The organism is Anaeromicrobium sediminis (assembly GCF_002270055.1).
Classification (GTDB): domain Bacteria; phylum Bacillota; class Clostridia; order Peptostreptococcales; family Thermotaleaceae; genus Anaeromicrobium; species Anaeromicrobium sediminis.
The window spans coordinates 115,343-173,013 of sequence record NZ_NIBG01000003.1 but is presented as its reverse complement, the minus strand read 5'-3'; the positions used below and the strand labels follow the sequence as shown (position 1 = coordinate 173,013).

The window sequence follows — 57,671 nt, the reverse complement described above, 5'->3', positions numbered from 1 at the left end:
CATGAAAATTCAGTTCCACAAGCGGAACATGACCATCTGTTTTTTTCTCCTTCTAACCATGTTTCCACGCCATTAACTTTAATGCTCTCTAGGTTCCTACTCCGGTCTTTAAGATGTGGTAAAATACGTTCACCTTCTCTTTGTTTTTTATGTATGTTACAAGGATAGTCATCACAACTAGAGCAATGCTCAATTTCTCTTTCAATTGCACAATTTTTAATCTCACAACTTCTACAATTTACAAATACAGTATCCGATTTGCAACCCTTGCACTTAAGTTCCAAATCACTTTCAGTATAAGGCAATCTTTGGGAATCTTGAAATAATTTAATGGTATCCACATCCCAAAACTTTGAAAAGCTGCTCTTTTTCCCAGTTTTATATGCTCTATGAATACCACAAGCTCCACAATATAATCCGCAATAAGAATCTGTATTTTTGGACATTTTGCACCCTCCCTTATTTACTTTAATATATTTATTGTTCATATTCTTTATGTATTCGCTATTCTTGTTACTTTGCCTTTCTAAGATTTCTACTAGGCTTAAATGGTTTTTGCATGTTAGTACAAAGTATAAAGACATTTTCCCAAGTCAAAATCCATTTTTTTACTTTTTTAATAATGTTAACATATAATATAAGTGCTGTCCCCTGTATTTTAATTACTATAAAAGATACACATAATAAAAAACTATTTTTATGTTTTGGATAATTATGGTAGTATGTAACAGGAATAAAGAATTTAAGAGTGGTGAATAGAAATGAAGATAGCTGAAATAATGGAAATTACTATGGATCAACCTTTAGGATATATTGAAAAACAACTAAAAAGCAATTTTATAGGTCTTAAATGGGAAATTGAGCATACAGAAGACTTGAGAACTGAAGAAGGCCATAGGGTGAAAATCTATTTTGGGGTTACTTCACCTTATGGAGGTGTAACCTTTGCATCATTTATGAACCATGGTGGCGGATATGTTCCATACTATATTAAGCTGACAGAAGTTGGTGATGATGAAACAAAAGTACTGGTTGCAATAACAGGTACAGAAAATGTCCATGGCGATTATGGCGGTAGGAATAGGAATATTGCAGAGCAGGTATTAGAAATGTGTCAAAAAGATTGTGCTAATAAAACCTTTAAAGAAAAGGTGAAAAGTTTTTTCAAATAAGTTAAGTAGTGAAAAAAATTTTATGTCTAAATGAGAAGGTAATGCCTTCTTGATATTTAATAGTTTGCAAAATCTACTCTGACTCATATTCCTGTCTTCAGCACTAGAGTAAATTTTGTAAACTATCTCTTTTTCATCCTTCGGGTATAGACAATGTGAACTAACAAAAATGTATTGTTAGCTGAAGCTATTATAATTTATCTAAATCATTTTCTGTATACACTTCAATCCCATTTTTAATAAACAACTCAGCAGCCAAACCATTTCCTTCTTTAAGTTTACCTGAAAACGTTCCATCATATATTATTCCATAGCCACAAGTAGGACTCTTTGATTGTAATATTGCCTTTTTAATACCTATGATTTTAGCTATTTCTAAAGCCTTTTCTGCACCTTCAATAAATTCTTTCGTAAAGTCTTGTCCTTCTTTAGCAGCTATTTTTTTATTTCCGCTTTTGTTTATAACAATTTCACAACATGGTCTCGGAGTAGGTAATCCAGCTATTAGTTCAGGACAAATAGCAATAGCTTTTCCTTCTTTTACCCACTCCTTTATAACTTTGTTTTCACTATTACTTCCATTGTATCTACAATTAACTCCCGCTAAGCAAGAACTTACCAAATACATATCACTGCATCTCCTTTTGTTATATATCATAATATAATTACCTCTCTACTTTATAGTATGTCTCTCTAAGCACAAACCCCTCTGAATAAAGACACGTAGTTGTTCTTCACAATCATTTTACCTCTTCTATTTCTGTTGCATATATAAAGTATTCGGATAAAATCCAAGTTTCTTATAAAACCCTATGGTTGATTCATTCTCCTGTGATACTGTTACTCCAATAACCTCACAATTCTTTTCTTTCAACCATTCTATATGTTTACCTGCAAGTTTTTGCCCAATTCCATTTCCTCTACTATTCTCATCTACATGTATTGATTGAAGTTCTCCCTTCCCTTCAATTATGGTTGATATACAATATCCAATATATTCATCGTTATTTTTTGCCACAGTTATTTTCATTGTGTCTTTATCAAATACACTGAAAGCTTTGATTCTTTCATCAAATCTAATAGATCTATATAATTCCTTAAAATATTCGGAAGTACTCTCATGATACTTTCTGTTTTTTTCCCAAAGGTCCTTTATAACTTCAACCTCATCATAAGGAATGTCAAAAAATGTGAAAAGTATACCTCTTTTTCCAATGTGTTTAAACTCCATAGTCTCATCCCTCTCTCTAAATATAAAATATCTATATGTATTCTAGAATTAGACCTACACCTACTTCTTTTAAATTTACTACCTTAGATAACTCTATCTTCGACTTTAAATCTGTACAATGACATGCATGAACTTCCTTTATATCTGCTTGACCAAAATATTCTATAGTCCCTTTTAATTGTTCTTCCGTAGGATTAAGTAAATGGAATCCTCCAACCACATCAACAACTCTATCATCTTTACAAATCTTCTTTGCATATTCAATAATATTACAAATACCTGCATGGGAACATCCCGTTATGATTACTAATCCTTCTGATGATTTATAAACTAAAGCAGAATCATCTATTACATAATCATCTACTTTCGTTCCCTTATCTTCAACTTTCCCAATTGGTACTTTATTTTCAAAATCATTCTTTCTTTCTATTTCTCCAAGAAAAACTATTTTCTCCGTTAACCATACAGGGTCTTTACTTAAATTCATATTAAAATGTTTACCTAATTTTTCATCGCTCATAATACAACCTATTTCCTCATTATCATTAAAATCCTTATATAAAAATGCATATGGATGTGCTATAAGTGTTGGCTTATTATGATTTATATTTTCTATTTTTGCTTCTGTATAAAGTCTAGTTAGAGGTACTAACCCCCATGTATGATCAATATGGCCATGTGAAATAGCTACAAAATCCAAATTCATAAGATTTACGTTCATTTTCTGTGCATTCTTAATAAATGCATCTGTATATCCTGTATCAAATAAAATATTTACATCACCATCTTGAATAAAATAGGCTACTCCAGGCTCTCCAATAAAGTAGCGATCTATTAAAGTATTATTATCTATCAGTACTTTTAATTTCATTTTTCTCCCTCATTTTCTTATAATTTTAATACTGCATAAATCATTCTAACATTTCTATTGCTTATATAAGGTATTGGATAAAATCCTATGGTAGATTCATTCTCCTTAGATACTGCTACCCTATTTTGTCTTAATTTTTTATGAAACTCTAAATTATTTCTAAAATAGAATTTTACATAATATTACCATTTCTATAAAAACTGGACATAATCCTCCTATGAACCTCCCTCCATTTATTTTTATTAAGCTACAGCACTATTAATTTCAGGTGGAGATCAAGTAAAAAAGTGATAAATTTTAATGAATTCATATTGGCCCGTTAAATTATTTATGCTTTATTCTAAAATTTATCACCATTTTTATATAGATGAATAAAATAATTATTAAAACGCTATAAGTAGGTGAGCTTTTATGGATTTCTTCAGGCATCCTGTAAATTTGAGGAATCTTGTCGTTGGTGTAGATATGAAAGTTCCTTTATCTAATGGTGCTTTTGTTAAAGCAATAAATTTTGATAATGCTGCCACAACGCCACCTTTCTCCTCTGTCATACAAGAGATTATTGATTTTTCACCATGGTATTCTTCTATTCACCGTGGAACTGGTTATAAATCACAATTTTCATCAAGCCTCTATGAAAAGTCTAGAGAAATCGTTGGAAAATTTGTAAAATCAGATCCCAAAAGAGATACAGTCATCTTTGTAAAAAATACAACCGAGGCCATTAATAAGCTATCCTATCGACTCTGTGAAGATCATAAGAAATGTGTTGTGCTATCCACCTGCATGGAACATCATTCTAATGATCTACCTTGGCGCAACAAATACCAAGTGGACTATATTGCCCTTGATGAAAACGGTAGGCTTTGCTTAAAAGATCTAGAACATAAGCTAAAAAAATATGATGGATCTACTGCACTTGTAACTATTACAGGCGCTTCTAATGTTACAGGGTATAAAAATCCTATTCACAAAATTGCTACTCTCGTTCATAAGTATCATGCCAAAATCCTTGTAGATGGTGCACAGCTTGTTCCACATGTTCCTGTAAACATGAAGCCTTGGGGTTCTTTAGAACACATTGATTATTTAGTTTTTTCTGCCCACAAAATGTATGCTCCCTTTGGTACTGGTGTTCTTATAGGTCCTAAAACTACTTTTGAAAAGGGAGATCCAGACTATGTAGGTGGAGGTACCGTTGATATGGTAACCCATGACTATATCCGTTGGTCAGCACCTCCACATAAAGAAGAAGCAGGTTCTCCAAATATCATAGGCGTAGTAGCTTTAGCAACTGCAATTAAAACACTAAATTACATTGATATGAAATACGTAGAAGCGTATGAAAACAACTTAACTTCCTATGCTCTACAAAGACTTAGTAATATACCTGATATTGAGTTGTATGGAGATAAAGAACATTATGGTGATCGTGTCAGTATCATCCCATTTAATATCAAAGGCATTCCCCATCATATGGTTGCGACTATTCTTTCCTATGAAGGTGGCATTGCCGTGCGAAACGGTTGTTTTTGTGCACAACCCTACATCCAAAATCTCCTTCATATCCCATTAGATGAAGTAAAAAAGAGAATCGATGATCCCACTGCTGATCATCCTGGAATGGTTAGAATCAGCTTTGGTCTGTATAATACCTACTCAGAAATAGATACATTCACTAATTTTATAAAAAGAATCATTAGATATAAAAAATTTTACTTAGAAAAATATAAAAATATAGACCCTCCTAAAATTTAAGAATCTTCTTCCTAGAAGGTTCTTGCTATTTTTTATGATAAAACCATTTTCTTTTGGTTACAATAAGCGTATCTAAAAAGATGAAGCTTTTTATGTAAAGGGAGGCTTACATAATGAATAAAAAGATGACCCTATTATTATTTAGTGGCGAATATGATAAAGCAATGGCTGCTCTTATATTGGCAAATACTGCGAGAGAAATGGACATAGAAGTCACAATATTTTTTACCTTTTGGGGTTTATTTTTGTTAAGAGATCCAGAACGTATTTCTAAGGAAGACAAAACAACCTATGAAAAAATGTTTAGTATGATGACACCTAAAGGTCCTGAAGCTTTACCTTTGTCAAAGATGAATTTTAGTGGTCTGGGTAAAAAAATGTTATTAGAGATGATGGAAGATGATGATGCACCTCGCTTAATTGATTTTTTAAATGGTGCCCGCAAAAAAGGTGTAAAGTTTTATGGTTGCAAATTATCTATGGAAATAATGGGTTTAAAAGAAGAAGAGCTCATTCCTGAATTAGAAGTAGTTACAGCAGACAAATATATAGCAGATGCCATGGATTCAAATATTCAGCTATTTATTTAATCTAGTTACTAAAAAAGATGTCCTTATTAGGAACATCTTTTTTATCTATATCATTTAAACATATTTATCTATCTGGCTAACTCTCTTTTAATCTCATACCTATTGCAAATTTTTCAAAATCCATTTTATTATAAAATGGTACTAAATGTGGCTCACAAAAAAACTGTATGTGAAGATTGTTTTCTTGGCAGTACTCTACCAACATACCTATTATTTTTGTTGCAACTCCATTATTCCTATATTCAGAACGGACACCTACCCCACATAAATAAGCGTTTATTATTCCATCAGAGACTATTCTGCCAGTGCCGATTAAATCATCTTTACAATAGACGTAAACAGAATAATAAGAATTTTTCATTGTTTTTAGTAATTGCTCCGAACTTAACTTTAAAAATCCATTCCATCCAAGGTGGTCGTAAAGATTATATAATTCTTCTTTTTCAGGTAAATCTGTTGTAAATATAAACTCCATCAAATACTCTCCTTTATTATTCATGCAAACAAAGCATATAAAACAGGTAATACAAAAGGAACTGCAAATGTCAAAATAACTCCTGTAATCAGAGTAACCAGCCCCAACTCAACTCCTACAAATTTCGTTACAGGTACAAGCATGGTATCCATATTGCCGGCAGCACCACCTGCAATTGGACTACCTGTACTGATTTTTATCAAAACTGGTAGCAGTAACACCGTAAAAAATTCTCTCATTACATTTACAACAAACCCATAAGTTCCCGCTTCAATTCCATAAGCCTGTGTCATATATGCTCCCGTTAAACTGTAATAACTCATTCCGCTTGCTGACATTACAGATGTGTGTAATGGTACTCCTAGAAGCATTCCTGCTACGAAACCGCCCACAAGACTTCCTAAAAAAATTGCTATTGAAATATACATGACTCGAAGACCAAGTATCCTTATATATTTAAAAACTTTTCTGTTAGACCCAAGGCTTATGCCAACGCTAATATAAAGTATAATGAGAGATCCAACCAGTAGATAGTCAAGTATAAATGTAAGAATATATGACCTAACAAAATAGCCCAGTATTACACCTATAACAATGCTTATAGGCATAATCCAAATCAATGGAGAGTTTTCATTTTTTTCTTCTTGGGAAATATCAATTTCACTATTTATATTCATATTTTCTGATGAAAGCTTCTCCCTCAGCTTTTCCAACGGCAGCACAGTTTTCTCTGTAATTACCGTAAATAAGATGCTGAAGGCAATGGCACACAAAGATATAACAATACAATTTAGACCTATAGAGTCCAGATTTGATATAACCGAATCATTTATGCCTATATTCATTCCAATGGTAAGCATAAGCACAACTAATGCTATATTGATAATCCCATCAATTCTTTTTAGTGTCCTCTCCGTCAAATTACCCATACCTGTAAAAAATCCTACAGCCAGGCATACAAAAGGCATCCATGTCATTTAACATCACCTCCAGTTTTGCAGTTTCTAGGTGTCCTGTAGGTTTATTACAGGATAGTGTAAACTGTATATTGTGTAGAGTGTAGACTTAATTCTATTTTAAACTCATTCCAATTTCCTTCTATAATGTACTTGAACTAATCCTGTAGGATATTTTTTCACATCAATTAACTTTAGATTATGAGATATCTTACTACTTTTGAAAAGTGGGATACCTTCTCCAAGAATAATTGGTATTATTGATACTATATATTCATCTATTAAATCTCTAAGTATAAATGATTCAATCAGCTCTGAACCACCTACTATCCAGATATCTTTTCCTTCTTCATTTTTCAAGTTTTTAATAAAATTTAATACATCATCATCTATAAATTGTACATTTTCTGTTTCACTTTGTTTCTTTGATGAAAATACATAACACTTCTTACCCTTATAAGGAAATTCTCCAAAGGATAGTACTTGTTCATATGTTTTTCGTCCCATTAATATTGTATCTATGGTTTGATAAAATTCTTCATAACCATAGTCTTCATTTTCTGCTTCAACTATGGAAAGCCAGTCAACTTCTCCATTTCTTCTTGCTATGTGTCCATCAATGCTTTCAGCGATATAGAGTATTACTTTTCTATTAGTCATTTATATCTACCTTTCTTTTATATAAACTTACATTTTACATAACAGTCCTATGCTTCCCCATATTTATATAAATATGAGGAAGCATATGTTTCTTTAAATATTGAATAATTCGTTATTGAAAAAGTGTAAATGTTTATTATTTTAAGCAAAATAATTATATAAACTAAGATCTATATAATAGTATTAATTAATCACAGGTTCTATAATCCCTTCATATTTTACTACTAAAAAGTGATTGAAGGTGCGAAATGAAAAAAAGATTTGGAACCGCTCTAAACTGTATTGATGGCAGGACTCAAATTCCTGTAATAAAATGGTTAAAAGAAAACTTTCATGTAGATTATGTAGATTCAATTACAGAACCAGGAATAGATAAGGTATTATCTCAAGGAGAATGGATAGAAATTGAGAGGTTAAAAGAGAAAGTTATTACTTCAATAACAGCTCATAGATCTAGTGTAGTTGCTGTAGTAGGACATTATGATTGTGCTGCAAACCCTGTTAGTGACTGCAAACATTTTTGTGATATAGTAGAGTCCACATATGTAGTAAAATCATGGTGTTTTCCTGTTAGGGTAGTAGGTCTATGGGTTGATAAATTTGGATGTGTCCATGTTGTCAATATATAAGATGTAATTATCTATAACTCACTTATTAATTACAGCTAACATCTTTGTCATCTTACGATAGTCCACATATTTTTCGTGGACTGTTTGTAAATGGCCTATTGTGAGATAGGATTACTGAAATATATCTGCTGCGTACCAAGTAGATGCATCATCATTACTTATATACTTAGTCCAAGCCATAGAATAATTGATTTGACATACCTCATCATATTTTAAATTAGGAATAATTACTTTGCACATTTCTTTGTCATATTCTATATGATAATCAAATTTATGATTCTCAAATTCTTCAATAAAACATCCTTCTAACCTTTTAGGCATCCACTGATTTTCATTTGCTCTTAACTCCAATTTGTAAGCATCTTCGGTTAATACAGTTACCATATATTCATCATTTAGCCATGTCTTAGCATCAAACCATTCTCCGCCATCTGGACCTCCATTAGTCCATATATAGTTTTCTTCCCATCTACAATTGAAATTTAATGAATCTATATCCTCTAAGGCCTCAATTCTCCATCTTCCAGACCAACATTCATTTACTCTCATTCCTTGAGGTATTTTTATCTCTTCTTCCACTAACAATAACTCAATATTATATGACTTGTTTATCCACTTAAATAATAGACCGCCTTCTACTTTAAATACTTCATGAACATTTAATAAATCTATTCTTTTCTTATTAACTTCCGCACATAAGCAGATATTTCCAAGAGGTGTGTAGAAACCAGTGTATACATCATCCTTATTTAAAATAATTTTTCTACTTTCTTTTTCAAAAAGATTTTTCATTTTTTCCTCCAAAATACTTTCTCATGGTAACTTAAAAACCCTAATATGACCACTTAATCATTTTTTATTTGCCATTCAACTTTAGCAATTGCCATTTCGTATAAATTCCAATAAGGCGCTGATGCTTTTCTTACATTCTGTAATAATTTTTCTTTGATGAACCCAGCGTTTTCATAAATTCTAATAGCATTGTGATTAAAGTCAAATACTCCAAGTGTTATCTTTTGTAAATTAAGTTTTTCAAAACCAATTCTCAATGTATTTTCTAATGCCAATTTTCCTATGCCTTTTCCTCTTAAACTCTCCTCTCCTATTAAAAATCTTCTAATCCTACCAATCCTATTAACTTCATCTATTACATGTAATTCAATTGTTCCTACAAATTCATTAGTCTCAACCAGTGTTATTTTATAGGCAAATATATTAGATTTATCCCTTTGTACTTCATTCAAAAAATAATCTTCAATTTGGATTTCTGTTAAAGGATATTTGTACATTGGACCAGCCCATTGAAACAAATAATCAGATGATTTATTCTCATTCCATTGGACTATTTTTCTAAAATCTTCTTTATCTAAATATTCAAGCCTTATCATTTCAACTACCTCCAACAAAACTACACCATAATATCTTACTATTCTATATTGGCAATCATATATATTTTTCTATAATTTATAACAGCCTCAATAGCAGTTACATTCATTCTATAAACCATGTTTTTTTAGAAATTGCTTAACTTTTTTCTTTGTTTTAGGACTCTCGCTGGTAGATTGAGATCTGATAAAATCAACAATAACATCTTTATTTGTTGTATTTTCATACACTGCATCTAAAACTTCAATAATGTCACTCTTTAATAACTCTTTCTGTTTTTTTGGGTATATACAAATTTTTTCTACGTCTACTAATAATTTTATAATTTGTTCTATGTATTCATTCTTGTATCTAACAACATTCTTCAGATTTTTTACAAAACATTGTGCTGTCATAAACTTATCATCATTGAAATGCTCAATATATTTTGGAAATATACTAGAAAACAAGTTATTTTCATCAATCTTTGTTAAATTTCCTATAATTGTTAATCCTATATCTCTGTGATATGAGTTTTTATGATCAAGAAGATAAACAAAGTCATTCCAATACTCGTAAAACAGCTCAGGCTTTTCTTCACTTGCTCTAGAAATTATATAATAACAGTGGTAATAAACCATTATGTTATTATTAGTTAATAGCTGCTTTATGACTTCCACTCTAGTGCTTTCGTCATGAAGTACAGCTTTAGCAAATTCATTTACATTAACATTTTTATCAGCAATTTTTTCAATTAGATCACTATAAATCATATATCCACCTCTTTCATAGATTGTATAATGCATAATGATAATGTCTATTCATTTAACCATTTTCTACATTGTTCAATTTTAGGTGAAGGGTCATAACCTTGCTCTTTTCCCATGTTACTTAACATATCACATGGAAATATGTCACATTCTCCACAATGATTCAATCCTTTTCGTTCACAACTATTACAACATACACCACATCTAGATTCAAACATTCTTATTCCCCCATATCATATAGTCGTTTAAATGTTTATAAAGTTCTTTTAATTTGTCTTTCAAAACTTCAACGCCTCACCCTAACAATCTGCCGTAGAACCCGGCTATCTTTGCATCTTCTTTCTAATTATACTGCATTTGTAATTTTATGGAAAATAATGCATGTTCTTTTCTTAAATATCATTCATACTCAATAAACTTTTTTAATAAAAATGCTACTAGAATCCCTAGTAGCTACTTTTATCTTCAATTTCTTATTTCATAAAAACTTTTAAATCATCATAAATACCGTTCTTATCTATTCACTTATAACTTACAATTGTGTGCTAAGCCCCTATTATCCCAAGCTCCTACTATGCCTATTCCATAGATTTATAATCAATCATTGTATCATAGGTTACCTCTATACATTCAAGACATGTACTTTTCATAAAACTTGTAAATAATATTTTGTCCATTTTAGTCTTATGTAGCTGACTTAAATAGCAAAAACAGCCAAAGAGGCAATGCTAACAACAAGAACCAGTAGCAACTTATAAATCCCTTTACAAGTCCAAACTTGTTAATTCTTGCAATAGTGTAGGAGGTTAATCCAACAGTTATTAATCTACAAGTATTTCTCAAGTACTCAATAAATTCAAAATCAGGTCCATGATTTATTAAAGTTAATGCCAAATTGGAAGTTAAGTAGCCTATTGCCAACAAAATAATATGCAAAATCAATAAGCCTACATTCAACACTAAAAATGGAAATAAACCAATGGCATGACCTATTCGAGTTTCAACATTTGATGCCACTCCACCTAGTTTTGAACTAACAAAAGATGTTACAGCACCATTAAGATAATAGAGAATAAAGTGTGAAATAAAACCAACAAATAGACCTTTAATGAATACTATAGCTATTTCAATACTTGTTGCATCAATAAGTTGCCCAGAACTCAAGACTCTCAGTAATTGCCCTATAATACCAAATGCAATAAATATCGTTAAACCCTTATTATCATAAGACTTTAAATCATCACTTTCAATTATTTTTTCATATGTCATCCGAACAAAATTCATTTTACATAGCTCCTTATTTAATAAATTATGCTTCAAACCAATGCTAAAAATAAATGACACATAATGTTCCCACAGTTCTCCACATGATTTTAAAATCTTCCACTCTGATAATAATCATGTTGAGAACTGTTGTGTTATGTCATGGACAACCAAAAAGTAAACACCTATTTTAATTTGCTGCCTATCTTTATTGATTGAATAATCTCTGTAAACTCATCTTCACATTGGTATTCACCTTTTAAGCTTCCTGTTAAGCCAATAGTATAGGTAATGGAATTATTCACAACTTGTATACTTCTACTAAGACAATCAATTGGTTCATTATAAGCATTATTTATTTGAAATTTCATTTTAATATAGATACTTGGCTTGCCTGAAATAATATAATTTGGGCTTGCCTCAAGTATTTCATGTTTATTAAAAATTTGATCTAAACCATTAATAAGGAGATTCATATGTTTTTCTCTTGTATAATCAGACGGATAATTCATTAATCGACAACCACATTGAACTGTAGGATAAGGATAATCAGTATTCTCATGGTGCTTATAGAAATACACAAATGGAACAACTGACTTTTCTAATATTGCTCTAAATTCTGGTGTATTCTCTATACTTTTTTGTTTGAAATTAGATGCCCATTTCTGTGGTACAAATAACCAATCATCTGGTTTTCTTATGGAAAACTGTAAATATTCATTTTTATAACAATTTGTATCCTTTTTCATTTGAATCCACCACTTTCTTGACTTTTTACCTATTTATACAATATAATTTGCTGTCTTTCACATAATGGTCTGAGAATTCCAGTCATACCAAATACATCTTGTAGGATGACTTTAATTTTATGTGACACGTAGTGTATTTTAACAATTATTCAATGTTAATTGAACTATTTTTTTAAATTTTTGTTATCATTGAAAGGATTATTTCCTAAAATCTTTTCTATTGTTTTTTTTCTTTTCAATGAAAATTCTTCATTTATCAAACTAAGTAGTTTTAATTGCTTATCAAAAAGTATTCTTCTAAAATCCTGTTCTGCATTTCTATTCTTCAACTCAAAATCACTAGCCATACTAAAAGTTATATCTTCAAATGTCCAATATAATAATTCATTTAAATCTTTAGTAATTTTATGTTGTAGTTCTTGCCCTCTTTCAATAATCACATAATGATATCTACTTTCATCCACTCTAATCTCTGGTTGAGCTGAATCTTTATTAATACCAAAAGTAGGCATAAATATGACAGGAGCATTTATTCTTTTAGCTAAATCAAAAACTTTAGCTTTAATCTGTTCTAAACTTAAATAATTCATATTTAATCTCCTCAAAGATTTTAATTGAGTCTAACGTTCTAGTGATTTGCGGCATAGTCCACTTACTCATAAGAACTTCCCTAGATGTGAGTTATGTACCGAAACCTCATCCTTTTAAATTCATATCTTTTTACTGATCTTAAGTTCCTGAAATATAAATTTTTCTATCAAACAGAATCTAGTAAACAATAAAATCATAGTTTATGAATGTAAGATTAAAGAATTCTGTTTAATATAACCATTATTATCAGTACAAAATTCTCTAAGTAATAAATTAATTTGTTTCTTTTATCTTTTTGATACTGCATAAAAACTTTTAAATCATCATAAATACTGTTCTTATCTATCCATACATAACCTAAAATAATAATAAATGCTGGAATAATTATGTATAATACTCCTCCTAAAATCTCTAAAACGTTGAAAAAATGTAATAAATATAAAGGGAGCATTGATATAGACATAATTAATGACCATATTAGTATATAACTGCTAATTTTATTTCCTTTATAAAAAGTAAATAAAACCAATAAAATAAGTATTATATCTATAATATCCTTAGTTTCAATATTAAAGTTATCTTTTACCAGAGGATATATGAAATAAGTTGATATTATAATAACCATGTATAATATTATAATTGCTGTAACTAGTTTTCTCCCTCTATTAATGCTTGATATGTTAAAATACGCTATTCTATCAATGCCTCCTTATGAGATAAATGTATAATAAAAAATCTAAGTAGTGTTAGATAACGTTCTGACGGTTCACGATATATTAGCTCAAGTTTCTCTTCATAGCAATATATTAAATTGTAAGAATGTTACACAGTGCATAAGATTTTCATTATTTAATAAAACTTTATTACATAATCAAAATCCGTTCATCAGATATGTGAAACTCCACACGCCCTTTGGTATCCTTTTCTTGCCAATAATTTAAGGATACCCAAGTAGGTTTATCATCTAAAATTTCAACCGTTTTCTCACCTATTACTTTATCATCATATTTTACGCTAATAGTATGTACTCCATCTTCAATTACAGGATAATAATATAAGTAGTTATGTTGATCTTCCACTAAATATGTATCGTTGACCAATAGTTTTTCGTCTATATAAATACTTAAATTCACTTTATCCATATAGAAGCTTTGATTTGAAACCATTACAATTAATTTGGCTTGTGTTTCTAGTTCCTCTGAATATTGACCTTTAAGGTTACCTAAATCTACAATGGTTCCATTATCTACTGCAGCATTATCTTTCTCCTTACAGCCTGCTACAAAAATGCTTATTACTGCAATTATACAAATAATTATCTTATAATTTTTAATCATTAATAACACCCCATTTCATTTCTTTTTTTATTATTAACATGTAAATGTTACCAATTATAAACAGAATTTTAGCTAACGTGCTTTCCTGTAGGATATCATGAACTATATGTTAGATACTGCCCTAATATCTACTTAAACTTATAACTTTTCACTAATTCCATATCTTCGCTCTCGCCATTCATTCCAAAATTGTGAATACCCTTTTTTATAAAAATCATCTTCTGGCAAAACCTTCTTGCCAGAATTTATGTAGAATTGTTCAACCTCATCTACAAACTTAATCACACTTTCCCTATATTCATCTATATTTATATTAATCTCTGTTCCTCGTCTAGTTTTAATACTCACACTATTCCCCTTGTGTATCACTGACCAATCAACCCCCACTTGACATCCAGATATTTCCACAGTATCATCTTCCATCGGAATAATAAAGTGTCCACAACAAGGTAACATCTGATTACTCATTTCATCCATATAATGATTATTTGTTAACGATTTGAGCAAATATATAGCTGTTGAACTTATAGTACAATCATAATTTTCTGCAACAACTTCATCACCTATTATTACATTTACTCTTCCATGTAAACACAAATCCGTCTCTACATTCTCACATTCCTTTAACCAGTTCTTTTCTAATATACAAATTTTAAAAATAGACACTATTTTTTCACCTCTTATTACCCTAGTGTTTGTAAAAATAGGGTTTCATATATCGTTCTTGATATATTGTGACGTTCCACATGCTTTTACTATTAACTTTGTCATGCTCATCCACATAATCTCCATATCATTGATAGTTGAATATATATATTATAAATCACTTTATCCGTAACCAAACCCCTCCAACTATTAAAACAAATATGATATTAAAAAGTAAAAATTTTACTATTTCATTTATTTTGATCTTAAAAATATATTCAACAACTCTTATCATTACAAAAATCAAATCACCCATAAATCCAATCAAAAGAATAAATGGTAGTATATATAAATTAAAATAAATCAAAGACCAAGTACCTACGATGTAATCCAATATATAAAAACCCAAACTAGTAAATATATAAGTTATCAGTATTAATATAAATTGAATATGTAAAGGTGGTGTTTTTAATTTATTAATATGATATTCTTTAATGAACTTAGGATTTACTTTAGAGTGCTTACTAATAGGAGGCAATTTTAACATATTTTTCATACTACTTGCAGGATATTGAATAACATAATATTTCCACCCTTTAAAGTTTTGCTTACGTAAAACTTTTTCTTTTTCATAACGCTTATAATTAGCAGGTATGAATAAAATTTTATTACAAATTCCAAAACTAATAAAAAGCAATAAAAAAGTCACTACTCCTAATATCTTAATATCTATTGTTGTATACGAACTTATTCCTTGGAGATTTTTAGATAAAACTATAAATATCCACATAGGAATGCTAAACAGAATTGCAGTTAAATATACTCCATATCTTCGCTTTCTATTTACTGCTTTCAGTATTTGGTCTTGACCACGAAATGAAAAAATCATTAAAATTGGTAGTACAATAAAAATAACTATATAGAAATTTATGTCTTTCATAAAAAACACTCCTATATCTTAATTTTCACCTTATATTCATATTACAATGGTACCATAACGTCCTTAGAATCTCCGTCGTCCTACATATTTTTAGTAGGATGATAGAGATTCTATGTTAGGTAATCGTCACTATTGTTTTCTATTCTTAAAACTAAAAAAACTCTTTTTCTTTACCACTTCATTATTTATTTTGAGGAGCTCAAATTCTTGTATTATCTCATCAGCCCTATATAATATCACTTTTTTATCTTTTAATGCTCTTCTGACCTCATCAGTTTGAAGCTTGGATGGTTTTGTAAAGTCAAGTGTTGTTGAAGTTTTTATAACATAACTCCCTTCTTCATAATATACATTGTAAGGACATGTTTCAGTATAAAAACTATGTGTCAACTTCCTCAGACTCCCTCCTTTTACATCTTTACTCCTAAACATAATGTATATGAGATCTAATTGATCTGTCGCGTCAATATATGTATCCAGAATAATAAATTCTTCAAATGTTTCAGTTGAGTAGTGTACCTGGAAAGCGCTCTTACCTGATCTTTGTCTATAAAGTGTCTCAATTATTCTGCGTACATCAAATTCTACGTTAAGAAGTTTCATTATTTCAACAAATTTGGGGTGAATTATATATTCATCTATATCATCATCTGGGTATTTCGCTAATAAATCAAATGGTATCATCATTTTTACTTCTATATCCCATATTGTTTTTTCCATTTTAGTATTCTCCTTTTTCCTTTAAAGTGATTTGGCCTAACGATCTGACAAGTCACTATGTTTTACATGTTTTTTATAGGATAGTGTGAACTGTATGTTATCTGTAGTAGCCCCCAAGTCCACTCCCTAAAAGCCTTATTTCCAGGGAAATTTCAAAAAAACTAAGACCTTAAAGTAATGGTCTATCATTTAGGCTTGTTCAACTTTCCTCAGCAAATAAAATTTTCTTCTATATAATTAGTATTTTCTTGTTATACAATATAAGAAAAATGTATATTACTCCAAATAAGAATAGTACTCGTTCTATTTAATAGGTAAATTGTGCTGTTTTAAGAAAGATAGTTTATCCCAGTAACCTCTTTGAAATAAAATCTTATTATTCACTATTTGAAAAAAACCGCAACCCCTCAATCCTAATGGGTCACGCCATTCCAAAATTGCCCACTGCCCATCTTCAAAAATATTTTCAACGATACAAACCATTTTTGCTTGAGAAAACTCTTGTTCAAACATTTTCTTTATAGCCTCTTTCCCGGTAACTGGCTCATTGGCAACTTGATGATTTATTGCATTGTCATCATATAATTCTGAAATAATTTCTGAATCTGCATTGTTAAACGCATCAACCCATTGACAAAGTATTTCTTTTGGCTTCATATAATTTTACCTCCTCGTTAAGTAAATAACCTTTAATTTACTTCATAATATTATACTATTATGTAATATCTATCATATGTATTTTGTCTTCTTTATAGTATTTTGCTATTATAGATAATGTCCTTGCTATATTACGACGTTCTACATGTTTTTAGTAGAATGTATATAAATAGTATGTTATCTGTAGTAGCCCAATAGCTACTCTCTGTACCCCATATATCTTCAAGCAATTCACTATAGAACCTAAAATCCTAAAATAGCATTCCAAAATTTACACCAGCTTAACTGCCACCAGTAAATAAGTTTTTCTTCTATATATTGGTTCCTATAACATTACACAATACAAGAATATTCTGATATTACTATTAATAAATATTTTGTTCAAACAACATATTAGGGTAATTTAATGATTTTGCCAAATTTCAACATTCCCAATACCATAATTATAATATTTATCAAATAACCACTTAACAAAGCAATTAACTTTTTATAATTAATCTTTTTTTCTATACTCCTATACATAAAAAAGCAATTACTATTATTATGGCAAACAATATTAGGCTATAGAAAATATTAAAGCCGAAATCCTTTCACATAACCACATTCCGAAATCCTAATCTCTTTGAATAATGAATCATGTTATATATCATATCATGGTTCATTTCTACTATTGGTATGATAATCCCCTGAGTGAAAAGAATCATAATTGCAATTTTCCTTATATGCTTCCCCTCAATAAAAGCTGAAAATACAATTTGAATAAGCATTGGTATTAAACAATATAGAAAACTAAAGAAATAAAAAAAATACCCCAAAAATATCATTGGAAAAATAACTTCCATAAATTGAAACATAATCTCCTCCATTTTCCTTTATTTAATAGCCGCTATGTCTTAATACTCTACTATTTTGCACTATCCATTATAACGTTTCCGCCATAACTCTATCTTTTTACAAAAGAACAGAGGTATGTTGCAAATAGTGTGCTATGTGTAGTCGAGCTGCTTCCTCGTTCAAAAGGCGACATGCGACATGACGTGGGCTCCTATAACTTTTCCTTCAAATTTACTTCTTCTAACACTGAACTCCCTTTGGATTTCTGTCCACTTGTCCATTCCCATTCTTCTAATAACTTTATTCTTCCATCTGACAGTATCTCTGGAGTTGATTTGCATTCCCCTGTTCTTATTTGGTTTTCTATATTTACATGCTGATATGAAAAATCAAGCTTTCCTTCCTTATCTGAAGTTCCAATCAAATATCCTCTAGTAATTTGTCCACCTGAATATTCAGCCCATATAATATTATTCTCCTGTTTATATTTAAAAATTGTACTACCAGACACTTCACCATTATCACTATTAGAAATGGATTTAAATACTCGGTTGTTATAATCAATTAAATGTTCTTCATTGGCAAATGTCTTAATCATTTCGTTATAACATAGTAATTGACCGTTAGGTGTAACGATTTTATTATATTTTATTGGTATGTAACCTTTCTTTTCATACAAACTATATGCAGCTAATGATGAATCTAAGACAACTGTATCATACCCCTCTTTCTTCGCCCGTCTTTCGAGTTCTTCTAGTAATAAACTACCGTAACCATTCCCCTGATATTCTGGAAGAATAAACATTCTTTTTATTTCATTTTTTAACAATGATCCAGTTCCTATGATTCTACCTTCTTTTTCAATTAAAAGGATACATTCTTCTCTTAGAGCTTTTGTTATGTTGTTACGAGAGTGATAATCTAGGAAAAATTGGACAACCTCTTCTGGATAATATTTTGAGTAAATTTCATTAATTGTTGTATGAACAATTTTGTGTATCTCATCATTATTACTTTTATTTGCTATAATAAACATCATGACTCTTCCTTTCTATTGTAGCGGTAATTATTTTCTGCCACTATTTTAGGCTTCCGCTAGTAAAACAGGGCTCGTTCAATTATAAATTTTTAATCATAACTATCCTATTTTCATTTGTCAACTATCCTGTACCGCTAGTTTAACAATAACCAGAATTTATATATTCATTATCTTATGTAGTAGAGAAAAAAACTCCTTGTATAAATCTTCTCTTTACCCTTCACAATTTAATTTATAAATCTATTCTCCAAAACATATGATACATGATGTAATGAAAAAAATCTTTTGTACTCAGTAATTAATCCTTTAAGCATTTCTTATAAATGTTATTATACTCACCAGAATAAGTTATACCTCGATCTATATTTTCCCATCCCAATTTTTCATAGTAATTTTCTAAATCTGAATATAAATATATACTTTCATAACCAAGCTTTTCAGCATAATTTAATAAGTAAGATTGTAATTGTTTTCCCATTCCTTTATTCTATAAGTTGGTATAACATATAATGCTGATAACCAAGGAAATAAATCTTGCCTACTGACCATATCACATCTCCATAATCCAATTGTTCCTATTGGTTCTTCATCATCTAATGCTATAAATGTTTGAGGTAAGTTTGTTGAATCTAAACTATGTACCATTATACTCTTAAAAAACTCCAAGTTATCTTCAGTTCCCCATTCTTTCCACAACCACTTTGATACAGTATCAATATGTTCTTTATGTTTTGATAAATTTTCAATTTTAATCATTCCTATTCCCCTTTTAAGAAAATCATTATGTATATAAATTATTATCCAAAATTATTTATAAGAATTTAAAATGTACGGGGTCTACAAATAATACTCATCACTTCCAAGACCCCTCAACCTGATTGAAAATTCTCTATCTATCTTTTTTCCTGTCCCATGGTACAATGTCTATTATGTCAAGAGCCTCTCCTTCAGTTAGTGCTACTATTATTGATATTAATATCCCAGCAAACATAATAAGTGATGCGAATCCTATTATTGCTACATAACTTACTTCTTTTTCATGACTTACTAATAATGCAATATTAATGCATAAAAAAATGTATCTTTGTTTCTAATACCCTCAAAAATAAATCTATTTCTAATTTTTCATTATGGTATTCCATAACTGCCTGAAATATTGGTTATGGTCTAAGAGTTCCTTAAAACCACCTGATCCAACAATTTCACCATCTTTGAACACATAGATTTTATCAACATTTTTTATTGTATTCAGACGATGAGCAATAATGATGATTGTTTTATTTCTTAAGAATTTCATCATATTTTTCATTACCAATTCTTCTGTAACATTATCCATTGCTGAAGTAGCTTCATCCAATATAACAATCTTTGCATCTCCAAAGATTACTCGAGCTAATGCCAATCTTTGACGTTCTCCTCCCGAAAGCATAACACCTCTTTCGCCAACTTCTGTATCAATTCCTTTTGGTAGATCAGAATAAAATGATGTGAGTCCAACACGTTCTAATACTTCAATAATTGTATCATCGGAAATATCCTTATCAAAAACAATATTCTCTCGTAATGTTCCATCAAAAATAGGGGATTCCTGAGAAGTATAGGAAATGTAATTATAAAAATGATTTAAGTTAAGCTCTGACAAATCATTTCTATCAACATGAATACTTCCTGCATCTGGCTTAATCAAACCCATGATTTGCTTAACAATTGTTGATTTTCCTGAACCACTTTCTCCAACAAATGCAACCAAACTCCCAGCAGGAATATGAAAGGATAAATCCTTAAAGATGGTCTTCTCCTCATAGGAAAAGCATACGTTCTTAAAATAGATATTCCCCTCTATAGAATTTACTATCTTTCCAGAATTCAATCTAACATCATCTGACATATCCAATAAATCTGTATATCTCCTAAATGCACTCTTATCTAATTTATATTGTACGAACAATACATTAAATATAGCAATTGGCGAATATGCCCTATCTATCAAAGTAATTAACGCAACTACAGACCCTACTGATAATCTATTGTTTTTCCAACTAATAAAGACAATAATCACTTTAATTAGTATAATAAATAATTCAAAAATAGCGAAAAATGCTTCGTGAATCAACTTCATTTTAGTCTTTGATTTTACAATTTCTTCAGATATATTGGTTGTTTGCCCTATCTCATGGTCAAATCTTTTGTTAGTTCTAAATACAATCAATTCCATAAAGCCACGAACTAAATATTTATTAAAGATTTCCTCATTATTTAAAATATGCGCTTTAATTTCATATAAATATTTCAGTAAGATATTGGTTACCACAAAAACAAGTATATAGCCCATTCCAAGATAAACCATAATAGTCTTGTCAATATTAGCAATAAAAATCAAACTGAAAACTATATTTGGAATCAGTTGACTAAATAATTGAAAGTAAAAATCAAATAATATGCTCTTACCTGCATTAGCTCCATTTTCTATTTTTTGAACTAGCTTACCTGTTCCTAATGATTGATAACACCTATAGTCTATGGTACTTATTTTTCTCAATGCCTTTAACTTAAACTCTAAATATATACTTTGAGACAGCTTGCAACTTGGATATTCATCAAAATACTCAAGGCCACATATGAGTATTAAAACAAATCCATAAATACATATTGTCCTCATGGAAAGGGTATTATCTCCAAAAGCATCTAATACCTTTTGAAAATAGCTGGCACTAAAGGCATTCAACAAAGCCACTACTACTCCTAATAATATATAAACGGCACTCAATAATTTCTTCTTTTTTAAAATATCTAAACAGTGTTTCATAACTGTACTCCTTTCAATTTTTAATGTGCATTAAAAATTAGTACAGTCGAGACTGCAAGCAAATACATTTAACCTCAGCACAATCTGCTCACAGATTATTTCAACTGTACTGAGGAGTTAATTCGTTTAGTTCTCATTAGGAGTTCACTTCCTTTCAATGTTTTATTTAAACGTAATAATATATTTCTTTTTATCTCATCTATATTTTAATCTCATAATATTTATTTGTAATTATACTATATTTGTAATTTTATGGAAAACGACTAATGCTTTTTAATAAAAATTAGCTGCTCATACTCCTAGTATTTAATTTTATCTTTAATTATTTTATTAATATGTATAATTTGGTAATTTGGGCAACATAATATTATTTAATGCTATGTGAGGTGATATTAGTGGCAAAGGTTCTAAGAGCAGATGGAATGAATAAATGTATAGGTTGTTATTCCTGTATGTTATCTTGTTCTGCTGTTAATTATAAAAGTCATTCTTTAGAAAAAAGTAGAATAATGGTTAAAACTAGTGGTGGTATAAGGGGAAGGTTTACTGCCACAGTTTGTGTTGCTTGTAAAGACGAAAGAGCGTGCGAAGAAGCTTGTCCTTCTGGGGCTTTAGAAAAAAGAGTCGGTGGAGGAGTTTTATTAAATAAGGATAAATGTATAGGTTGTGGAAAATGTGTATCTGCATGTATTGTAGGAGCTGTTTTCTTTGATACTGAATCACAAAAACCTATAATATGCAAACATTGTGGTGTTTGTCCTAACTTTTGCCCCCATGAATGTTTAAGAATGGAGGAGGTAGAGGATGATATATAAAGATTATAAAAGAGTCTTATACATAGACTTAAGTAAAGAAAAGATTAGAATAGATTTAAGAGAAGACTTACAAGAATATTTAGGTGGTGTAGGCATTGCTTCTAAGCTACTTGAAGAAAATATTAAACCAGATTTAGAACCATTACATGAAGATCAGCCTATAATTTTTGCTATTGGTGCTTGTTCTTCCATATTTCCTGTAATAACAAAAACTGTTGCAATGTTTTATTCTCCATTAACTAGAGACCTGGGGGAAAGTTATGCTGGAGGTAGAATGGCTATAACTTTACTATTTGCTGGATATGATGCGGTTGTTATTACTGGTAAATGTAGAAGACCATCTTATATAACTATTAAAAGTAACGATGTAGAATTTAAAGACGCGAGACCCATATGGGGTTTATCTACTAGTGATACTGGAAGAATCATTAGGGAAAGAGAATCTGGCGAAGGTAAAAGAAGTATTTTAAGAATAGGTCCTGCAGGTGAGAATCTTTCTAGTTTCGCTTGTGTTTGTGTTGATACTTATAGGCATTTTGGTCGGCTTGGCCTTGGTGCTTGTATGGGCAGTAAAAATTTAAAATCAATAGTATCTATAGGTGATAAAAGTATTGATATTGAAAACAATAAAGAATATTTTAAAGCATATCAAACTATTTATAAAAAGGTTACAAATACAGATATAATGGGAAAATATCACGATCTAGGAACATCAGTTAATGTGCTAACTATGAATGAAAAAGGTTCTCTACTTACTAGAAATCTTAAGGATAATAGATTTGAACATGCTGAAGAAATCTCAGGTGAGAAGTTTGCTGAAAAAAACTTAATAAGAAAAGTTGCTTGTACATCTTGTCCTGTAGGATGTATACATATAGGTCAATATAGGAAACAATTTGATGATGGTTATGATTATGAGGCTATAAGTGTTGCTTATGACTATGAATTAATATTTGCATTAGGTAGTTACATAGGTGTAGGTACAACTGAAGACTTAATAGAGTTAATTGAAAAAGTAGAGCAACTGGGGTTTGATGCTATTTCAGCTGGTGTTGTTTTAGGATGGGCTACTGAAGCTTATTCTAATGGATTAATTACTAACAATGAAACTATGCTACCTTTAGAATTTGGCAATGTTGAAAATTATATAAAAGCCCTAGAGTATATGGGTATGAATTATAATGAGTTTTATAAAACACTCGCTAAAGGTTGTCTTACTGCAAGTAAAGTATATGGTGGAGAAGAATATGCGGTACAGTTTGCTGGTAACGAGACCCCTGGATACCATACAGGTTATGGTTCAGCAGTTGGTCATACAGTTGGTTCTAGGCACTCTCATTTATGTAATGGGGGTTATTCTATAGATCAATCCACTACGGAGTTTGATAAGGAAAAATTAATCGAATATATATTTAATGAAGAAAGAGAAAGATGTATTCTCAACTCTCTAGTAATCTGCTTATTCGCAAGAAAAGTATATGATAGGGAAACTATACTACTTGCATTAAATTCTATAGGTTATAATCTTACAAATGATGACCTAGATCATATTTCTGATAGTATATATAAGACTAAATTAAGAATAAAGAAAATGCTTGATTTTGATATTACTAAAGTTAAGCTGCCAAAAAGGCTATTTGAAACTGATACATCAAAAGGCCCTATAGACGAAAAAACTACTTATGAGTTAATAAGTAGTTATAACGAAAAGTTAAAGGAGTATATGAGTTAAAGATATTTTAAAACAAAACTATACATTAATAAAATTGGGGTCTATATAAAATATTGTGCTTAACTTATTAAACATAAATTTTATACAAACCCCAATATTTTATATATTTGTAAAAATTTGGAAATCTGTCAGGGGTTCATTTATCAATGTATTTTAACCTTGATAGTTATATGCAAAATTTTTTATTATTTCACCTCTTCCAAGAGAAGCCCTGATACAATACATTTTGAGAATTACTGTGTTATATGTTGTGTTTTCTGTTTTATTCAATCAATGTTTTTAGTAGAGATAATTACACTATTTCCTTATTTATCTCAGATAACTACTTACTTAACCTGCTCTTGTCCCATTGGGAACTGGCTTTTCTGGTTGAGCCAAAACTGGCGTAATTCCATCTTCATAACCAATATCAAATAGCATTCCTTCTGAGATTTCTCCTGCCATTTTCTTTGGTGCTAGGTTCACAATAAACAATGCCTGTTTTCCTACTATCTCCTGAGTATTTTCACGTTCACCTTGCATTCCTACTAAAATTTGACGCATAAAGCTTCCAAAGTTGACTTGTAGTTTGACTAACTTATTTGATTTATTAACATTTTCTACTAACTCTATTGTTCCTACACGTATATCGATCTTGCTTAGCTCATCAAATCCTATTAATTCTTTCACAGCTGCACTCATTCAATCTCATCCTTTCTTCTTTGACTATATAAAATAATAACATTTTTACTTTGTATATATCTAGAAAAGTATTACATATAACGTCTTGCACTCCAGATGCTTTCGAAGTATACGAAAGTATACGAAAGTGAACTGGAGTGCTTTGTTATATGTAGTTTTATTTTCAATGAGTTCGTTATAGTTGGAAAAATAAATCGGTTCTTTCACCTATTTTATTGAACCCAATTTTTTCATACATTTCTTTTGCAGTATCATCCTCATCGGTAACTAGATAAATAGTATGGGAATTCTCTTTTATTGCTATATCAATTATTGATTTCAGAATAGTTGTTCCGTATCCTTTTCGCTGATATGTGGGGATAACAGCAAAATCTTCGATTTTCGCAACACCATTATTTATAAACAAATCGCAATTCCCGATTATATCTCCGTTATGATAACAAACATAAGAATTGACTCCCTTGTTAGAAACATATACTTTGCCGCGTCTGTAACATCTCTTTTTACAAAAATCTTTTCCAAGTCTTTTCTCATCATGCTGCAAGTCACAAAATAAAATATCATCTACCATTTCTTGGTGATCTACTTTCTTTATTATGCAGCCATCTATAACATTTAGCCTTGAAAAATACGAAACATCAAAAAGATAATACCCATTTGTTGATATTTCAGGCTTGTATTTAAGAGTAGACAGCTCAGAACAGTTGACAATACCATTTAAAATAACGTTACAAAAATTGTTTTTTTCGGACAACCGTAATGAAATTTCATCTTGTATAATATGTTTCAACTCGATCTCACTAATTGGTTTCTTTATATATGTATAATTGTGATAATACATATCATTCAATTGATTATCACGATATCTAATTATATTTTCATTCTCACAAAACTCTGAAAAGCATTTTGAATATTCAACTTCACATTCTATAATTTTTCCATCTGTTAACATAGTGCATCCTCCGTTTTCTATCTTCAGATAATATAAATAATCTTTAATACAGTTACTTTCAATAAAACTAAATCTAAAACTTTTAAGCTATCGCTCGGTTTAACTAAAATTACATATAACGTTTTGGCTATTTTTCGACGATCTATATATTTTTATGGACTATTAGAAAATAGCTTGTTAGACGAAGGCATTGCCTTCTTAAAATACAAAATTAATTCAAAATTCATCCCAGTATTTCTTAGATATATTCTCCAATTTTTCAATAGATATTTGAATACCCTTCTCATCATAGATATATAAATCTTGTAGTTCAATACACAAATCTCCTCCGACTAAATCTGGATTATTAACAAGACATTTTATTACAACATACTGTTCATTGTTTTCTGCGCTACTTATTTCTAGTTCCAATTTACATATCTCATTTATATTAAATTCTTTATTCTCTTCTCTCCATATCCTAAAAAAGAACTCCAAACAATTAATAAGCTTCAAATGAAAATACTTATATCTTGAGTTGATTATTTCTGCTAAATAAGGGATGTGCACACTGAATATAATATCATTCTGCTGCTTTTCTATTGAAGATATTATTCCATCATGAAATATATTGAAAGCGCTACTTATTTTAGAAGTATCCATAATTTTTGCTCCTTTCATGATTTATCATATTTGGGTCTAAGAGTGAATATCGGAAACACGCTATTAGATGATGTCGAGTACAGAAACTATCAATGCCCATAAATTTATTTATTTTTATTACCCAATATATTAATGTTGCTAATTAACACAATCATACCTTATTATCATTTGATATAATTTTGGGGATAAGTGGGATAATTTTCATTAAACATTGAGTATTTCCCATTTTAATACTCTCTAATAATTCAATGTCAACTTCGCAATCAAAAACATATTCAAAAATCTTCTTGTTATATCCAACTGTGCAATAACACCAAGTTTTTGTAGGTAAGACGTCAACACTTTCAAGCATGGGACATGGACATGAAAAATATTTTGTAAATAAATATCCATCTTTTATGTACCATCCTACTTTATACTCATTCATTTTATCAACAAAATCTACCATGGAAACAGAAGTATCATAAATATTTTTAATAAATTCTTTAGATTCGTCTAATTTCCCATTTTCAGTACAATAACAACCCAACCTAATGCTCTTTATGGTTTGTTCATCAAATTGTTTTTCAAGCTCAGAAGATATATATTTTACCCATTCATTTTTATCATTTTTTGTTGGAGAAAATGGTAAATCCATCCCAAAAGCTATTTTACGCGCAACATCTGAATTGCTATGTTTCGTAATATTTTCAAAGAGTTTTTTTACTTCGTTATGTATTTGATTCAACATCTTTCCCCCTTATGATTAAAATATAATAAATGTTATATAAGAATCCTTACTTCTCAATGTTAAACTAATACGCAATGTCAACTAACGTACAATTTATTCACATTTAACCAATGTCTTTAAATTCAATAAATTTCTTTTTCAATAATTCAATTGGATTGCTCTTTTCTAATAATTTCATAATTGTAGAATTGGGTATATCATGTAAACTAACGGCAATAATAAAATCCTCTGTTGTATCAATATCACCTAAATACCCCTTTAGTTTTTCAACAACATTTATACCTACCGTTACTAATCTAGATTCAAATAGATTCTTATCAAAAACGATATCCTTTGTCACATTTGTTATTGGATGTTCATTACTAATAGCATAATATGCATTTGATGCTTCTAATAAATCCTCATTATTAAAATCCTCTCCATAATATCTAAACTTAGAATCGCCCTCATTATATTTGACTCCTATTATTGAATATTCATCATTTTTATCTAAATTAGGATATACTTCCATTACTCTTTTTTTGTAGTAATCTAAATTACAAAATGTTAATCCATTACAACTTCCTTCAATATCAATAAACAAAAATATTCCATAAACATTATTATTATCAGATGTTTTGGAAAATTTACTTATGACATCTCTAGCCGATTCAAAAATCATATTTTCATAATCCACCATTGATATATATTTCGCATTGTCACTTATACTTTCAACTTCTAAAATCTGTTTCTCTTTTGTATACATAATATATTTTGAATCATCGAATTTAAACTGCTTATCAATTACTGATTCTAAAAATTTAGTATAACTCATAGTTCCTCCTCAATATAAAATATGTTGTCTAACACATATTTACCAATGTCCTACATGTTCCTTTCTAGGATGTGAGTAAATGTATGTTAGACAGAGTCATTTTTCCCTGCCATTGTCTTTTTTTAAAGCAATTAAAATATTTACTACGAGCACTATAATTACTATGATGTAAGTATAATCCGTCTTTTGTTCAATCTGTCTCTCTTCATTGGATATGTCTTCTATATTAATAGAATTAATTTTTTCATCTTCGACTGGATATATAATTATTGACTCACCATTTTTTTGTCTTAAATATACTTTAGTCCCTTCAAAATAAAAATCCTTTTCTTTTCCACCACTATTTATATACCACTCAAATGCTGTTAAATCTGCTTTTGCACCATCAGAAAGTCCTGTCTTTATAAACTTTAAAGTTTTATAATTATCTGAATTTACTTTGTAGGAACCCCATTTTATTTTATAACTCCATATACTCTTATCTAAAGACAGTACACAATAATCTTCAATATTAGGCTCAATTTCTAAAAATCTATATTTAAAATCTGAAATTATTGTTATTGTTTTTTTATTAAGTTCTCCACTTACAACATGTATCACTTCAACAGTATATTTACTTCTTTTATGGTCAGTTATCTTCCCAATAACAAGAGCATCTTGATCTCCATGGGTTAAACGAAATAAAATATCGCCAGCCAATACTTCACTTACGCTACAAAATATTAAAATAAAGATAATTAAAACACAAAATAACTTTTTCAACAAAGCTCCCCCTTAACGATTTTGCACAAAACTTAAAATATAAATAAAATTTTATAACATTCTTAGAATCTCTGTCGTCCTACATAGTTTTAGTAGAATGATGGAAAATCTATGTTAAACAACGTATATGAATATATTTTAATCCAAGCTTGACTGTATAACTATATGTTCACGCCCTTACGAAATCCTAAAATAACCTGTAAATTTTATATCCAATATAAAAGAAAACTTCTCTTGCTAAAAACAATAGTTTACTCTTTATAGTTATGTATTTGCTTGTGGGTGTAGGTGACGAATAGGCTTTTAATCCATAATCTTTTGCCATTAGCATAGCTCTTCGCATATGCAACGGATCACTAACAATGATAACAGTAAAAATTTCATTATCTTCTGCAATTTTAGTAGCATAGAAAATATTTTCTTGTGTAATTTTTGATTTTTCTTCTACTAAGATATCCTTACTAGGTACGAACTTTTCTATTGCGTAATCTCTTGCTACGCCTGATTCCGATTTTTTCTTGCTTTCTCCCTTTCCACCAGTGAAAATTAGCTTATCAACATACTCATTCTTGTATAACCAAATTCCATGTTTAATTCTTTCTTCGAAAACAGGTGATGGTTTATCTCCCCAAATTCCAGCCCCCAATACTATAGCAGCATCCACTTTCAAAACTTCATTATTATTTCCATATAAATATATATCAATTGAAATATAAGTAACATAGCATATAGTTATTATTGCTATAGTTATGACGATTTTTCTCATATTATTTTTCACATAAAAATCCTCCAAAAGGTAAAAATACAATCTTTATACATAGTTTAATTATATTAATGTGTTGTCTAACGTCCCTAGAATCTCCGTGGTCCTACATAGTTTTAGTAGGATGATGGAAAATCTATATTAGATGCCGTACGATAATGCTCTCCCCTATATTCTTTTACAAACTGTAAATTTGCATTTTTTATATGTTGTATTTTTATTCAATTATAATAGTAATGACTTCTGGTCTATTAAAAATTCTAAAAGGAAATATACTATTCCCTAATCCTCTACTAATTACTTGTATACTCCCATTTCCTTCGTGTATCCCTTCATAATATTTTGGATCAAATCCTTGTCCTGGAGAATACACACCACCAATAATAGGTAATCTCCACTGCCCCCCATGAGCATGCCCAGTTAATACTAAATCTACATCAAACCTACTAAGATTTTCATTCTCTAAGAAGTTTTCCGAATAATGATTAAGTATAATTCTGTACCCTTTTTCCGCTAAAAACTTCTCCATAACACCTTTTTTATTTCGATCCAATCCTAGAATATTGAAAGTATAACCTTTTAATTTAATCTTCTGATAATCTCCATCAAGAATATAAAAACGACCGTGTATCTCATGAAGATAATTCATTAACTCTTGATATTTACTTGAGTTATACTCATGATTACCTCTTATGTAGTATACAGGAGCAAATTGTGATAATTGTTCTAAAAATTGTGCACTTTCTTTAATATTCGTATTTCTATCCGCATCTATAAGATCACCTGTAAAAACAATTATTGCTGGGCTCTCTTTCATAATATTTTTAATAAGTTTTTTATTTCCTTTCCCAAACTGCTTTCCATGAAGATCTGACAAATGGACTATTTTTATGGGTGTATCTATCTTATCTGACGAAATATTATATCTAGTATTTTCAATCCAGTTATTAGATAAATATAAATAAAAACATATAAAAAATATTATTGCTACCATTAGCTTTTTATTTTTTGCTCTAATTATTTTTCTCATTGTTTTATCCCTTCTTTAGTATGGCCACTAACGTTTCTAGTATTGTCTTTATACTACACTCTTTTTGTAGTATAAAGACAATACAGTGTTAAGTGATGTTGTCTCTTTCAATACATTAATAACTATATGTATATAATAATCAAAATCTCAGCTCTGCTTTAATCATATGTCTTTTTCCATCATTGACATGAAATCAAGTCCACTAAATCCATTTTTTCTATAAAATTTATCTGTACTACAATCTTTTTCTGTAAATAAAATAAGAGTGTTTACTCCAAACTCTTTTACTCTTTCTTCTAATACTTTTAGTATCTTACTACCTATTCCCTTCCCTTGTAATTCATTAATCACATACATTTCTTTTAAATTAAAATGCATTCCTTCATACCACTGCTCACAGTTTCCAAAAGCTACACCTTTTATAACGTTTTCTTCCATATATTTAATTCCAACAGATTTAGGTGATACATATATATCATGTAGCCTATTGTATGCTGTTTCAATAGCCCACTTATCATTCCATGGTTCTGCATTAAATACACTAACATATAACTTAGCGCATTCTTTTAAATCCTTATCTTCTATCCTAAATACACCTGTTGCCATACTCTATCATCTCCTGTTGTTTATATTTATCAATTTTTCTTATACTTCTTTTTACCTACTATATAGACTATTTCACTTAACGTTTTAGCTATATTGTGACATTCCATATCTTTCTAGTGGAATGTATGCAAATAGTTTGTTATACGATGATACAGGCGTGTTTCAGGCTCCTAAATAACACTCAATCTATTCTTTCTTGTTTGCATTTTCAATGCGTAACAATGCCTCTTTACTCATTCCTTCTGCATGCAAAAATGATGCTATTAACTCACTTTTACCTTCTACGTACGAGTCAATATCATTTGGATATCGTTTGGCTAGTTCCTTCTTCAACGCTCCATATTTCTCTACAGCTTCCTTATTCTTTTTCAAATGATTTCTTAGTAGAAGATGATTATTTAGACTTTCACTACCTTTAATACATACGTATAAATTGTGCTGTATCCATGTTAATTGAGGATTACCTTTGTCATATAGGAATGCGTCTCTTCCTTCAATTCCCATATTACCTATATGCTCATATCCTACTTCTTCGAGCGCTTTTATTACTCTATGGGATTCTTTTTGTGTTTGTACAATGATATCAATATCTAATATTGGTTTAGCCTGTAGCCCTTCAACAGAAGTACTACCAACATGTTCAATTTCAACGTTCAGTTCTTTAAGAATTTTTGAATAAAATTCCTTTGCTTTTTTGAATTCTTTTTCCCATTTTGAATCATAAGGAACGACTTCGATTACTCTCATAATTTACTTGTATGATGAATATAAATAGTTCATCATACTCCCCTTTCTTTTACATATGTTTATTTCTATCTTCATCTGAATTTTCGCATAACGCTTCGAATTTCCGACGCCGAGACACTTAGCCAGACTTGGCTTAGTGTCTCAGGTGTAGCTTGGCTATCTTCTAAAGCTAAGCTGGATGGAAATTTTTCTATTATATGTAGTTTCAACCACTACACCTTGAATAATATCTGCTTAGGTTATCTTTTGACTATTTTCACAATATAAGAACTTTAGGAACTAGCTTAACTTAGTATTATGCTTTTACTATTCGTCTTAGTATTGCTTCAGATATTCTATAAGCATAATCATCAACATTTTTTTGAACATCAACATATTCAAAATCGGCAGGAGAACCTAAATAACCTTGGGAAGAAAGTTCTTTTATGTGACCACCAAACAACCAATCTCCACCATTGTTGTCATCTAAGGTAACCGGAGGTAAAGATTTTGCTTTTTCAACATCAACCAGAGTTGGGTAGAACTCATATATCATAGCTGTTTCAATATCGCCACCGTGCACATCAGGAATTTCTGTCTTGCTTACATTAATTGTTTGTGGTTTTATTGGGCATAAATAGGATTCCTCCAACTTTAGTCCAAAGTGTGGAAACCTCCACTCATCAAAAGCATAACAAGCGTTTATATGCAATTTCTCATAAGCTTCCCTGAAAGCTTCTATTATTGCTATGTTATGCTCAATATCTCCATGTGCATTAACACCAAAAACATTATTGAAACCAAACTCTGACAGTGATAATAAAATATCTGAAATCAATGCTTTCGCGGTCTCTTTTCGTATTTGGAAAGAACCTACAAACCCACCTGTCGATTGGCAAACACCCCAATAAAAAGGTGGGGCAATTACAACTTTATGTCCCTTTTCTTCAAGCTTTTCTTTTATAGCGAGGCAATAAATATGAGCAGTATAAATATCTGTTCCTAAACATAATTGTGGGCCATGCTCTTCAATGACTCCTAACGGTAACAAGACAAGTGCATTTTTATCAGCTAAGTTTTTTATTTCAGTCCACTTCATATTTGCCATTGTATCTTTGAAAATTCCATTAATCATAAAAATTCTCTCCTATATAGCTTTTTAATATTATTAAGTTCACACTTTTTTACAATTACATATAATACAAATGCTCTTAAAAACTATGAACGGTCTCTCTGTTTATCAAAATTACATATAACGGTCCTTGTTTACGATGTTTGCCAGCGTTACAGGTAGTGCTTGAATCTTAGATAGCTCCTATCTTAGGTTCAAGTGCTATCGACTCGGTTAGCCGGGGAATGTGTGAGGGCGACCTTTAAGGAATACTGCTTAGGAACGAACGTAAACATTTTGTTATGCGATGGAATGGATGGTCACCCTAAAGAAGTCCCCAGATTTTAATTCCTAATCCCCTTAATTATTTCGTTAACTTTATATTCTAGCTCATGTAATCCTTCTAATCTTAATACCCGACAAGGAATATTATCCAGCCTGTTTTCAGTCTACTTATTTATATACTCCTCTATAATTCTCAGGTAATAATTCTGCTATTTTCTTCATTATATATTTTGTGGCAAAATCTTCATATTCTTTTTTATCTTGCTCTTTTGCTCTCTTGGGAAATTCAAATTGTTTTCCAATGTTAATATGAACATCTGTATAATTAAAGGTTTCCGCACTCATATCTCCTTCTTTATTTATAGGTAACAGTTTTTCTGTCCCGTATAATCCAATAGGTACAATAGGTGTTCCTGTCATTCTTGCTATAAGAAGGATTCCTTTCTTTGCTTCTATCAAACTACCAACTCTACTTCTAGTTCCTTCTGGGAAAATCAATAAACTTTCCCCTTGCTTAACGAGCTTAATAATTTTCTTAAGACCCTTTTTATCAGCAGTATTAGGTTTTATATTTGTAGTCTTTATTACATTAACCCCTATACTTGTAACAGCACTATTTGACAGCTTTACACCTGCTACAAAAGTTGGATCAATCTCTTTTAAAGCCTTGTCTAAAACTAATCCATCAGAATTGCTTAAATGATTACATATAAAAATAGTTGGTGTTTTTATTCCCTTTAAGTTTTCACTTCCCTCTATGTTTATATTGGCATATTTTTTTAGGTATTTATCAACAACTTTTTTAGATATGTATGTGACAAATTTATCCGGTAAAATATTAATAATTTTTGCCATTGTAGTGGATATCATTTGCTTACTCCTCCCGAATGCTTCTATACTTGAAATTATGTATTGTAAAATAAGCTGATACTACTGATAATTTTGACCCCTTTGTTAAATTCTCTTTTAAAACATCTCCAAATATCTTGTGGTATCCACAAGTATATTACTAAATCAAAATAAGGAATGAACATATCTCTCCAATCAGTGAGTATCCATTGACCCTATTTGTCCAACTGTTCCTTTAGAAGTTTCTGAACATAGCCTAATCATTTGGATAATTCCCCACCTAATGTAGTGGTTCCTGAACCAGAAGCTCCCAGTATGTGTATATGACTAATCATTAAAAATTGCTCCTCTCAGCTTTAAATTCTTCAAAGGACTACCTTAATCCAAATCCAACCATTCTTTCATATAACGGTCTTGCTATATTGCGACAGTTCACATGGCTTTTGTGAACTGTCGCAATATAGCATATTACACGATGTACTACCCATTAGCTAAGTGAACATATTTTATTCACTTTATTTATTCCAATGCTTCAATCCCCATTTAAAACTTATGTCACTAGCTACTATAAAATTTTTACATTGTGAAAATTCATCTTCCATAAAAAATATTATACTTTTATCTTCATTATTTTTTATGAAGTCTGGTAACTCTTTAATATTATCATTTGTTCCGATTATTTTTATAAAATCAAATGAGGTATATGTGGGGCATGATATAAATTCAACACCATGAAGTACTATTTCAACTTCATAGTAATAAGATAAATCAAAACTCCCTACAATATGTAAGTTCTCTGAATCTATTTTATAGATATAATAGTCAGAGATATTAGTCTGTTGTATTTTTTTACTAAAATTATCTATCTTACAGTTTATTTGATACTTTACCATTTGTTTAGCATTACCACATAATTTATTAATTTCATAATATCTTTTCTCACCTTTAAAATTCAGAATTGCATTTTCAATATCTTCTAATATATTTGTAACATCATTATAATACATAGATTTTTCATAATTCTTATATTCCTTTTTTATCTCCTTTATATCATCTACATCTATATGTTTTCTATTAAAATCTATGTGGTTAAATCTACTCATTGTAAACACAAAAATGTTGTTTTCCATATATCCTCACTTCCTTCTTTTAACCAACAGTACCTATTAAAAGCATGTTGTGTAACGTACTCGTATTGTGGCCGTCATATATATTCTTTATATGATGACCACAATACATTGTTATATAATGACTATTCAATATATATTAAAATCATAATCCATTAAACTATTGCGTTTCTAAAAAAATCTGATAATTTTTCTGCTACCAATGACATACCTTCTTTAAGAATCAAATCAGTATCTTCTCCAAAATCATGGAAAACTCTAAAAACAGGTGGATTATCGCCCTGGTTTATTGGTATAAAAAAAGGATCTCCGGACCCTGACGAGCAACTAGCAATACACATATATCCTCTTTCTAAAATTGCACATCTGAGATCTGTACCGCCTTCTAGCAGATGTGTAGCAAATGAATGCCTTAATATATGAACAGTTGCATTCTTCTTTATCTTGGCTTTCTCACATGCTCTTTTAAATATCTTCTGAACTGACCTATCATGGAGATGTTCGCCTTCATTTCCACCTGGAAAAAGCCAGTCCTTTGGTCTATATTCCTTTGCATATTGCCTAAGGATTTTAAGTGCTGTATCTGATAATACGGTATACCTATACTTTCTCCCCTTTGCCTGTTTTATATGAATCATCATCCTCTTGCTATCTATATCATCAACTTTTAATATAATAACTTCTCCTAATATAAGACCTGCTGAATATATTACAAATAATATGGCTGTTTCCCTCTTCAATATTCATCATAATCCTTCTTTCTAATTATACTATTTTTGTATTTTTATGGAAATTCATTTCTCGTTTATCCTAACGTAAGCTGGCATTCATTTTGTGTTTTTAAATAAAAAAATACTACTAGGACTCCTAGTAGCTAATTTTATCTTTATTTATTCAATATTACATTCCCCTTTTATCATAACTCTCCCTGTTCCCCCTACTAAGACTCTCATATTATTACCTTCCTCCCTAGTAGTACATGTTTCAATTACGCAAGGCATATTTACGATTGTACCCTGTTCTGCTTTTAACCTTATTTCTCTTTCGTTGGGATATTTATTTTTTAATATATATGCACTTACTGCTGAATTACCTATTCCACAGCCTGGGTCTTCTATTCCATTTCGTGGGCATATGTTTCTTGTATGTATATTGGATTTTCCATCATAGGTTTCAAAGGTAAATACTTGTGCTTCACTCATATTTACTCTACTACAAAGTTCTTTTAACTCGTTAATATTTCTTTTTACTTTCATTAAGGCATCCATTGACTTTACAGGAACTACTATATGTCCCAGTCCTGTATGAACTGGCTCAATGGGTAAGTCTTCAATGAAATCATCCACATTTACACCAAGTACTTGTGCAACTTCATGTCTATCTATAATCTCTTGGTAAAAGACTGGTTTTGATGATTCCATCATAACTATAGTTTCGTCATTATCTTTATGTACTTTTATCTCTTGTAAGCCTGCCTTTGTTTTAATTATGTAATTAGATTTATTAGAAATATGTATCTTCCCTGAAGCTTCAAGGGCAATAAATGCGGCAACAGTAGGATGTCCTGCTATGGGTACTTCTTTAATAGGAGTAAAGTATCTTAGTTCAAAATCATATTCCTTTTTATTATCTGGTTCCATAATAAATACAGTCTCTACTAAATTCATTTGGCGGGCAATTGCCTGCATTTTTTTTTCATCTATTTCATTACCTTCCACAAATATGGCCGCTGGGTTACCTTCAAATGATTTTTTTGCAAAACTATTTACTACGTAAAATTCTTTTGTCTTCATATGTTAATCCCCTTATGTTTATATATTAAAGTTCAATCCAATATCTTTGAATTATTTCTCCATCTTTATGAACTTCATTTTCTAAAACTCCACCATTATTCATAATTGTTTTGGCAGAACCTATATTATTCTTATCACAACATATTAATACTTTATCTATTCCAAGGTCCTTTGATATGGCTAAGCCTAAGGATAACATTAATGATGCATAACCTTTTTTTCTCTCTGATGTACGAATTCCGTAACCAATATGTCCACCAAAGTTAAATAAATAATCATTTAAATAATGTCTAATATTTATTGCTCCTATAATTCTTTTATCTTCTGAAACTAGGAAGTATGTATGTGCGGTCACTAGATGGGATGGGCAAGTATCCTTATTCTCTATTTTATATGTATAATCTAGCCATCCTTCATAATCCATATCCAATGGTTCTACAGAGTAAGGAATCATATCTTCACCACTTTTTTGCCACTCATTAATGTAATCATAATATTCTTCTTTCATTTCCATATTAGGTCTTATTAGTTCAAGTTTCATATTTATCACCCCATTTTTTATATTATTGTGATTGGTCATAATATAAATATTATTTTATCGACCTATACTATAGCCTTATATTCTTCAAAATTTTTACATTTTCCTTATTAAGAATAATGATAACAGAAAAAGCAAGCTCTATAAAGCTTGCTCTAATATTTAATATGAATTTATATCATTAGGATTTATCCTTTCTATGACTAAAGTTCCTAATGGTCCCTCTATATATTCTTTTTCCTCAGTAACCTTTTCAAATTTCAGGTAAACATCCTCTTTTATTTGTAGTGTATGTCCTACTTCCACATTAACCTTGTTCTCATATATATAATAGAATATGTTATTAAATATTTCGTTTACTTCTGACGCCTTTGACATATCTCCTTTATATGCAAAATCATTTACACCAAAGATATGATTACCCTTTGTAAACATCCATGTGCCCGATTCTGTTGGCATCTTAACTAGGTTAGTCCATAGCAATAATGGTGGTACATTTCTACATTCTTCTAACATGCCTTCATTCATTAAATCATCAATAACATAAGCTAGATTGCAAGTCCAAGCATCTTCATTAATTAACCCTATCAAACCATTTTCCATAAAGGCATAAGCTACCTTATATAAGGCTATATATTTTTCTATAGGATCTGAATTTTTACCATGGTAGTAGCATATTATATGTGCTTTATGATTCCTCATAACTTCCTTTTCATCCGGTTTCCAGTATGAGCAATTTACTGTATGATTAATTGTATTACTTGGTAATGGTCCATTAAATCCTACTAGCTTAATTTTATGATCATCAAATTCTATAACGGATAATATATTCTCTCCATCATTTAGTTCCTTATCTAGTGTAATGTGAACAGAACCCTTTAATGATTCTATTTCTTCTATTCTTTTACCTACAACTTCACTATCTATTATAGGTAATTCATTAAATATTAAGGATATGGCAGGTTGGCTATCTTCTATTACTTTTTCACTTTCTTTAACTCTTTTCTTCCTTTTACCAAAGAACTTTTCCAGTAACCCCATTTTGTCTCCCCCTGTGTACTTGGTTGTATTCATCCATACATATATTACCATATATTATTTACAAAAATATACTTATAAATCATACATAGTACTTTAGTACTATAATGTGATTCATTTTAATATTCTATATCATGCCTACATCTATAATTTTTATTATATATATTATGAAAAACTAAAAAATCCCTATTTGGGATTTTCTAGTTTAATTAATCATTTTATTATTGAGCTCTTCTTGCGCCTCTTTCTCCTTTAGCTCCTCTTTCAAATGTCTTTCCTTCTTCTATAGCTTGAATCATCTTTTCTGCTTTTTCTTGTTCTAACTTACCTTCTTCTACTAAATCATTGATTTTTTCTATTTTCTCTTCTTTAGATAACTCTCTGAAATCTTCTCCAAATACTCCAGGTCTTTTTCCATGATCTTTACGACCTTCTTTGAATCTCTTTACAAAGTCTTCATCTAATTTACCTTCGTCTATTAGCTCTTGAATTTTTTCTTGTCTTTCTTCTTTAGATAGATCTTTTAATCCTTTTAATTCTTCCCTTTGCTCTATTCTCTTTACAATATCATCATATCTATCTTCATCTATCTTACCTTCATCTACTAGGTCTTTAACTTTATCAATTTTCTCTTCCATCGATAAATCTCTCATGTCACCAAGATATTCTCTTTCATCTACTCTATCCATCATCTCTTTAGCTTGTTCTGCTGTTATCTTTCCTTCTTCTTGTAATTTTTCAATTCTCTCTACAGCCTTTTCCTTATCAAATTCCTTTACTATTCCTGGTCTTTGTTTAGTTCCTTCTCTCTTTATGTATTCTGTATTATCTGCAAATGCAGCTCCTGTTGAAAGTAACATTGTTCCTATTAAAGCTAATCCTATTAATTTTTTCATTTTTATCTCTCCTCTTTAATAATTTTCTTTTTATTTTATTTTTATTTTATTTTTGTTTTGTTTCCCTTGCCTGTAACTATATTATAGTAATTAAATGTGAGGATTTTATGTGCTTTAATTGAACATTTAAAGAAAAAAGCTACTAATTTTAGTAGCTTTTATTATATATTCATTTTTCTTTATTTCTCTCATACTCTTTTTGTGCAAAAACTAAGCTATTACCAAAAGCTAAACCTATTGCCATATAAAAGTAACCACTTAATCCTCTTATACCTGCGCCTTCTTTTATGCCCATTTCAGTTAATATAATCAAGATTACCATTAATAAAGAACATATTAGAAATTGTTTTATAAACAACTTTATAAATACTTCCTTAAAATGTGAGTGCTTTTTTCATGATTATCTTTCCATTAATGCTAAAAATAAATGACTTTTTTCTCCTGGTATCTTATACATGCCTAAGGCATTTAAATGATTTACGCTTATGGCAGTTATTTCATAGGCTGTATTTTCATCACACTCAAAGGCTTCCATTTCAAATGCGTCATATCCAGTAAATTCTTTTAATTTTTTTAGTTCTTCAGAATCTTGCCTTATATCACTAGTAAAGCTATCATTTGCCCAACCCCACATCCAAGTATCCTTTTCGTGGGCCCATGTTCCAATGCACACGATTCTAAATTCTAGTTCTACTTTTCCATTGTTCTTAAACTGCAAAGTCATAGAATTTTGATTAAACCAATAACTTTCATATGTTCCTATGTTGTAATTATTAAATAAATTCTGTTGTTTATTTTCTAATTCTTCATATGATTTATCTAAAAATTTTTCAAATTCCTCATTTGTCATAAGTAACACCTCTCAATTATTTTTTTCCTACTCTATTTCAAACACATTTCGCCAATCTATACTTTATTTCCTTTATATAAATTTATATTTTAAGTATATGTGATATTATTTAATACATTTTATCCCATATACTTTGGTTCTTAATAGATCTTCCTCTAGGACCTGGTTCTCCAGTTTTATTATATATATTATTAAAAACAAAAAAATCCCCATTAGGGATTTTCTAGTTTAATTGGACATTTAAAGAAAAAAGCTACTAATTTTAGTAGCTTTTTTTGTATTTAGAAAGATTTATATGTTCCCATCCAAGTGGGTAATATGTTTTAATAAATTTAATTGCTCTGGCCAAAGCATTCATAGCTTCACCTTTATTTAGCCCCCTATGCATACGCCTCCGAAGAGCTTCGTTAGAAATATAATCTAGGATAAAAATAGTTTTCTCATTGGGACTCATTTCTCTTATTTGAATAATAATTTATAAAGCCCCCTATAAATATTAACCCTCCACCTACAATGCTTAATACATCCGGAATTTCTGACCGAATTATGAAACCTATTATTGTAGAAAATATTATATTTGAATAGCTATATATAGCCAATTCTCCAGCGGGAGCATATCTATAGGCATGGGTCATTAAAAACTGTGCAGATGTAGCAAATATTGAAAGACCTAACAAGCCTAATATTTCTGTACTTATAGGTATAGTAAATTGACCAAGTACTAAAAATGGTAGCATACTTACAGTAGAGATGAAAGAAACATATAAAATTATAGTTTCTGGTAAATCAGTATGTCTTAGATGTCTAATAATAGTGTAAGCACTGCCTGCGAAAAATGCTGACAATAAAGCAATAATTGATGGTAACATAGAAATATTAAACTCTGGTTTTATGACAAATCCTGCACCTAATATGGATAACATCAAAGCAATTGATTGAACCTTTCTTATCTTCTCCCCTAAAAATATAGCAGAAATAACAACAACAAAGAAAGGAGATATCTTGTTTAAAATAACTGCATCAGCAAGGGGTATCTTAGATAAAGCGTAGAAATAACAAGCTATCCCCATTAATCCTAAGCCACTTCGTAGAATAAGAAATCTTTTATTATTTCCTAAAATAGATTGTTTCTTTTTTAAAAGCATATAGCTTGCAATAAATATACCTAAAAGATTCCTAAAAAAAATTTTTTCTACAACTGGTATATTAGCTAATGACTTAACCGTAGCAGCCATTAATGCAAAAAAAGTGAAGACAATAGAATGAGAATTATTCCTTTTGATCTATCTTCCATAATGCACCTCCAAAGTTAGTATTATATCTAAGGTTAATATTAATAGAATAGGCACATCAATTATTAATTTAATTATAAGCACTTATTTTAACTGTTTGCTAATAGATTCATTATAGATTTATATAACAAAAAAGAAAAGTAGGTACTTTTAAGTAACTAATTACTTAAAAGTACCTGTTTTTTTCTTTTTTACTCATCATAAAACCTTCTGTTTTTAATATTTACATAAGTTTACTGTGGCCATTTGGTAACTAGTAACTTTAAAGTAAGTACTTCCAATAATTCTTATATGAAATATAATAAACACATAATCAATCAAACTTGTCAAACAACTAAAAAATATTAAAGGTGCAAAGATAGTAGTAGCTAATATGATAGGCCGGAGAGTTGAGTATAGTGTAAAAAATGAAAAAACGATACCGTAAGGAGGAGTTGAGATGCATCATTTAATAAAAATAAAGAATAGAATATTATTTTTATTTATAATAATATTTTCATCTTTGATTTTACAGGGCCTCTGTATGTTAACACAAATGGAAGGAAACAATATTTTTAATCCTAATGTGCTATTAAGTTCAACAATATTAATGACTTTAATAAGTATGGTTATGCTGTTAGGTATATTAAAATCTATAGCTAATCCAATAAATAAAGTAAATAACCTACTAAAAGATACTTTAAAGGGAGATTTAACTAAAAGAATTAATATTACAACTAACAATGAAGTAGGAGAATTATCAAACTCCATTAATTTATTTCTTAATGGAATAGAAGAATTAATATTAAAAATAAAGAATCAAATTCATACTTTAGCAATATCAACTAATCAAGTGTCTGTAGCTACTACCCAGGCTACTCAAGGAATTGAAGATATCTCTAATGAACTAAGTGAAGTATCACTTTGTTTCCATAATAATGCTAGAAATGTAGAAAAAGCTACAATAGAAATTAAAGAAATGATAAATAACATAGTATTTATCTCACAAAAATTAGATGTTGCTTCTGAAAGTAGTAAGGGCATTCTAACTGCAGTAAATATTGGAGTAGAAAATATAAATGAAATTGTAGAAGTAAATAATGAAGTAAAACAATCTACTAAAGAAGTTTATGATTCTATAAAAGAGCTTAAAAAATCGTCTGTTCATATTGGCAAGATAGTTTCAATAATAACTAATATTTCAGAACAGACCAATTTACTTGCACTAAATGCAACTATTGAATCTGCAAGAGCAGGACAATATGGAAAAGGGTTTGCTGTAGTAGCAGAAGAAGTTAGAAGGTTATCGGAAGAAAGCAAAGAATCTGCAGATACAATTAGTTCATTGATAAAAGAAATTCAAGAAAAAGCTAATTATGCTGATTTAGCCATAACAAAAGAGCAACAACTAGTAGAGACCAGCGTTGAAAAAATAAATAATATAGATGAACAATTTGAAAATATATTAGACCGTATAGTAAAAATAACAGAAGAAATTAAATCAATATCCAATTCATCTAGGGAACAATCAGTAATTGCTGAGGATATGACAAATTTAATGAATGAAATATTAGGAAATACTCAGAAAAATGATAATTCAATATATAAAATAAATGGAGTAATAGAGAATCAAGTAAGCATCTATCAAGAAATTGGGTCAAGTATAGACGAGCTAGAAAAATTTGCATCCAGCTTAACAGATAAAACAAATAAATGGGAATGTAGTTGTTCAGCAAATTAGATTTAGATATTAATTCATTAGTATATCAATTGATGGAAAGGAGTTTTGTTATGAAATATGATTTTAATTCAGTAATTGACAGACGTGTTGTTCCAACTGAAAAATGGAGTAAGGAAAAATTGAAAACCTATTTTGGAAGTGATGATCTATTACCTCTATGGGTTGCTGATATGGATTTTAAAGTATCCGATTCATTAATATCTGATTTAGTTAAAAGAGCAGAACATGGAATATTTGGATATGAGTATAAACCTGCTTCTCACCATAAGGCCATTATAAATTGGTTTGAAAAACGACATAATTGGAGATTTAATCAGAATGATTTATTCTATGCACCTAGTATTTTATCAGCCCTATCTATTCTCATAGATTTATTGACAGAAGTTAATGACCAAATCATTATACAGACACCAGTTTATTATCCATTTTCAAAAATTATTAAATCTCATAAAAGAGTTCCTATAAAAAACTCTTTAAGATTAGTGGATGGAAAATATGAAATTGATTTTGAAGATCTTGAGGAAAAGGCTAAGGATCCCAAAACGAAAGTAATCATCATAGCAAACCCACATAATCCTGTTGGAAGAGTATGGACAAGAGACGAGCTAAAAAAAATGGGAGATATTTGTGTAAAACATGGCGTATTAATAATATCTGATGAGATTCATTGCGATATAGTATATAAAAATTATAAATATACTCCTATGGCGTCCATTTCAGAAGAAATTGCAAATATCACTATGACATGTTTATCACCTGGTAAAACTTTCAATATATCTAGTTTATCTACTGCTGCTGTTGTGATTTCTAACAAAGATATTTCGGAAAAATATAAAAACTTTGTAGACAAATATTATATTAATCAGAATAATGCCTTTTCTTCAGTAGCATTCCAATCCGTCTATACTAAGGGCGAAGAATGGTTTGAACAATTTTTAGCTTATTTAGAAGGTAACTTAAAATTCTTAAAGAGTTATTTAAAGGATAATGCGCCCATTATTGACATAATTGAACCTGAGGGAACTTATTTAGTGTGGTTAGACATTAGAAAATTAGATATGGATGCAAAAAAATTACAGAAGTTTATTATTCATGAAGCAAAATTAGCTTTTGATTTTGGACATTGGTTTGGTAGAGAAGGTGCGGGTTTTATAAGAATTAACATTGCTTGTCCAAGGGAAACATTAAAGACAGCTTTAATTAGATTAAAGTCGGCTATTGAACATGGCAATTATTAAAGTAATTTGTTAATTTAAAAAAGTACTAGAAGGGGGATATATTATGAAAAATTCTAATGATTCTTATGGAATAGATCGCATAAAAGAAAAAGAAAAATTAGAAAATGAAAGAATGAAAAAAATGGAAGATGCAATAGAAGAAATAGTAAATGAATTAAGGAATATTGGAGAGAAATTTGAAAAAATCGAGAAAAAGATTTAAGGATAATAAAAAAAATTGCAATAAATGGTAACTCTCATAGCCAATATACTTCCTTATACTATAGCCTTCTTCATATTGTGGTCTATCCAAATAGTTATTTGGTTCTTAATAGGTCTTCTTTTAGGACCTGGTTCTCCAGTTTTATTATAAATATTATTCAAAACTAAAAAATCCCCATTTGGGATTTTTTAGTTTAAGTAATTATTTTATTATTTATCTCTTCTTGGTCCTCTTTCCAACATTTTTCCATCTTCTATAGCTTTGATCATCTTTTCTGCTTTTTCTTCTTCTAACTTACCTTCGTCTACTAGATCATTTATTCTTTCTATTTTCTCTTCTTTAGATAAATCTTTGAAATCTTCTCCTAATGCTCCAGGTCTTTTTCCAGGACCTTCATTTTCTCCATGGTCTCCTCGACCTTCATGATTTCTTGGATCTTCTTTAAATCTCTTTACAAAGTCTTCATCTAATTTGCCTTCATCTATTAACTCTTGAATTTTTTCTTCTCTTTCTTCTTTAGATAGATCTTTTAATCCTTTTAATACTTCCCTTTGTTCTATTTCTTTTACAATATCATCATATCTATCTTCATCTATCTTTCCTTCGTCTACTAGGTCTTTAACTTTCTCAATCTTTTCTTCCATAGATAGCTGTCTAAAATCTTCTCCAAAATATTGTTTTTCATCTACTCTATCCATCATCTCTTTAGCTTCTTCTGCTGTTATCTTTCCTTCTTCTTGTAATTTTTCGATTCTCTCTATGGCCTTTTCCTTATCGAATTCCTTTACTATTCCTGGTCTTTTTTTGAATCCTTCTTTCTTTATGGCTTCTGTACTATCTGCAAATGCAGCTCCTGTTGAAAGTAACATTGTTCCTATTAAAGCTAATCCTATTAATTTTTTCATTTTAATCTCTCCTCTTTAATAATTTTATTTTTATTTTAGTTTTTATTTTCTTTTCCTTGCCTGTAACTATATTATAGAAATTAAATATGAGGATTTTGTGTGGTTTAATTGAACATTTAAAGAAAATTTTTCTTTTATTTAAACATTTTCCCTATGAAATCTGTTTTCCAATTTTACTATAATTATTATTAAAAACTAAAAAATCCCCAATGGGGATTTTTTAATATAAGTAATTATTTTATTATTGAGCTCTTCTTTGTCCTCTTTGTCCTTTTTCAAATGTTTTTCCTTCTTCTATAGCTTGAATCATCTTTTCTGCTCTCTCTTGGTCTAATTTACCTTCTTCTACTAAATCATTAATTTTTTCTATTTTCTCTTCTTTAGATAACTCTCTGAAATCTTCTCCTAGTGCTCCAGGTCTTTTCTCATGACCTCTATGGCCACCTTTACCTTCTTTGAATTTCTTTACAAAGTCTTCATCTAATTTACCTTCGTCTATTAGTTCCTGAATTTTTTCTTTTCTTTCTTCTTCAGATAGATCTTTTAATCCTTTTAGTTCTTCCATTTGTTCTATTCTTTTTACAATATCATCATATTTATCTGCATCTATTTTTCCTTCATCTACTAAGTCTTTAATTCTCTCTATTTTTTCTTCTTTAGATAATTTTCTGAAATCTTCTCCAAATTCTTCATGTCTTTTTCCATTACCACCATGACCTCTATGGCCACCTTTACGTTCTTTTAATTTTTCTACAAAGTCTTCATCTAATTTACCTTCATCTATTAACTCTTGAATTTTTTCTTCTCTTTCTTCCTTAGATAGATCTTTTAATCCTTTTAATTCTTCCATTTGCTCTATTCTTTTTACAATATCATCATATCTATCTTCATCTATCTTACCTTCGTCTACTAGATCTTTAACTCTCTCAATCTTTTCTTCCATAGATAATTCTCTGAAATCTTCTCCAAGATATTCTCTTTCATCTACTCTATCCATCATCTCTTTAGCTTGCTCTGCTGTTATCTTTCCTTCTTCTTGTAATTTTTCGATTCTCTCTACAGCCTTTTCCTTATCGAATTCCTTTACTATTCCTGGTCTTTTTTTCAATCCCTCTTTCTTTATAGCTTCTGTATTATCCGCAAATGAAGCTCCTGTTGAAAGTAACATTGTTCCTATTAAAGCTATTCCTATAAATTTTTTCATTCTAATCTCTCCTCTTTAATAATTTTCTTTTTATTTTATTTTGTTATTTTCATTTTGTTTGCCTTGCCTGTAACTATATTATAGGAATTAAATGTGAGGATTTTATGAGCTTTAATTGAATATTTAAAGAAAAAACTCTTCTGATTTAAAAATCAGAAGAGTTTTTATTTAATTAACATATTTAAAATAGTCTTCCTTTGTAGGTCCTGATACTTTTATATCTGGTTCTATACCTACTCCTAATACATTTTTATCTCCCACATACCATTTGTGATTTACTATGGCTAATAATATATGTTTCTTTTTATGGTTATACACAACTTGACCTACACCCTTACCGAATGTCTTTTCACCTATAATAGTTACATTTTCTAATTTGTCTTTTAATCCCAATGTTAATAATTCTGCTGCACTAGCTGTATCTTTATCTACAAATACATATATTTTTTCAAATTTAGTTTGAGCTGCATCTGACTTGTATTCGGATTTTTTATTATTTCTATCTACAGTACTACTCACAATACATTCTGGTAATAATGTATCTAATATGATATTGGCACTTTCAGTAGTACCTCCCGTATTATAACGTAGATCTATTATTAATTTTTTATTTTCTGGATTATCTATAGAGTCTATGAACTTTATAAATTGTTCATCCGTATTTAAATAAAAATTATCTATTTTAACATAATATTTATCCTTATCTGCCCAGGTAAAAATTTCACTTTCTTCTTCTTCCTTTTCCACATAGTCATAGTTTTTGCCATAAATACTATATGTGAAAATATCGTCTTCCTTTTTCAATTCATTTAATAATTTATCCACATTCCCATTGCTTAAATTTTTTTTATCTAAGTAGTCTTTTATTTCATTATTATAGTCTTTTAATTCTCCATAATATAAATATTCTTCTTTAAACAATTCATCTATTAAATTTACTATAGGTTTATCCATATCCTCTAAATACTCTTTTACAAACAAGCTGTTAGGATCCATTGGATCTATTTTTAATGCCTTATTAGCAAAATTTCTAGCATTATTAAAGTCATCTAAATAAAAATAACTCATACTTATTGAACTTAAAACCATACTATTTTCAGGATCTATACTATATATATTTTTGTATTCATCTATGGCCTCATCATACTTCAATAGTTGAAAATAACTATTTCCTAGATACAAAGAGATACCATAATTGTTCTCAAACATCTCTTCATATTTTAATCCAGATTCTATTACCTTTTCATATCTTTTGTTTAAATAAAGGGCTGCTAATTTTCCTTCATAGGCACTTTCAAAATTAGGCTGTATATTTATAGATTTATTAAAAAATTCTATAGCCTTCACATAATCTTGTCTAGTAATTTCCACATCTCCTAATAGGGTATAACCAGCATAACTATTAGGATTTACCCTTATGGCTTTTTCCCCATGTTGGGAGGCCTTTTCCAACTGTCCTAACTCTCTATAGGTATAACCTATGGCAATATGGTAATATTCATTTTCATTATCCTTTTGGGTAGCCCTTGTAAAATAGTTTAATGCTTCTTCAAATCTACCTTTACTATAAGCCATTCTTCCCATGTCATATTCTAAATTCCCTTTTTCAGAGAATTTTTCAATATAATCATCATAAAACTCTTTAATTTTATCATAATTACCTATGGTCTTTAGAACTTCTGCCTTATCATAATATATATTATGATTGTCAGGATAAGTTTTCATCAAATAGTTTATATATATAAGGGCGTCCTTTTCCTTATTATCATACAAATAACAATATACTTTAAACAAATTGGTATTAATACTATCCTTATTATATTCTAAGTATTTATTGAAGGCATTTAGGGCTTTTTTGTATTCTCCCTTTTCATAATAACACCTTCCTATTCCAAAATAGGCCTCGTAATATTCCGTTGTCATCTCTGCTGCTTTTTTATAGTAACCTAGGGCCGTATCAACGTCACCTAGTTCAAAATAGGTCTTTGCCCCATTAAAATATTCCACATCATCATTAGGTAAAATTCTTAGAGATTCTTTTATATATCGAACACTCTTTTCATACTCACCTAATTCGTAGTATGCCCAACTTAAATTATTAAGAGGTGCATCCCACAGTTCATCATCTTTTTCATATATTTTATTAGGATTCTTTAAAAAATCATCCTCATATTTTGGTGATGCTTTTAATGACTTTTCAAAATACCCTATTGCTTCCTCATACTTTTCTTTATCCATTAATTCTAATCCAGTTTTATTATAAGTGTGCGTTAGATTAGATATGGCATTAGTAATATTAGTACTTAAAAGAATTGTTATAACTACTACTAAAAATATGCTTTTTCTTTTATTTGACACCCATGTCACTCCTTCAGCTCATTTGCTTCTATTTTGCATGTAAGACCATTATATCTTAAATTGAAAATATTGTAAGTATTTTAGTGCAAATAAATAGTTACAATAAAGTTAAAACCTAGCTGTTTAATAGCTAGGTTTAAAAAGCCCCTTAATTCTTTCATACAACTTGTATTAATCTCCATCATAAAAATTAAGTATCTTCTTTATTCTCAAATTGTCTAATTCATATACACTTATATTCATGTTGTGTCCTCTAGCCACTGTTATAATCTCAATTTTTGAATCTCCATTTAAATCTGCAAAGTAAATTTTATATTCAGTAGAATAAACTATATCTAGAATTATATACTCTACAAATAGCGGGTTTCCATTCTTTTCTATATAAAGTTGTAACTTTTTGGCCTTTTCTCCATCATTGCTTGTTAGAGAAACTTCCTCTATATATATCTTTTCCTTTTCCCCATCATTATCTAAATCTACTAAATAGGATTTATATATGTCTAACTCTTCTATGTTCCTTGGTATGCCAGTCCATTCTCCATTTATACCAATTATGAAATCTCCCCTATTTTCTATTATGGTAGGAATCTTTACACTAAGTATAGATTCTCCACTGGCCTGTGATATGTATAGGGTAGGACTATCTCCCATTACTTTTCCTATTTCTTCACCTTTAAAATAGAACTTATATTGTTCCCTTCCCCTTACTAATTGAGTGTCCACATAATCTTCTTCTATAAAGTCTGTAGGCATTTTAAAGTCATATATACTGTACCAATTTCCATCTTTAGACCCTCCAAGGACACGGGCCTTAGAGAAAACTCCATCCTTATCTTTAAACACAAACAATATAGGGTGGAATTCATTTATGGCATTTTTCCCTGATTCATCTAGTTCCACCACATTATATTCATTTTCCACATGATAGGTGGATCTATATCCATTAGGATCATTATATTCTATAGTTTCATCATCTATCCAAACAGGTTCAGCTTCTTTTCCTCTTATAGTATTTATTAGTTTATTTTCTTTACTATTTAAGTCATACAAATATATATTTACTGGTTTATTAGCTTTACGAAAGTCTTCCGCTGAATCAACAGCAAACATGAGTGGGTAGTCACTATAAACCAGCTTTTCCGTATTCATATTTAAATCATATTCAGAATTCAAACTTAAAGATGATGTATCATACTCATTTACCTTTAAGTTATCGCCGTCTATTTTATAAAATACATCTCCAATAACTCCTGGTGCACCTTTTTCTAACCATAAAATATTATCTTTCCATCCTACAAACTCTACAAATTCATTCTCATCTTCAAGTTTAAATATTTCTTTATACCTTTTTACTACATTCCCATTGTTTTTCATAAGTACTATAGTTTCATTAGAATTTACTGCTCCATAATCCTCATTAGGTGCTATAGTGTATACAAAATTATTTTGTGAATATATTTCATCTTTATTTCCCTTGTAATCATATTTTACTAGTACTTTTTTAGCACTCTCTCCGCTACCTACTGTCTTTATAAAGTATATATGGTCACCAAAGGAAGTTATTTTTGCGTGTTCCTTCACTTCTATCTCTTTACTGAGGTCTTCCCTATTTTCTAACCTATTAAGACTTGTTATTTTTAACATACCCTCTTCAAATCTTTTATATAAGACTTTATTTTCACCATACTTAGCAATATCTTTAATGTGATTTATTTCTTCCTTTGAAATTCCTAATTCCTTTCTTTTACTATTACCCATTTTCATTAAAGAGTTATAGTCATAGAATTGGCCCTTTCTAAATAGTCCGTATCCACCTTTAAAGTCAGTATCTTCAAATAAATACTTACCTTCTTTAGAAGTGAATAACCCATCTAAAAAGTGTTCTATTTCCCCGGAAAAGGTATATTCATTTTTTTCAAGTAGTGGTAAATAAACTAATAGTATTCTTTTAGTAATACTATCTTCCCCATTTAAATACTTTTCCTTATAACTTTTTAATGCTTCCTTGTTAATTTTCTCATCATTATACTCAAAGGTAGGTGTATTATCTAGACCATAGAAATACATTCTTAAATAAAATTCATATTTTCTTACCATCTCTTCTTTATGTTTACTATTTAGATAATTTTTTATAAACTCCTCAATTAATCCTATTCTGTCGTACAATTCATTAAAGGATATTAATAGGGCTGCATCGGATACATCCTTTTTTTCTACTAGTTTTTGCTTTATTGATATATAAGATTTCATCTCTTCACTTATATATTCATTATATTTATCTATCCAATGAAGCTCATCTACAAAATATATTTCTCCTTCATCACTGACAGGTTTACAGCCTCTACTTTCTAATTTAGCTATGAATCTATCTATCATCACATCTCCCGTTTTGTCATATGTACTATTGAATATGACAGATTGTCCATTTTCATTTAATCTAAGTAGCCTTTCTTGAAATGACTTTGCATTATATCCATCTTCAAAAACTATTTTTATGTAGGTTTGTCTATATCCTATTAATTTTTCTATTATTTCATCTGCTTCTTCCTTTGAAACTGACTCAATATTTTCATCTACAAATTCAAATATTTCATCATGATACTTTTCTTCCTCTATCATCTTATCCAATTGACCTACAACTGTATTCTCATCCCTTTTAACTTCTTTAGTAGTTTGTGAATTATTTGTACTAACCTCTTTCTTCTTATCTCCACAACCACTAAGAGCAACTACAAATATTAGTATGAATAGGCATAATATCCTTCTCATTCTCATTCCCCCTTATTTCTATACATACCTCTAAAAAAAATTATAAAACCATTTATTTTCTTATTATTATAGATTATAATAGACCTTTTAATAATATATTGTTGAAATTTGTAGTAAATAGAGAAAAAATAGGAGATAATCTCAAGATTATCTCCTATTTTTTCTCTATTATTGAATCTTAACTTCTTCTTTTATTAATACTATCTTCTTAGGGTCTATTTCCGCTGGATAAATTTCTCTTATCACTTCTGGATATACGGTTATTTTATCTTCTACTTTTAAATCTGAATGGTTAAAGTTTAGTACTGTACTTCCTAATACGTATACTTTATATTCATTTCCATTGGAATCCACCGTATTAACTTTCATTATTCCCGTTTCATCCAGTCTATTTATCCCCTTAACTACTAGATCAATTTTAGAATCTTCATTGTAAAATTGTACAAGCCCCTTTTGATCTCCAAACTCTAGATATTCCACTGTTATTTTTTCACCTATTTCTAAGTAAATATCCTTATAAGCGTTAAACTTCATAACCCCATCTTTAGTATTTATTTCAAAGAATTGTTTATCTACAGATTTTACTGTTCCCTCTATAGTTTCTATTATTTGTCCCATATTCGTATGTCTTATACTAAAGTCCTTAATCTTATATCTATCTAATTTATAACTGTCTTCTCCTAATTTAACTACGCCTACAGTTTCTCCTAGATAGAAATCCGTCATACTATGCTTATCTACTTTAAATACTTCTGCTATATCACCTGTTAGTACATGAACGGCATTTTCTTCAAATTCAATTATTTCTCCTACTGTATAATACTCTTTCATCTCATCCGTTATAGCCTTATCTTCACCAACTATTACCTTAGATTGTGTTGTTCCTCTATCTTGAGCATTTGAAGCACATCCTATAAGGCTTACTCCTATGATTAATGTTAACAATATGCTTAAATATTTTTTCATTTCAATCGCCTCCTATATAATACTAGACGGCCATATTTTTATTTTGTTCCATTAGCTCTTATATTTTTTATTTTTATTTCTAGACCTGTCCTCTAGTAAATATTTGTAAAGTTTTTTATTTTTTTACATAAATATAAAAAACTTTCGCTACTAAGAGCGAAAGCCTAAATTGTTAATTAATTTATCATATCTATTTAACACTCTATCTAGTTTTTGACTTGTCTCTATAATTTGTGGTTCCATAAGTTCTGTCTTTTCCTTAATCAAACCATTCAATTGTCCTCTGAGTTCTTCTAATTCATATATGATCTGTTCCACCTGATTCATATTTTGTGTACTCCTTTGTTGTATAGTATAATTTTATTTATTGAAGTTTATGTTTTTGAAATTTACAACCTGATCTCTAATAGCAATTTCCGTAGGAATTCTTTCAATGCTGGAAGCTCCAAAGAAACCACAAATTCCATTCGTTCTTTCCATTATATACTGTGCATCCTCAGGTTCTGCTACTGGTCCCCCGTGACATATTACCATAATATCTGGATTTACTGATTTTCCCGCATCATGAATTCCTTGTATTTTCTTAACACAATCATCTAATGTTAAAGCTGTTTCTGCTCCAATACTTCCCTTCGTTGTAAGTCCCATATGGGCAACCAATACATCTGCTCCTGCTTCTGCCATTTTCTTAGCATCTTCTTCATTAAATACATATGGCGTTGTGAACAATCCTAATTCATTGGCTTTTCTAATCATTTCCACTTCTAAGTCATATCCCATTCCTGTTTCTTCAAGATTGGCTCTAAATTTACCATCTATTAATCCTACTGTTGGAAAATTTTGAACTCCTGAAAATCCAATATTTTTTAATTGTCTTAAAAACACATCCATATTTCTGAATGGATCCGTTCCACATACCCCTGCAAGTACAGGTGTATCCTTTACAATTGTAAGTACTTCACTTGCCATCTCAACCACAATTTTATTTGCATCTCCATATGGCAATAATCCTGCTAATGAACCTCTTCCTGCCATTCTATATCTACCAGAGTTGTAAATAATAATTAGATCCACTCCACCTGCTTCAGCAGATTTTGCTGAAATACCAGTTCCTGCACCAGCGCCAATAATAGGCTTTCCTTCATTTATTTGTTTTTCTAATCTATCTCTCATTTCTTTTTTTGAAAGTGTCATATGTGGATCCTCCTTAATTCTTTTTTTCTACCATCTCTATTAATTTTTCAGCCATTGCCAAAGCGAATTTTTCATCATTAATATGTGTTTCCATTTCAAATAGTTCTATCTTCTTCTGATCAATATTGTTTCTTAATGTATTAAATAACACTTCATCTTCTTCCTTTCCATAAAAAGGTTGTCCTTCTACATCAATTAGGGATACTCCTTTCAATGGAAGGAATAATGCAGTATTTCCTTTTGCCATGTTTAATTTATCAGCAATAATTTCTCCTAACTGCTTATTTTCTTCTAATGTTGTACGCATTAAAGTTACTGTGGTATTATGTTTATAAATATTTCTATCCTTAAATTTTTCTGGTAAAGTTTCTATTGGCCCAAAATTCACCATATCTAAAGCTCCTGTTGATACAACCTGTGGTATTCCTTGTCTAGCTGCTGCTTCTAATCTATGGGGTCCTGCTGATAATACGCCACCTACTAACTCATCACACCACTCTGTAGTAGTAACATCCAGTACTCCTTTAATATAGCCTGCTTCAATTAAATCTTCCATCGCTTTACCACCTGTTCCTGTGGCATGGAATACCAATACTTCATAGCCTTTTGATTCAAGATATTCCCTTGCCTTTGTTACACAAGGAGTGGTTACACCAAACATAGTGGCGCCTATAAGAGGCTTTTCTTCTTCTAATTTTGGTAAAACTGCATTTGCCATTCCAGCTATTGCATATGCTGCATTTGCAAGGATTTTTGATGAAAAACTGTTTATTCCTGATATATCCACTACTGAATACATCATAGTTATATCTTTCACTCCCACATAGGGTGTTGTATCTCCTGAAGCTAATGTTGAAACCATTACTTTAGGAACTCCCACTGGCAAAGCCCTCATTGCATGGGTTGCTATTGTTGTTCCTGCTGATCCTCCTAAACTTATAATGCCAGCTAGTACACCTTTTACATGTAAATCTAATACAATCTTGGCAGCGCCCTTCATCATCACATCCATGGCTTTTCCTCTATCATTATCCCTAATTAATTCTACTATTGATTTTCCTCCAGCCTGAGCCACTTCCTCATTAGAAATATGAGCTTCACAAAGTGCTTCCCCTTTAACACCTGTGTTAATAACAATTGTCCCTATACCTTGTGATTCAATAATTTCTTTAATAAACTTAAATTCTTTTCCCTTTGTATCTAAAGTCCCTAAAACTACGACCTGTTTGTCCATTTATATACACCCCTTTTAGGATTTACTATTCCATTCCCAATATTTGTATTGCAATGACTATGCCAATTCATTTTTGTTGGATTTTGGTACATTTTGAGAAAGTAAATTCCCACGTCTCCTCATAACTGGGAATTTATTTCTCACTCTAAAAAAGATGAGAAAATAATTCTCATCTTTTTTCTAAATTATATTTTTTCACCTTATTGTATAAGGTTCTTCGAGTAATTCCTAACTTTTCAGCTGCCTTGGTTCTATTCCATGATGTTTGATTCAAAGCTTCCATGATTAATTGTTTTTCCACATGATCAAAGGTCTCTATACTTTGTTTAATAAAGGTATTTTCAGATGAAATATGTAATTTGTCAGAAACCTTTTGCAAATACTCAGGTAATGCATGTACCCTTATATATTCTCCATCACTTAATATACTTGCTCTTTCCAATACATGCTCTAATTCTCGTACATTACCTGGCCAATCATATTCCATAAATATATCTAAAACATTTGGTGTTAATTTTGTGTTATTATAACCGAATTTATTATCTATTTTTTTTAAAAAGTGATTTATAAGAAGTGGTATATCTTCTTTATGCTTTCGAAGCGGAGGTGTATTAATTGAAATTACATTTAATCTGTAATATAAATCTTCTCTAAACTTTCCTTTATCTACAGCTTCCCTCAAATTTACATTAGTAGCGCAGATAATCCTTACATCTATTTTTATAGTTTCACTTCCACCTACTCTTTGAAATTCCTGCTGCTGAATAATTCTAAGAAGCTTTACTTGAACATCTAAATCCATTTCTCCCACTTCATCTAAAAATAATGTTCCTTTATTAGCCAATTCAAATTTCCCTAATCTTCTCTTATCTGCCCCAGTGAACGAACCTTTTTCGTGGCCAAAAAGTTCACTTTCCAAAATGCTTTTAGAAATAGCCGCACAATTTATTTTTACGAAGGGTCCCTTATATCTTTTACTGTTGTAGTGAATAGCCCTTACGATTAATTCTTTTCCCGTTCCACTTTCACCTTGGACTAAAACATTTACATTTTTATCTGCAACTTTATTTACTATGTCATATATTTCCTGCATTCCTTTACTTTTACCTACAATTTCATCGAATCCCTTTTTCTTTATTAATTCTTGTTTTAGTCGTATATTTTCCTTTTTTAGTTTATAAAAATTTTTAAATTTCTCAGTAGTTTTCTTTATACTTATTTCTGTAGGTATTCTTTCGAAACTGGAACCACCTATATATCCAATTGCTCCAGTTTTTTCATAAAATTCATTTGCCTGCTCTGGATCATTTATAGGCCCCCCATACACCATATTGAAAATATTTGGGTTTATACCTTTAACAGTTTTTATTATTTCATCTACATATTTTATATGCTCATTTATGCTTATCCTTTGTTTTACTCCCTTATCTCCACCACTAGTCCAGCCTAGTTGTGTACATATGACATCAACGTTTTCATTTGCCATCTTTGCAGCCTGTTCCTTGTTGAATACAAAGGCTATGGTAAATATGCCCTTTTTCACTGCCTTTTTCATCATCTCTACTTCACATTCATATCCTAACCCAATTTCTTCTAGTGCTTCTCTAAATATTCCATCAATCATGCCTATTGTAGGAAAATTGGTTATTCCGTGAAAACCTGCTTCAATGATTTTATTTAATAATTCATTTTGATCATATGTTAAATCTGTACCACATGCCCCAAATATAACTGGTTTATTACAAACCCTTTGTAAAATTTCCTTTTGCCCAAAATCCATAACTAAGTCAT

Annotated in this window: 64 protein-coding genes (2 of these 64 running past the window's edge); 10 read left to right on the top strand and 54 right to left on the bottom strand. The window is 29.9% G+C overall.

Features of this window, described 5'->3' with window-relative positions; genetic code table 11:
- Positions 1 to 446: the 5' portion of a DUF3795 domain-containing protein gene (locus tag CCE28_RS05525; RefSeq protein ID WP_176461673.1), read on the bottom strand. It extends 118 nt beyond the left edge of the window; only the first 446 of its 564 coding nucleotides appear in the window; its start codon is at positions 444 to 446; its stop codon lies off the left edge, out of view.
- 315 nt (positions 447 to 761) lie between these two features.
- On the opposite strand from CCE28_RS05525, the gene CCE28_RS05520 reads away from it, so the two are divergent.
- A complete protein-coding gene (locus CCE28_RS05520) occupies positions 762 to 1,172 on the top strand; it encodes a hypothetical protein (protein ID WP_095131794.1) in 411 nt (136 codons plus the stop codon).
- A 190-nt stretch (positions 1,173 to 1,362) separates the two neighbouring features.
- On the opposite strand, the gene CCE28_RS05515 is transcribed toward CCE28_RS05520, so the two are convergent.
- The 3 genes from CCE28_RS05515 to CCE28_RS05505 all read right to left on the bottom strand — a co-directional run bounded on the left by CCE28_RS05515 (position 1,363) and on the right by CCE28_RS05505 (position 3,274).
- Positions 1,363 to 1,800, bottom strand: a complete 438-nt coding sequence (locus CCE28_RS05515) for a DUF523 domain-containing protein (RefSeq protein ID WP_095131793.1) — start codon at positions 1,798 to 1,800, stop codon at positions 1,363 to 1,365.
- 126 nt (positions 1,801 to 1,926) lie between these two features.
- Positions 1,927 to 2,403 (bottom strand): GNAT family N-acetyltransferase, encoded by a 477-nt coding sequence (locus CCE28_RS05510; RefSeq protein ID WP_095131791.1) that lies wholly within the window; start codon positions 2,401 to 2,403, stop codon positions 1,927 to 1,929.
- 31 nt (positions 2,404 to 2,434) lie between these two features.
- Complete coding sequence (locus CCE28_RS05505) at positions 2,435 to 3,274, bottom strand: MBL fold metallo-hydrolase (protein WP_095131788.1); 840 nt, start codon at positions 3,272 to 3,274, stop codon at positions 2,435 to 2,437.
- Positions 3,275 to 3,712: 438 nt separating this feature from the next.
- On the opposite strand from CCE28_RS05505, the gene CCE28_RS05500 reads away from it, so the two are divergent.
- Together CCE28_RS05500 and CCE28_RS05495 are read left to right on the top strand one after the other, a co-directional pair.
- On the top strand, positions 3,713 to 5,032 hold the full coding sequence (locus tag CCE28_RS05500; protein ID WP_330396821.1) for an aminotransferase class V-fold PLP-dependent enzyme: 1,320 nt from the start codon (positions 3,713 to 3,715) through the stop codon (positions 5,030 to 5,032).
- 113 nt (positions 5,033 to 5,145) lie between these two features.
- Entirely contained in the window at positions 5,146 to 5,622 is a 477-nt protein-coding gene (locus CCE28_RS05495) for a DsrE/DsrF/DrsH-like family protein (protein WP_095131783.1), read from the top strand.
- A gap of 76 nt (positions 5,623 to 5,698) precedes the next feature.
- Here the strand turns inward: CCE28_RS05495 and CCE28_RS05490 are convergent, their stop codons facing one another.
- From CCE28_RS05490 to CCE28_RS05480, 3 genes are all read right to left on the bottom strand, one after another.
- Positions 5,699 to 6,097 (bottom strand): GNAT family N-acetyltransferase, encoded by a 399-nt coding sequence (locus CCE28_RS05490; protein WP_095131780.1) that lies wholly within the window; start codon positions 6,095 to 6,097, stop codon positions 5,699 to 5,701.
- Between the two features lie 20 nt (positions 6,098 to 6,117).
- A complete protein-coding gene (locus CCE28_RS05485; protein WP_095131779.1) occupies positions 6,118 to 7,074 on the bottom strand; it encodes a lysine exporter LysO family protein in 957 nt (318 codons plus the stop codon).
- Positions 7,075 to 7,179: 105 nt separating this feature from the next.
- Positions 7,180 to 7,713 (bottom strand): dihydrofolate reductase family protein, encoded by a 534-nt coding sequence (locus CCE28_RS05480; protein WP_095131777.1) that lies wholly within the window; start codon positions 7,711 to 7,713, stop codon positions 7,180 to 7,182.
- A 248-nt stretch (positions 7,714 to 7,961) separates the two neighbouring features.
- Between CCE28_RS05480 and CCE28_RS05475 the strand changes: the two genes are divergently transcribed.
- Entirely contained in the window at positions 7,962 to 8,342 is a 381-nt protein-coding gene (locus CCE28_RS05475; protein WP_095131775.1) for a carbonic anhydrase, read from the top strand.
- Positions 8,343 to 8,453: 111 nt separating this feature from the next.
- Here CCE28_RS05475 and CCE28_RS05470 read toward each other — a convergent pair whose 3' ends face one another.
- The 16 genes from CCE28_RS05470 to CCE28_RS05395 all read right to left on the bottom strand — a co-directional run bounded on the left by CCE28_RS05470 (position 8,454) and on the right by CCE28_RS05395 (position 22,058).
- Positions 8,454 to 9,134: a hypothetical protein gene (locus CCE28_RS05470; RefSeq protein WP_095131773.1), complete on the bottom strand. Its 681-nt coding sequence runs from the start codon at positions 9,132 to 9,134 to the stop codon at positions 8,454 to 8,456.
- 53 nt (positions 9,135 to 9,187) lie between these two features.
- On the bottom strand, positions 9,188 to 9,730 hold the full coding sequence (locus tag CCE28_RS05465) for a GNAT family N-acetyltransferase (RefSeq protein ID WP_095131771.1): 543 nt from the start codon (positions 9,728 to 9,730) through the stop codon (positions 9,188 to 9,190).
- 108 nt (positions 9,731 to 9,838) lie between these two features.
- A complete protein-coding gene (locus CCE28_RS05460) occupies positions 9,839 to 10,480 on the bottom strand; it encodes a hypothetical protein (RefSeq protein ID WP_095131769.1) in 642 nt (213 codons plus the stop codon).
- 44 nt (positions 10,481 to 10,524) lie between these two features.
- Entirely contained in the window at positions 10,525 to 10,695 is a 171-nt protein-coding gene (locus CCE28_RS22135) for a hypothetical protein (protein WP_176461672.1), read from the bottom strand.
- A 466-nt stretch (positions 10,696 to 11,161) separates the two neighbouring features.
- A complete protein-coding gene (locus tag CCE28_RS05455; protein WP_095131767.1) occupies positions 11,162 to 11,761 on the bottom strand; it encodes a hypothetical protein in 600 nt (199 codons plus the stop codon).
- 164 nt (positions 11,762 to 11,925) lie between these two features.
- Positions 11,926 to 12,489, bottom strand: a complete 564-nt coding sequence (locus CCE28_RS05450) for a hypothetical protein (RefSeq protein WP_095131765.1) — start codon at positions 12,487 to 12,489, stop codon at positions 11,926 to 11,928.
- A 164-nt stretch (positions 12,490 to 12,653) separates the two neighbouring features.
- On the bottom strand, positions 12,654 to 13,079 hold the full coding sequence (locus CCE28_RS05445; RefSeq protein ID WP_095131763.1) for an Imm63 family immunity protein: 426 nt from the start codon (positions 13,077 to 13,079) through the stop codon (positions 12,654 to 12,656).
- 215 nt (positions 13,080 to 13,294) lie between these two features.
- A complete protein-coding gene (locus CCE28_RS05440; RefSeq protein ID WP_095131761.1) occupies positions 13,295 to 13,705 on the bottom strand; it encodes a hypothetical protein in 411 nt (136 codons plus the stop codon).
- A gap of 238 nt (positions 13,706 to 13,943) precedes the next feature.
- Positions 13,944 to 14,417, bottom strand: coding sequence for a hypothetical protein (locus CCE28_RS05435; protein WP_095131758.1), 474 nt, complete (start codon positions 14,415 to 14,417; stop codon positions 13,944 to 13,946).
- A gap of 138 nt (positions 14,418 to 14,555) precedes the next feature.
- Entirely contained in the window at positions 14,556 to 15,083 is a 528-nt protein-coding gene (locus tag CCE28_RS05430; protein ID WP_095131756.1) for a hypothetical protein, read from the bottom strand.
- Positions 15,084 to 15,240: 157 nt separating this feature from the next.
- Positions 15,241 to 16,002: a hypothetical protein gene (locus CCE28_RS05425; RefSeq protein ID WP_095131754.1), complete on the bottom strand. Its 762-nt coding sequence runs from the start codon at positions 16,000 to 16,002 to the stop codon at positions 15,241 to 15,243.
- A gap of 129 nt (positions 16,003 to 16,131) precedes the next feature.
- Positions 16,132 to 16,722 (bottom strand): hypothetical protein, encoded by a 591-nt coding sequence (locus CCE28_RS05420; protein WP_095131752.1) that lies wholly within the window; start codon positions 16,720 to 16,722, stop codon positions 16,132 to 16,134.
- Positions 16,723 to 17,025: 303 nt separating this feature from the next.
- Complete coding sequence (locus CCE28_RS05415; protein ID WP_095131750.1) at positions 17,026 to 17,379, bottom strand: nuclear transport factor 2 family protein; 354 nt, start codon at positions 17,377 to 17,379, stop codon at positions 17,026 to 17,028.
- Between the two features lie 1,045 nt (positions 17,380 to 18,424).
- Positions 18,425 to 19,249 carry a GNAT family N-acetyltransferase gene (locus CCE28_RS05405; protein ID WP_242972911.1) on the bottom strand — a complete coding sequence of 275 codons (825 nt, stop codon included), beginning with the start codon at positions 19,247 to 19,249 and terminating at the stop codon, positions 18,425 to 18,427.
- A gap of 450 nt (positions 19,250 to 19,699) precedes the next feature.
- Positions 19,700 to 20,008, bottom strand: coding sequence for a GNAT family N-acetyltransferase (locus CCE28_RS05400; RefSeq protein WP_242972910.1), 309 nt, complete (start codon positions 20,006 to 20,008; stop codon positions 19,700 to 19,702).
- Positions 20,009 to 20,369: 361 nt separating this feature from the next.
- Entirely contained in the window at positions 20,370 to 22,058 is a 1,689-nt protein-coding gene (locus tag CCE28_RS05395) for an ABC transporter ATP-binding protein (RefSeq protein WP_095131745.1), read from the bottom strand.
- A gap of 395 nt (positions 22,059 to 22,453) precedes the next feature.
- Between CCE28_RS05395 and CCE28_RS05390 the strand changes: the two genes are divergently transcribed.
- Both CCE28_RS05390 and CCE28_RS05385 read left to right on the top strand, forming a co-directional pair.
- On the top strand, positions 22,454 to 22,873 hold the full coding sequence (locus CCE28_RS05390) for a 4Fe-4S binding protein (RefSeq protein ID WP_176461671.1): 420 nt from the start codon (positions 22,454 to 22,456) through the stop codon (positions 22,871 to 22,873).
- The gene (locus CCE28_RS05385; protein ID WP_095131741.1) at positions 22,863 to 24,605 is read left to right on the top strand and encodes an aldehyde ferredoxin oxidoreductase N-terminal domain-containing protein; all 1,743 of its coding nucleotides are present in this window, start codon (positions 22,863 to 22,865) and stop codon (positions 24,603 to 24,605) included. Before CCE28_RS05390 ends, CCE28_RS05385 begins: the two co-directional genes overlap by 11 nt.
- Positions 24,606 to 24,935: 330 nt before the next feature.
- Here the strand turns inward: CCE28_RS05385 and CCE28_RS05380 are convergent, their stop codons facing one another.
- The 22 genes from CCE28_RS05380 to CCE28_RS05275 form a co-directional block, all read right to left on the bottom strand.
- Positions 24,936 to 25,286, bottom strand: coding sequence for a tRNA-binding protein (locus CCE28_RS05380; protein WP_095131739.1), 351 nt, complete (start codon positions 25,284 to 25,286; stop codon positions 24,936 to 24,938).
- A 175-nt stretch (positions 25,287 to 25,461) separates the two neighbouring features.
- The gene (locus CCE28_RS05375; RefSeq protein WP_095131737.1) at positions 25,462 to 26,238 is read right to left on the bottom strand and encodes a GNAT family N-acetyltransferase; all 777 of its coding nucleotides are present in this window, start codon (positions 26,236 to 26,238) and stop codon (positions 25,462 to 25,464) included.
- A 216-nt stretch (positions 26,239 to 26,454) separates the two neighbouring features.
- The gene (locus CCE28_RS05370) at positions 26,455 to 26,880 is read right to left on the bottom strand and encodes a hypothetical protein (RefSeq protein WP_095131735.1); all 426 of its coding nucleotides are present in this window, start codon (positions 26,878 to 26,880) and stop codon (positions 26,455 to 26,457) included.
- Between the two features lie 151 nt (positions 26,881 to 27,031).
- On the bottom strand, positions 27,032 to 27,607 hold the full coding sequence (locus CCE28_RS05365; protein ID WP_330396820.1) for a DUF6144 family protein: 576 nt from the start codon (positions 27,605 to 27,607) through the stop codon (positions 27,032 to 27,034).
- Between the two features lie 106 nt (positions 27,608 to 27,713).
- Positions 27,714 to 28,424 carry a hypothetical protein gene (locus CCE28_RS05360; RefSeq protein WP_095131731.1) on the bottom strand — a complete coding sequence of 237 codons (711 nt, stop codon included), beginning with the start codon at positions 28,422 to 28,424 and terminating at the stop codon, positions 27,714 to 27,716.
- A gap of 96 nt (positions 28,425 to 28,520) precedes the next feature.
- On the bottom strand, positions 28,521 to 29,186 hold the full coding sequence (locus tag CCE28_RS05355) for a hypothetical protein (RefSeq protein ID WP_095131729.1): 666 nt from the start codon (positions 29,184 to 29,186) through the stop codon (positions 28,521 to 28,523).
- Positions 29,187 to 29,373: 187 nt separating this feature from the next.
- Positions 29,374 to 29,964: a YdcF family protein gene (locus CCE28_RS05350; protein WP_207652856.1), complete on the bottom strand. Its 591-nt coding sequence runs from the start codon at positions 29,962 to 29,964 to the stop codon at positions 29,374 to 29,376.
- Positions 29,965 to 30,166: 202 nt separating this feature from the next.
- Positions 30,167 to 30,979, bottom strand: coding sequence for a metallophosphoesterase (locus CCE28_RS05345; protein WP_095131727.1), 813 nt, complete (start codon positions 30,977 to 30,979; stop codon positions 30,167 to 30,169).
- Positions 30,980 to 31,141: 162 nt separating this feature from the next.
- Positions 31,142 to 31,585, bottom strand: a complete 444-nt coding sequence (locus CCE28_RS05340; protein WP_095131725.1) for a GNAT family N-acetyltransferase — start codon at positions 31,583 to 31,585, stop codon at positions 31,142 to 31,144.
- A gap of 186 nt (positions 31,586 to 31,771) precedes the next feature.
- A complete protein-coding gene (locus CCE28_RS05335; RefSeq protein WP_095131723.1) occupies positions 31,772 to 32,332 on the bottom strand; it encodes a GrpB family protein in 561 nt (186 codons plus the stop codon).
- A gap of 295 nt (positions 32,333 to 32,627) precedes the next feature.
- Positions 32,628 to 33,446: a creatininase family protein gene (locus CCE28_RS05330; RefSeq protein ID WP_095131721.1), complete on the bottom strand. Its 819-nt coding sequence runs from the start codon at positions 33,444 to 33,446 to the stop codon at positions 32,628 to 32,630.
- A gap of 429 nt (positions 33,447 to 33,875) precedes the next feature.
- Positions 33,876 to 34,577, bottom strand: a complete 702-nt coding sequence (locus CCE28_RS05325) for a lysophospholipid acyltransferase family protein (protein ID WP_095131719.1) — start codon at positions 34,575 to 34,577, stop codon at positions 33,876 to 33,878.
- 494 nt (positions 34,578 to 35,071) lie between these two features.
- A complete protein-coding gene (locus CCE28_RS05320) occupies positions 35,072 to 35,686 on the bottom strand; it encodes a hypothetical protein (protein ID WP_095131717.1) in 615 nt (204 codons plus the stop codon).
- Between the two features lie 152 nt (positions 35,687 to 35,838).
- Complete coding sequence (locus CCE28_RS05315; RefSeq protein WP_242972909.1) at positions 35,839 to 36,423, bottom strand: tyrosine-type recombinase/integrase; 585 nt, start codon at positions 36,421 to 36,423, stop codon at positions 35,839 to 35,841.
- 150 nt (positions 36,424 to 36,573) lie between these two features.
- A complete protein-coding gene (locus tag CCE28_RS05310; protein WP_095131713.1) occupies positions 36,574 to 37,476 on the bottom strand; it encodes a PhzF family phenazine biosynthesis protein in 903 nt (300 codons plus the stop codon).
- 25 nt (positions 37,477 to 37,501) lie between these two features.
- Positions 37,502 to 38,017: a GNAT family N-acetyltransferase gene (locus CCE28_RS05305; protein ID WP_095131711.1), complete on the bottom strand. Its 516-nt coding sequence runs from the start codon at positions 38,015 to 38,017 to the stop codon at positions 37,502 to 37,504.
- Between the two features lie 159 nt (positions 38,018 to 38,176).
- Positions 38,177 to 39,055: a DUF4261 domain-containing protein gene (locus CCE28_RS05300; RefSeq protein WP_176461670.1), complete on the bottom strand. Its 879-nt coding sequence runs from the start codon at positions 39,053 to 39,055 to the stop codon at positions 38,177 to 38,179.
- Positions 39,056 to 39,273: 218 nt separating this feature from the next.
- Positions 39,274 to 39,948: a hypothetical protein gene (locus CCE28_RS05295; RefSeq protein WP_095131706.1), complete on the bottom strand. Its 675-nt coding sequence runs from the start codon at positions 39,946 to 39,948 to the stop codon at positions 39,274 to 39,276.
- 169 nt (positions 39,949 to 40,117) lie between these two features.
- Positions 40,118 to 40,306, bottom strand: a complete 189-nt coding sequence (locus CCE28_RS05290) for a hypothetical protein (protein WP_095131704.1) — start codon at positions 40,304 to 40,306, stop codon at positions 40,118 to 40,120.
- 42 nt (positions 40,307 to 40,348) lie between these two features.
- Entirely contained in the window at positions 40,349 to 40,798 is a 450-nt protein-coding gene (locus CCE28_RS05285; RefSeq protein ID WP_095131702.1) for a DUF6882 domain-containing protein, read from the bottom strand.
- A 262-nt stretch (positions 40,799 to 41,060) separates the two neighbouring features.
- A complete protein-coding gene (locus CCE28_RS22985; protein WP_141228317.1) occupies positions 41,061 to 41,252 on the bottom strand; it encodes a Tn3 family transposase in 192 nt (63 codons plus the stop codon).
- Positions 41,239 to 42,033, bottom strand: a complete 795-nt coding sequence (locus tag CCE28_RS05275) for a DMT family transporter (protein WP_242972908.1) — start codon at positions 42,031 to 42,033, stop codon at positions 41,239 to 41,241. The genes CCE28_RS22985 and CCE28_RS05275 overlap by 14 nt, the downstream gene beginning before the upstream one ends.
- A gap of 496 nt (positions 42,034 to 42,529) precedes the next feature.
- Here CCE28_RS05275 and CCE28_RS05270 point away from each other — a divergent pair, with 496 nt between their 5' ends.
- The 4 genes from CCE28_RS05270 to CCE28_RS22980 are packed head-to-tail and all read left to right on the top strand — an operon-like array spanning position 42,530 to position 45,400.
- A complete protein-coding gene (locus CCE28_RS05270; protein WP_095131700.1) occupies positions 42,530 to 43,810 on the top strand; it encodes a methyl-accepting chemotaxis protein in 1,281 nt (426 codons plus the stop codon).
- A 50-nt stretch (positions 43,811 to 43,860) separates the two neighbouring features.
- Positions 43,861 to 45,048 carry a MalY/PatB family protein gene (locus tag CCE28_RS05265; protein WP_176461669.1) on the top strand — a complete coding sequence of 396 codons (1,188 nt, stop codon included), beginning with the start codon at positions 43,861 to 43,863 and terminating at the stop codon, positions 45,046 to 45,048.
- Positions 45,049 to 45,091: 43 nt separating this feature from the next.
- Positions 45,092 to 45,250 carry a hypothetical protein gene (locus CCE28_RS22130; RefSeq protein WP_176461668.1) on the top strand — a complete coding sequence of 53 codons (159 nt, stop codon included), beginning with the start codon at positions 45,092 to 45,094 and terminating at the stop codon, positions 45,248 to 45,250.
- Positions 45,251 to 45,274: 24 nt separating this feature from the next.
- Complete coding sequence (locus CCE28_RS22980) at positions 45,275 to 45,400, top strand: AbgT family transporter (RefSeq protein ID WP_141228316.1); 126 nt, start codon at positions 45,275 to 45,277, stop codon at positions 45,398 to 45,400.
- A gap of 59 nt (positions 45,401 to 45,459) precedes the next feature.
- Here the strand turns inward: CCE28_RS22980 and CCE28_RS05260 are convergent, their stop codons facing one another.
- The 9 genes from CCE28_RS05260 to CCE28_RS05220 form a co-directional block, all read right to left on the bottom strand.
- A complete protein-coding gene (locus CCE28_RS05260) occupies positions 45,460 to 46,155 on the bottom strand; it encodes a hypothetical protein (RefSeq protein ID WP_095131697.1) in 696 nt (231 codons plus the stop codon).
- Positions 46,156 to 46,396: 241 nt separating this feature from the next.
- Positions 46,397 to 47,359 carry a V-type ATP synthase subunit I gene (locus CCE28_RS05255; RefSeq protein ID WP_095131695.1) on the bottom strand — a complete coding sequence of 321 codons (963 nt, stop codon included), beginning with the start codon at positions 47,357 to 47,359 and terminating at the stop codon, positions 46,397 to 46,399.
- A 168-nt stretch (positions 47,360 to 47,527) separates the two neighbouring features.
- Positions 47,528 to 49,717 carry a tetratricopeptide repeat protein gene (locus CCE28_RS05250; RefSeq protein WP_095131692.1) on the bottom strand — a complete coding sequence of 730 codons (2,190 nt, stop codon included), beginning with the start codon at positions 49,715 to 49,717 and terminating at the stop codon, positions 47,528 to 47,530.
- A gap of 171 nt (positions 49,718 to 49,888) precedes the next feature.
- Positions 49,889 to 52,486: a hypothetical protein gene (locus tag CCE28_RS05245; protein ID WP_095131690.1), complete on the bottom strand. Its 2,598-nt coding sequence runs from the start codon at positions 52,484 to 52,486 to the stop codon at positions 49,889 to 49,891.
- A 168-nt stretch (positions 52,487 to 52,654) separates the two neighbouring features.
- Positions 52,655 to 53,452 (bottom strand): hypothetical protein, encoded by a 798-nt coding sequence (locus CCE28_RS05240; RefSeq protein WP_095131688.1) that lies wholly within the window; start codon positions 53,450 to 53,452, stop codon positions 52,655 to 52,657.
- 150 nt (positions 53,453 to 53,602) lie between these two features.
- Positions 53,603 to 53,779: an aspartyl-phosphate phosphatase Spo0E family protein gene (locus tag CCE28_RS05235; RefSeq protein WP_095131686.1), complete on the bottom strand. Its 177-nt coding sequence runs from the start codon at positions 53,777 to 53,779 to the stop codon at positions 53,603 to 53,605.
- A gap of 33 nt (positions 53,780 to 53,812) precedes the next feature.
- On the bottom strand, positions 53,813 to 54,646 hold the full coding sequence (locus CCE28_RS05230; protein WP_095131684.1) for a phosphoenolpyruvate hydrolase family protein: 834 nt from the start codon (positions 54,644 to 54,646) through the stop codon (positions 53,813 to 53,815).
- A 13-nt stretch (positions 54,647 to 54,659) separates the two neighbouring features.
- Entirely contained in the window at positions 54,660 to 55,880 is a 1,221-nt protein-coding gene (locus CCE28_RS05225; RefSeq protein ID WP_095131683.1) for a Tm-1-like ATP-binding domain-containing protein, read from the bottom strand.
- A 169-nt stretch (positions 55,881 to 56,049) separates the two neighbouring features.
- Positions 56,050 to 57,671: the 3' portion of a phosphoenolpyruvate hydrolase family protein gene (locus CCE28_RS05220; protein ID WP_242972907.1), read on the bottom strand. Its footprint extends 205 nt past the window's final position; only the last 1,622 of its 1,827 coding nucleotides appear in the window; the start codon falls outside the window, past its right edge — the gene reads right to left on this strand; its stop codon occupies positions 56,050 to 56,052.

Excerpts from the sequence above, each read along its gene's own strand:
- CCE28_RS05520 (WP_095131794.1), top strand. The coding sequence starts at position 762 with ATGAAGATAGCTGAAATAATGGAAATTACTATGGATCAACCTTTAGGA.
- CCE28_RS05515 (WP_095131793.1), bottom strand. The coding sequence starts at position 1,800 with ATGTATTTGGTAAGTTCTTGCTTAGCGGGAGTTAATTGTAGATACAAT.
- CCE28_RS05510 (WP_095131791.1), bottom strand. The coding sequence starts at position 2,403 with ATGGAGTTTAAACACATTGGAAAAAGAGGTATACTTTTCACATTTTTT.
- CCE28_RS05505 (WP_095131788.1), bottom strand. The coding sequence starts at position 3,274 with ATGAAATTAAAAGTACTGATAGATAATAATACTTTAATAGATCGCTAC.
- CCE28_RS05495 (WP_095131783.1), top strand. The coding sequence starts at position 5,146 with ATGAATAAAAAGATGACCCTATTATTATTTAGTGGCGAATATGATAAA.
- CCE28_RS05490 (WP_095131780.1), bottom strand. The coding sequence starts at position 6,097 with ATGGAGTTTATATTTACAACAGATTTACCTGAAAAAGAAGAATTATAT.
- CCE28_RS05485 (WP_095131779.1), bottom strand. The coding sequence starts at position 7,074 with ATGACATGGATGCCTTTTGTATGCCTGGCTGTAGGATTTTTTACAGGT.
- CCE28_RS05480 (WP_095131777.1), bottom strand. The coding sequence starts at position 7,713 with ATGACTAATAGAAAAGTAATACTCTATATCGCTGAAAGCATTGATGGA.
- CCE28_RS05475 (WP_095131775.1), top strand. The coding sequence starts at position 7,962 with ATGAAAAAAAGATTTGGAACCGCTCTAAACTGTATTGATGGCAGGACT.
- CCE28_RS05470 (WP_095131773.1), bottom strand. The coding sequence starts at position 9,134 with ATGAAAAATCTTTTTGAAAAAGAAAGTAGAAAAATTATTTTAAATAAG.
- CCE28_RS05465 (WP_095131771.1), bottom strand. The coding sequence starts at position 9,730 with ATGATAAGGCTTGAATATTTAGATAAAGAAGATTTTAGAAAAATAGTC.
- CCE28_RS05460 (WP_095131769.1), bottom strand. The coding sequence starts at position 10,480 with ATGATTTATAGTGATCTAATTGAAAAAATTGCTGATAAAAATGTTAAT.
- CCE28_RS22135 (WP_176461672.1), bottom strand. The coding sequence starts at position 10,695 with ATGTTTGAATCTAGATGTGGTGTATGTTGTAATAGTTGTGAACGAAAA.
- CCE28_RS05455 (WP_095131767.1), bottom strand. The coding sequence starts at position 11,761 with ATGAATTTTGTTCGGATGACATATGAAAAAATAATTGAAAGTGATGAT.
- CCE28_RS05450 (WP_095131765.1), bottom strand. The coding sequence starts at position 12,489 with ATGAAAAAGGATACAAATTGTTATAAAAATGAATATTTACAGTTTTCC.
- CCE28_RS05445 (WP_095131763.1), bottom strand. The coding sequence starts at position 13,079 with ATGAATTATTTAAGTTTAGAACAGATTAAAGCTAAAGTTTTTGATTTA.
- CCE28_RS05440 (WP_095131761.1), bottom strand. The coding sequence starts at position 13,705 with ATGGTTATTATAATATCAACTTATTTCATATATCCTCTGGTAAAAGAT.
- CCE28_RS05435 (WP_095131758.1), bottom strand. The coding sequence starts at position 14,417 with ATGATTAAAAATTATAAGATAATTATTTGTATAATTGCAGTAATAAGC.
- CCE28_RS05425 (WP_095131754.1), bottom strand. The coding sequence starts at position 16,002 with ATGAAAGACATAAATTTCTATATAGTTATTTTTATTGTACTACCAATT.
- CCE28_RS05420 (WP_095131752.1), bottom strand. The coding sequence starts at position 16,722 with ATGGAAAAAACAATATGGGATATAGAAGTAAAAATGATGATACCATTT.
- CCE28_RS05415 (WP_095131750.1), bottom strand. The coding sequence starts at position 17,379 with ATGAAGCCAAAAGAAATACTTTGTCAATGGGTTGATGCGTTTAACAAT.
- CCE28_RS05405 (WP_242972911.1), bottom strand. The coding sequence starts at position 19,249 with ATGTTTATTATAGCAAATAAAAGTAATAATGATGAGATACACAAAATT.
- CCE28_RS05400 (WP_242972910.1), bottom strand. The coding sequence starts at position 20,008 with ATGATTAAAATTGAAAATTTATCAAAACATAAAGAACATATTGATACT.
- CCE28_RS05395 (WP_095131745.1), bottom strand. The coding sequence starts at position 22,058 with ATGAAACACTGTTTAGATATTTTAAAAAAGAAGAAATTATTGAGTGCC.
- CCE28_RS05385 (WP_095131741.1), top strand. The coding sequence starts at position 22,863 with ATGATATATAAAGATTATAAAAGAGTCTTATACATAGACTTAAGTAAA.
- CCE28_RS05380 (WP_095131739.1), bottom strand. The coding sequence starts at position 25,286 with ATGAGTGCAGCTGTGAAAGAATTAATAGGATTTGATGAGCTAAGCAAG.
- CCE28_RS05375 (WP_095131737.1), bottom strand. The coding sequence starts at position 26,238 with ATGTTAACAGATGGAAAAATTATAGAATGTGAAGTTGAATATTCAAAA.
- CCE28_RS05370 (WP_095131735.1), bottom strand. The coding sequence starts at position 26,880 with ATGGATACTTCTAAAATAAGTAGCGCTTTCAATATATTTCATGATGGA.
- CCE28_RS05360 (WP_095131731.1), bottom strand. The coding sequence starts at position 28,424 with ATGAGTTATACTAAATTTTTAGAATCAGTAATTGATAAGCAGTTTAAA.
- CCE28_RS05345 (WP_095131727.1), bottom strand. The coding sequence starts at position 30,979 with ATGAGAAAAATAATTAGAGCAAAAAATAAAAAGCTAATGGTAGCAATA.
- CCE28_RS05340 (WP_095131725.1), bottom strand. The coding sequence starts at position 31,585 with ATGGCAACAGGTGTATTTAGGATAGAAGATAAGGATTTAAAAGAATGC.
- CCE28_RS05335 (WP_095131723.1), bottom strand. The coding sequence starts at position 32,332 with ATGAGAGTAATCGAAGTCGTTCCTTATGATTCAAAATGGGAAAAAGAA.
- CCE28_RS05330 (WP_095131721.1), bottom strand. The coding sequence starts at position 33,446 with ATGATTAATGGAATTTTCAAAGATACAATGGCAAATATGAAGTGGACT.
- CCE28_RS05325 (WP_095131719.1), bottom strand. The coding sequence starts at position 34,577 with ATGATATCCACTACAATGGCAAAAATTATTAATATTTTACCGGATAAA.
- CCE28_RS05320 (WP_095131717.1), bottom strand. The coding sequence starts at position 35,686 with ATGGAAAACAACATTTTTGTGTTTACAATGAGTAGATTTAACCACATA.
- CCE28_RS05310 (WP_095131713.1), bottom strand. The coding sequence starts at position 37,476 with ATGAAGACAAAAGAATTTTACGTAGTAAATAGTTTTGCAAAAAAATCA.
- CCE28_RS05305 (WP_095131711.1), bottom strand. The coding sequence starts at position 38,017 with ATGAAACTTGAACTAATAAGACCTAATATGGAAATGAAAGAAGAATAT.
- CCE28_RS05300 (WP_176461670.1), bottom strand. The coding sequence starts at position 39,055 with ATGGGGTTACTGGAAAAGTTCTTTGGTAAAAGGAAGAAAAGAGTTAAA.
- CCE28_RS05295 (WP_095131706.1), bottom strand. The coding sequence starts at position 39,948 with ATGAAAAAATTAATAGGATTAGCTTTAATAGGAACAATGTTACTTTCA.
- CCE28_RS05285 (WP_095131702.1), bottom strand. The coding sequence starts at position 40,798 with ATGACAAATGAGGAATTTGAAAAATTTTTAGATAAATCATATGAAGAA.
- CCE28_RS22985 (WP_141228317.1), bottom strand. The coding sequence starts at position 41,252 with ATGAGTCCCAATGAGAAAACTATTTTTATCCTAGATTATATTTCTAAC.
- CCE28_RS05275 (WP_242972908.1), bottom strand. The coding sequence starts at position 42,033 with ATGGCTGCTACGGTTAAGTCATTAGCTAATATACCAGTTGTAGAAAAA.
- CCE28_RS05270 (WP_095131700.1), top strand. The coding sequence starts at position 42,530 with ATGCATCATTTAATAAAAATAAAGAATAGAATATTATTTTTATTTATA.
- CCE28_RS05265 (WP_176461669.1), top strand. The coding sequence starts at position 43,861 with ATGAAATATGATTTTAATTCAGTAATTGACAGACGTGTTGTTCCAACT.
- CCE28_RS22130 (WP_176461668.1), top strand. The coding sequence starts at position 45,092 with ATGAAAAATTCTAATGATTCTTATGGAATAGATCGCATAAAAGAAAAA.
- CCE28_RS22980 (WP_141228316.1), top strand. The coding sequence starts at position 45,275 with ATGGTAACTCTCATAGCCAATATACTTCCTTATACTATAGCCTTCTTC.
- CCE28_RS05260 (WP_095131697.1), bottom strand. The coding sequence starts at position 46,155 with ATGAAAAAATTAATAGGATTAGCTTTAATAGGAACAATGTTACTTTCA.
- CCE28_RS05255 (WP_095131695.1), bottom strand. The coding sequence starts at position 47,359 with ATGAAAAAATTTATAGGAATAGCTTTAATAGGAACAATGTTACTTTCA.
- CCE28_RS05245 (WP_095131690.1), bottom strand. The coding sequence starts at position 52,486 with ATGAGAAGGATATTATGCCTATTCATACTAATATTTGTAGTTGCTCTT.
- CCE28_RS05240 (WP_095131688.1), bottom strand. The coding sequence starts at position 53,452 with ATGAAAAAATATTTAAGCATATTGTTAACATTAATCATAGGAGTAAGC.
- CCE28_RS05235 (WP_095131686.1), bottom strand. The coding sequence starts at position 53,779 with ATGAATCAGGTGGAACAGATCATATATGAATTAGAAGAACTCAGAGGA.
- CCE28_RS05230 (WP_095131684.1), bottom strand. The coding sequence starts at position 54,646 with ATGACACTTTCAAAAAAAGAAATGAGAGATAGATTAGAAAAACAAATA.
- CCE28_RS05225 (WP_095131683.1), bottom strand. The coding sequence starts at position 55,880 with ATGGACAAACAGGTCGTAGTTTTAGGGACTTTAGATACAAAGGGAAAA.